This is a genomic window from Kitasatospora sp. NPDC088346 (genome assembly GCF_044740765.1).
GTDB lineage: Bacteria > Actinomycetota > Actinomycetes > Streptomycetales > Streptomycetaceae > Kitasatospora.
On sequence record NZ_JBIURH010000005.1, the window covers coordinates 170,323 to 227,412 of the forward strand.

Annotated in this window: 47 protein-coding genes and 1 pseudogene (2 of these 48 cut by a window edge); 29 read left to right on the forward strand and 19 right to left on the reverse strand. The window is 75.5% G+C overall.

The window, feature by feature from the left end:
* From ACIOFR_RS10120 to ACIOFR_RS10130, 3 genes are all read left to right on the forward strand, one after another.
* Positions 1-456, forward strand: partial view of an MFS transporter gene (locus ACIOFR_RS10120; protein WP_400994384.1) — the end only. The gene continues 1,191 nt to the left of window position 1, outside the view; 456 of the gene's 1,647 nt are visible here — the last part of the coding sequence; its start codon lies off the left edge, out of view; it ends in the stop codon at positions 454-456.
* A 59-nt stretch (positions 457-515) separates the two neighbouring features.
* Positions 516-833, forward strand: coding sequence for a GlsB/YeaQ/YmgE family stress response membrane protein (locus ACIOFR_RS10125; RefSeq protein ID WP_400994387.1), 318 nt, complete (start codon positions 516-518; stop codon positions 831-833).
* Positions 834-989: 156 nt separating this feature from the next.
* Positions 990-2,258 carry an APC family permease gene (locus ACIOFR_RS10130; protein ID WP_400994389.1) on the forward strand — a complete coding sequence of 423 codons (1,269 nt, stop codon included), beginning with the start codon at positions 990-992 and terminating at the stop codon, positions 2,256-2,258.
* Here the strand turns inward: ACIOFR_RS10130 and ACIOFR_RS10135 are convergent.
* The 5 genes from ACIOFR_RS10135 to ACIOFR_RS10155 form a co-directional block, all read right to left on the reverse strand.
* The gene (locus ACIOFR_RS10135; RefSeq protein ID WP_400994391.1) at positions 2,239-2,853 is read right to left on the reverse strand and encodes a DUF309 domain-containing protein; all 615 of its coding nucleotides are present in this window, start codon (positions 2,851-2,853) and stop codon (positions 2,239-2,241) included. The genes ACIOFR_RS10130 and ACIOFR_RS10135 overlap by 20 nt on opposite strands.
* A gap of 31 nt (positions 2,854-2,884) precedes the next feature.
* On the reverse strand, positions 2,885-3,247 hold the full coding sequence (locus ACIOFR_RS10140) for a gamma-glutamylcyclotransferase family protein (protein WP_400994394.1): 363 nt from the start codon (positions 3,245-3,247) through the stop codon (positions 2,885-2,887).
* Between the two features lie 88 nt (positions 3,248-3,335).
* A complete protein-coding gene (locus ACIOFR_RS10145; RefSeq protein ID WP_400994396.1) occupies positions 3,336-3,653 on the reverse strand; it encodes a hypothetical protein in 318 nt (105 codons plus the stop codon).
* 51 nt (positions 3,654-3,704) lie between these two features.
* Complete coding sequence (locus ACIOFR_RS10150) at positions 3,705-4,337, reverse strand: response regulator transcription factor (protein ID WP_400994398.1); 633 nt, start codon at positions 4,335-4,337, stop codon at positions 3,705-3,707.
* Positions 4,338-4,644: 307 nt separating this feature from the next.
* Entirely contained in the window at positions 4,645-6,879 is a 2,235-nt protein-coding gene (locus ACIOFR_RS10155) for an FUSC family protein (RefSeq protein WP_400994401.1), read from the reverse strand.
* Between the two features lie 168 nt (positions 6,880-7,047).
* On the opposite strand from ACIOFR_RS10155, the gene ACIOFR_RS10160 reads away from it, so the two are divergent.
* The gene (locus tag ACIOFR_RS10160; protein WP_400994403.1) at positions 7,048-7,884 is read left to right on the forward strand and encodes an MBL fold metallo-hydrolase; all 837 of its coding nucleotides are present in this window, start codon (positions 7,048-7,050) and stop codon (positions 7,882-7,884) included.
* Between the two features lie 99 nt (positions 7,885-7,983).
* Positions 7,984-8,892 carry a LysR substrate-binding domain-containing protein gene (locus ACIOFR_RS10165; protein ID WP_400994405.1) on the forward strand — a complete coding sequence of 303 codons (909 nt, stop codon included), beginning with the start codon at positions 7,984-7,986 and terminating at the stop codon, positions 8,890-8,892.
* A gap of 6 nt (positions 8,893-8,898) precedes the next feature.
* Here the strand turns inward: ACIOFR_RS10165 and ACIOFR_RS10170 are convergent, their stop codons facing one another.
* Complete coding sequence (locus ACIOFR_RS10170) at positions 8,899-10,377, reverse strand: aminotransferase class I/II-fold pyridoxal phosphate-dependent enzyme (protein ID WP_400994408.1); 1,479 nt, start codon at positions 10,375-10,377, stop codon at positions 8,899-8,901.
* Positions 10,378-10,525: 148 nt separating this feature from the next.
* Here ACIOFR_RS10170 and ACIOFR_RS10175 point away from each other — a divergent pair, with 148 nt between their 5' ends.
* The gene (locus ACIOFR_RS10175) at positions 10,526-10,795 is read left to right on the forward strand and encodes a LapA family protein (protein ID WP_400994410.1); all 270 of its coding nucleotides are present in this window, start codon (positions 10,526-10,528) and stop codon (positions 10,793-10,795) included.
* A 40-nt stretch (positions 10,796-10,835) separates the two neighbouring features.
* Here ACIOFR_RS10175 and ACIOFR_RS10180 read toward each other — a convergent pair whose 3' ends face one another.
* Positions 10,836-11,462, reverse strand: a complete 627-nt coding sequence (locus ACIOFR_RS10180) for a hypothetical protein (RefSeq protein WP_400994412.1) — start codon at positions 11,460-11,462, stop codon at positions 10,836-10,838.
* A 378-nt stretch (positions 11,463-11,840) separates the two neighbouring features.
* On the opposite strand from ACIOFR_RS10180, the gene ACIOFR_RS10185 reads away from it, so the two are divergent.
* Both ACIOFR_RS10185 and ACIOFR_RS10190 read left to right on the forward strand, forming a co-directional pair.
* Positions 11,841-12,791 carry a hypothetical protein gene (locus ACIOFR_RS10185; RefSeq protein ID WP_400994414.1) on the forward strand — a complete coding sequence of 317 codons (951 nt, stop codon included), beginning with the start codon at positions 11,841-11,843 and terminating at the stop codon, positions 12,789-12,791.
* Positions 12,792-12,990: 199 nt separating this feature from the next.
* On the forward strand, positions 12,991-14,091 hold the full coding sequence (locus ACIOFR_RS10190) for a PAS domain-containing protein (protein WP_400994417.1): 1,101 nt from the start codon (positions 12,991-12,993) through the stop codon (positions 14,089-14,091).
* Here the strand turns inward: ACIOFR_RS10190 and ACIOFR_RS10195 are convergent.
* The 4 genes from ACIOFR_RS10195 to ACIOFR_RS10210 form a co-directional block, all read right to left on the reverse strand.
* Positions 14,082-15,362, reverse strand: a complete 1,281-nt coding sequence (locus ACIOFR_RS10195) for an MFS transporter (protein ID WP_400994420.1) — start codon at positions 15,360-15,362, stop codon at positions 14,082-14,084. The two genes, ACIOFR_RS10190 and ACIOFR_RS10195, sit on opposite strands and share 10 nt — an antisense overlap.
* A gap of 50 nt (positions 15,363-15,412) precedes the next feature.
* The gene (locus ACIOFR_RS10200; RefSeq protein WP_400994423.1) at positions 15,413-17,428 is read right to left on the reverse strand and encodes a PEP/pyruvate-binding domain-containing protein; all 2,016 of its coding nucleotides are present in this window, start codon (positions 17,426-17,428) and stop codon (positions 15,413-15,415) included.
* Positions 17,425-18,804, reverse strand: coding sequence for an acetyl-CoA carboxylase biotin carboxylase subunit family protein (locus tag ACIOFR_RS10205; protein WP_400994426.1), 1,380 nt, complete (start codon positions 18,802-18,804; stop codon positions 17,425-17,427). Before ACIOFR_RS10205 ends, ACIOFR_RS10200 begins: the two co-directional genes overlap by 4 nt.
* A 360-nt stretch (positions 18,805-19,164) precedes the next feature.
* On the reverse strand, positions 19,165-19,776 hold the full coding sequence (locus ACIOFR_RS10210) for a LuxR C-terminal-related transcriptional regulator (protein WP_400994428.1): 612 nt from the start codon (positions 19,774-19,776) through the stop codon (positions 19,165-19,167).
* A 382-nt stretch (positions 19,777-20,158) separates the two neighbouring features.
* On the opposite strand from ACIOFR_RS10210, the gene ACIOFR_RS10215 reads away from it, so the two are divergent.
* The 9 genes from ACIOFR_RS10215 to ACIOFR_RS10255 all read left to right on the forward strand — a co-directional run bounded on the left by ACIOFR_RS10215 (position 20,159) and on the right by ACIOFR_RS10255 (position 31,061).
* Positions 20,159-20,401 (forward strand): hypothetical protein, encoded by a 243-nt coding sequence (locus tag ACIOFR_RS10215; RefSeq protein ID WP_400994430.1) that lies wholly within the window; start codon positions 20,159-20,161, stop codon positions 20,399-20,401.
* A 334-nt stretch (positions 20,402-20,735) separates the two neighbouring features.
* Positions 20,736-21,797 carry a 3-oxoacyl-ACP synthase III family protein gene (locus tag ACIOFR_RS10220; protein WP_400994433.1) on the forward strand — a complete coding sequence of 354 codons (1,062 nt, stop codon included), beginning with the start codon at positions 20,736-20,738 and terminating at the stop codon, positions 21,795-21,797.
* A gap of 3 nt (positions 21,798-21,800) precedes the next feature.
* On the forward strand, positions 21,801-22,718 hold the full coding sequence (locus ACIOFR_RS10225) for a hypothetical protein (RefSeq protein WP_400994435.1): 918 nt from the start codon (positions 21,801-21,803) through the stop codon (positions 22,716-22,718).
* Between the two features lie 4 nt (positions 22,719-22,722).
* Positions 22,723-24,684: a fatty acid CoA ligase family protein gene (locus ACIOFR_RS10230; RefSeq protein WP_400994437.1), complete on the forward strand. Its 1,962-nt coding sequence runs from the start codon at positions 22,723-22,725 to the stop codon at positions 24,682-24,684.
* Positions 24,681-25,724: an NAD-dependent epimerase/dehydratase family protein gene (locus tag ACIOFR_RS10235; protein ID WP_400994439.1), complete on the forward strand. Its 1,044-nt coding sequence runs from the start codon at positions 24,681-24,683 to the stop codon at positions 25,722-25,724. Before ACIOFR_RS10230 ends, ACIOFR_RS10235 begins: the two co-directional genes overlap by 4 nt.
* A gap of 42 nt (positions 25,725-25,766) precedes the next feature.
* Positions 25,767-28,943, forward strand: coding sequence for an amino acid adenylation domain-containing protein (locus tag ACIOFR_RS10240; protein WP_400994441.1), 3,177 nt, complete (start codon positions 25,767-25,769; stop codon positions 28,941-28,943).
* Positions 28,940-29,692, forward strand: coding sequence for a formyltransferase family protein (locus ACIOFR_RS10245; RefSeq protein ID WP_400994444.1), 753 nt, complete (start codon positions 28,940-28,942; stop codon positions 29,690-29,692). Before ACIOFR_RS10240 ends, ACIOFR_RS10245 begins: the two co-directional genes overlap by 4 nt.
* A gap of 21 nt (positions 29,693-29,713) precedes the next feature.
* The gene (locus ACIOFR_RS10250) at positions 29,714-30,538 is read left to right on the forward strand and encodes an alpha/beta fold hydrolase (protein ID WP_400994446.1); all 825 of its coding nucleotides are present in this window, start codon (positions 29,714-29,716) and stop codon (positions 30,536-30,538) included.
* Between the two features lie 118 nt (positions 30,539-30,656).
* Positions 30,657-31,061 (forward strand): PPOX class F420-dependent oxidoreductase, encoded by a 405-nt coding sequence (locus tag ACIOFR_RS10255; RefSeq protein WP_400994448.1) that lies wholly within the window; start codon positions 30,657-30,659, stop codon positions 31,059-31,061.
* Positions 31,062-31,104: 43 nt separating this feature from the next.
* Here the strand turns inward: ACIOFR_RS10255 and ACIOFR_RS10260 are convergent, their stop codons facing one another.
* Both ACIOFR_RS10260 and ACIOFR_RS10265 read right to left on the reverse strand, forming a co-directional pair.
* Positions 31,105-33,084, reverse strand: coding sequence for a M36 family metallopeptidase (locus ACIOFR_RS10260; protein ID WP_400994451.1), 1,980 nt, complete (start codon positions 33,082-33,084; stop codon positions 31,105-31,107).
* A 45-nt stretch (positions 33,085-33,129) separates the two neighbouring features.
* Complete coding sequence (locus ACIOFR_RS10265; protein ID WP_400994453.1) at positions 33,130-35,079, reverse strand: M28 family metallopeptidase; 1,950 nt, start codon at positions 35,077-35,079, stop codon at positions 33,130-33,132.
* A gap of 336 nt (positions 35,080-35,415) precedes the next feature.
* Here ACIOFR_RS10265 and ACIOFR_RS10270 point away from each other — a divergent pair, with 336 nt between their 5' ends.
* The gene (locus tag ACIOFR_RS10270; protein ID WP_400994455.1) at positions 35,416-36,150 is read left to right on the forward strand and encodes a Mut7-C RNAse domain-containing protein; all 735 of its coding nucleotides are present in this window, start codon (positions 35,416-35,418) and stop codon (positions 36,148-36,150) included.
* Positions 36,151-36,500: 350 nt separating this feature from the next.
* The gene (locus ACIOFR_RS10275; RefSeq protein WP_400994457.1) at positions 36,501-37,961 is read left to right on the forward strand and encodes an amino acid permease; all 1,461 of its coding nucleotides are present in this window, start codon (positions 36,501-36,503) and stop codon (positions 37,959-37,961) included.
* A 160-nt stretch (positions 37,962-38,121) separates the two neighbouring features.
* Here the strand turns inward: ACIOFR_RS10275 and ACIOFR_RS10280 are convergent, their stop codons facing one another.
* Together ACIOFR_RS10280 and ACIOFR_RS10285 are read right to left on the reverse strand one after the other, a co-directional pair.
* Positions 38,122-38,811, reverse strand: a complete 690-nt coding sequence (locus tag ACIOFR_RS10280; RefSeq protein WP_400994460.1) for a glycoside hydrolase domain-containing protein — start codon at positions 38,809-38,811, stop codon at positions 38,122-38,124.
* Positions 38,796-38,924, reverse strand: a complete 129-nt coding sequence (locus ACIOFR_RS10285; RefSeq protein ID WP_400994462.1) for a transposase — start codon at positions 38,922-38,924, stop codon at positions 38,796-38,798. The genes ACIOFR_RS10280 and ACIOFR_RS10285 overlap by 16 nt, the downstream gene beginning before the upstream one ends.
* A 118-nt stretch (positions 38,925-39,042) precedes the next feature.
* Here ACIOFR_RS10285 and ACIOFR_RS10290 point away from each other — a divergent pair, with 118 nt between their 5' ends.
* Complete coding sequence (locus ACIOFR_RS10290; protein WP_400994465.1) at positions 39,043-40,578, forward strand: hypothetical protein; 1,536 nt, start codon at positions 39,043-39,045, stop codon at positions 40,576-40,578.
* Positions 40,579-40,594: 16 nt separating this feature from the next.
* A complete protein-coding gene (locus tag ACIOFR_RS10295; protein WP_400994467.1) occupies positions 40,595-44,851 on the forward strand; it encodes a hypothetical protein in 4,257 nt (1,418 codons plus the stop codon).
* 79 nt (positions 44,852-44,930) lie between these two features.
* On the opposite strand, the gene ACIOFR_RS10300 is transcribed toward ACIOFR_RS10295, so the two are convergent.
* Positions 44,931-46,226, reverse strand: a complete 1,296-nt coding sequence (locus tag ACIOFR_RS10300; RefSeq protein WP_400994469.1) for a YncE family protein — start codon at positions 46,224-46,226, stop codon at positions 44,931-44,933.
* Between the two features lie 162 nt (positions 46,227-46,388).
* On the opposite strand from ACIOFR_RS10300, the gene ACIOFR_RS10305 reads away from it, so the two are divergent.
* Positions 46,389-47,024, forward strand: a complete 636-nt coding sequence (locus ACIOFR_RS10305) for a TetR/AcrR family transcriptional regulator (protein ID WP_400994472.1) — start codon at positions 46,389-46,391, stop codon at positions 47,022-47,024.
* 43 nt (positions 47,025-47,067) lie between these two features.
* Here the strand turns inward: ACIOFR_RS10305 and ACIOFR_RS10310 are convergent, their stop codons facing one another.
* Entirely contained in the window at positions 47,068-48,075 is a 1,008-nt protein-coding gene (locus tag ACIOFR_RS10310; protein WP_400994475.1) for an NADP-dependent oxidoreductase, read from the reverse strand.
* 208 nt (positions 48,076-48,283) lie between these two features.
* Here ACIOFR_RS10310 and ACIOFR_RS10315 point away from each other — a divergent pair, with 208 nt between their 5' ends.
* Positions 48,284-49,126: a hypothetical protein gene (locus ACIOFR_RS10315; RefSeq protein WP_400994477.1), complete on the forward strand. Its 843-nt coding sequence runs from the start codon at positions 48,284-48,286 to the stop codon at positions 49,124-49,126.
* Between the two features lie 23 nt (positions 49,127-49,149).
* On the opposite strand, the gene ACIOFR_RS10320 is transcribed toward ACIOFR_RS10315, so the two are convergent.
* Positions 49,150-50,982 carry a glycoside hydrolase family 15 protein gene (locus tag ACIOFR_RS10320; RefSeq protein WP_400994480.1) on the reverse strand — a complete coding sequence of 611 codons (1,833 nt, stop codon included), beginning with the start codon at positions 50,980-50,982 and terminating at the stop codon, positions 49,150-49,152.
* A gap of 208 nt (positions 50,983-51,190) precedes the next feature.
* Here ACIOFR_RS10320 and ACIOFR_RS10325 point away from each other — a divergent pair, with 208 nt between their 5' ends.
* The 4 genes and pseudogenes from ACIOFR_RS10325 to ACIOFR_RS10340 all read left to right on the forward strand — a co-directional run.
* Complete coding sequence (locus ACIOFR_RS10325) at positions 51,191-51,862, forward strand: enoyl-CoA hydratase-related protein (protein WP_400994482.1); 672 nt, start codon at positions 51,191-51,193, stop codon at positions 51,860-51,862.
* Between the two features lie 68 nt (positions 51,863-51,930).
* Complete coding sequence (locus tag ACIOFR_RS10330; RefSeq protein ID WP_400994484.1) at positions 51,931-53,511, forward strand: phytoene desaturase family protein; 1,581 nt, start codon at positions 51,931-51,933, stop codon at positions 53,509-53,511.
* A gap of 37 nt (positions 53,512-53,548) precedes the next feature.
* Positions 53,549-54,136, forward strand: coding sequence for a hypothetical protein (locus tag ACIOFR_RS10335; RefSeq protein WP_400994487.1), 588 nt, complete (start codon positions 53,549-53,551; stop codon positions 54,134-54,136).
* Between the two features lie 49 nt (positions 54,137-54,185).
* Positions 54,186-54,813: pseudogene (locus tag ACIOFR_RS10340) on the forward strand (RraA family protein); the annotation flags it as partial.
* 37 nt (positions 54,814-54,850) lie between these two features.
* Here the strand turns inward: ACIOFR_RS10340 and ACIOFR_RS10345 are convergent.
* The gene (locus ACIOFR_RS10345) at positions 54,851-56,275 is read right to left on the reverse strand and encodes a helix-turn-helix domain-containing protein (RefSeq protein ID WP_400994489.1); all 1,425 of its coding nucleotides are present in this window, start codon (positions 56,273-56,275) and stop codon (positions 54,851-54,853) included.
* Between the two features lie 287 nt (positions 56,276-56,562).
* Here ACIOFR_RS10345 and ACIOFR_RS10350 point away from each other — a divergent pair, with 287 nt between their 5' ends.
* Positions 56,563-56,694 (forward strand): hypothetical protein, encoded by a 132-nt coding sequence (locus ACIOFR_RS10350; RefSeq protein ID WP_400994491.1) that lies wholly within the window; start codon positions 56,563-56,565, stop codon positions 56,692-56,694.
* On the forward strand, positions 56,691-57,090 hold the start of the coding sequence (locus ACIOFR_RS10355; protein ID WP_400994493.1) for a M28 family peptidase. The gene runs 2,342 nt beyond the window's last position; only the first 400 of its 2,742 coding nucleotides appear in the window; its start codon is at positions 56,691-56,693; the stop codon falls past the right edge of the window. Before ACIOFR_RS10350 ends, ACIOFR_RS10355 begins: the two co-directional genes overlap by 4 nt.

Consider the following 57,090-nt stretch of genomic DNA (forward strand, 5'->3'; position numbering starts at 1 on the left):
GGGCGCTCCTACGGCGAGGTCACCGGGATCACCCAGACGGTCCGCAACTACTCGGCCAGCGTCAGCCTCGCCGTGCTGGGCACCGTCCTGCTGCACACCACCGCCGACCGGGTCCAGCAGACCCTGGAGCAGCACGGGCTGCCGGCCGCGCAGGCCCGCACGACGGCCGAGCGGATCGCGCAGGGCATCACCGGGCACGGCGGCGGCAGCGGGACGCCGGGCGGTGTCGACAGCACCCTGCTCGGCCAGATCCGGGCGGACTTCGCGGAGGCCAACCAGCGGGTGTTCTACGGCATGGCCGCGGCGCTGGCGGTCGCCTTCGTCTGCGCCCTGCGGCACCCGGGCACCCGGGTCACCGAGGCCACCGAGCCTGCCGAGGCCCAGGAGGCCACCGCGGCCACCGCGGCCACGGAGCCGGCCGGGCCCGTCGAACCACCGCCGGCCGCCGCGCCCTGACCCGCCGCCGTGGCGGCCGGGCGCTGGACATGCCGAATCGGATGCCCTGCGGGATCCTGATGATCACACCGCTGTGCGGCGGCGCGGACGACAGACCGGAGGACACCGTGTTCCAACTGCTCTGGATTCTGCTGATCGGATTCGTCCTCGGTGTGCTGGCCAAGCTCATCCTGCGCGGGCCGCAGTCCATCCCGTGGTGGCTGACCATGCTGCTCGGCGCGCTCGGTGCGCTGGTCGGCAACCTCGTGGCCGGCTGGATCGGGGTCGGGCACACCTCGGGCATCGACTGGATCCGCCACCTGCTGCAGATCGGCTTCGCCGTGCTGTTCGTCGCGCTGGTGGCACCGGCGTGGGGGCGCCGAAGCCCCACCCGCTGACCGTCCGGCCCCGCGAGCGGCCCCCCGCGCCGGGCTGCGCGGCGGGGCCGCCGTCCCGTGCACCGGCTCCCGCCACCTCCCGGTCACCTCCCTCCGGTACGGTGCCCCCGGCACGGGCCCGCCCAGGGCCCGGCGCGGCACCGACGAGGAGCGACCATGACGACCGGGACCGTGCCGGACACCGCCGGGCTGGAGCGGCGGCTCGGGGTGTTCGACGCCGTGGTGATCGGGCTCGGGTCGATGATCGGCGCGGGCGTCTTCGCCGCTCTGGCGCCCGCCGCCGCGGCGGCCGGCTCGGGGCTGCTCGCGGCGCTGGCGGTCGCGGCCGTCGTCGCCTACTGCAACGCCACCTCCTCGGCCCGGCTCGCCGCCCGCCACCCCGCCTCCGGGGGGACCTACGTCTACGGCCGCGAGCGCCTCGGCCCGTTCTGGGGCCACCTCGCGGGCTGGGGTTTCGTGGCCGGCAAGACCGCCTCCTGCGCGGCGATGGCCCTGACCGTGGGGGCCTATCTCTGGCCCGCGCAGGCGCACGCCGTCGCTGTCGCCGCGGTGGTCGCCCTCACGGCGGTCAACTACGCGGGGGTGCAGAAGTCCGCCTGGCTGAGCCGAGTGATCGTGGCCGTCGTCCTCGCCGTGCTGGCCGCGACCGTCACCGTCTGCCTGGCCGGCGGCTCCGGCGGGCGGGCCCTGCCGGCCGTCGGGTCCGGGCCGGGGGCCGGCGGGGTGCTGGAGGCCGCCGGGCTGCTCTTCTTCGCCTTCGCCGGGTACGCGCGGATCGCCACCCTGGGCGAGGAGGTCCGCGATCCGGCCCGGACCGTCCCCCGGGCGATCCCGCTGGCCCTGGCCATCACCCTGACGGTCTACACGGCCGTGGCGGTCGCCGTGCTCGTGGTGCTGGGGCCGGAGCGCCTCGCGCACAGCACCGCGCCCCTGGTGGAGGCGGTCCGCGCGGCGGGGGCGCCGGCGCTCGCGCCGGTCGTGCGCGCAGGCGCCGCGGTGGCCGCGCTCGGCTCACTGCTCGCGCTGATCCTGGGCGTCTCCCGGACCACCCTGGCGATGGCGCGCGACCGGCACCTGCCGCACGCCCTGGCGGCCGTCCATCCGCGCTTCCACGGCCCGCACCGCGCCGAGCTCGCGGTCGGGGCCGTCGTCGCGGTCGTCGCCGGCACCGCCGACGTCCGGGGCGCGATCGGGTTCTCGTCCTTCGGCGTGCTGGTCTACTACGCGATCGCCAACGCCGCCGCCCGCACGCTGACGCCCGAGGAGAACCGTCCTCCGCGGGCCGTCCCGCTCGTCGGCGCGGCCGGCTGCCTGGTGCTGGCCTGCACCCTCCCGGCGGCCTCGGTGGCGGCGGGGGCGGCGGTCCTGGCGCTGGGCGCGGCCTCGTACGGCCTGCGGCGGGCGGTCAGCTCCGGGAGGCGGTGAGCCGGGGGACGTCCGGCGCGTCGAGGATGTCCGCGGCGGCCGAGCGCTCGCGCGCCCAGCGGACGACGGCCGAGAGGTCCACGCCGTACGGGCGCGCCTCCCCGTACGGGGCCAGGCCGTCGGCCGCGCGGGCCAGCAACGCCCGGGCACCCACCGGGTTGCCGCGGGCGGCGTGGGTCAGGCCGACGGCGAACTGCGCGAGGCCCCGCCACAGCGCCCGCTCGGCGTCCGGCCCGGACTTCCAGCGGTCCTCCAGCACCTCGTGGGCGTGGAAGGGCCGGCCCGCGTCCAGCAGCCGCTGCGCCTCGGTCACGGTCTGCTCACCGGAGCGGACCACCCCCTCGGGCTGGCGCATCACCCCCTGCCGCCCGTACGGGAGGGGGCGCCCGAGCCCGTCCCTGGGCCGCCCGTTGCGGGCCCGGCCGTCGGCGTCGCGGTCGCGGCCGCCGCGGCGGGGCGGGGCGGCCACCGGGACGACGGCGCCGCAGAACTCGCAGGCGCCCGGTCCGGGCCGCTCGCGCGGCCGGCCGCACGCGTCGCAGACCCGCTCCAGCCAGCAGGCCGGGTCGCCGCCGTCCCCCACCGATTCGCTCATACGGCCATTGTGGCGCCTCCCGCGGCGGCGGTCAGCGCCCGGCGGCGGCCGCGTCGAGGTAGGCCCAGGCCCGCTCCCCGGAGCGCAGCACGACCGCGACCCGGGCGTAGGCGGCGACCTCGTGCTCGTCCGCGGCCGCGAGCTCGACCTCGCTGACCGTCAGGACGGTGCCCTTCACCACGTCGGCCGGGTCGGGCGAGGGGAGGACCAGCGGGTGGCGGTCGCCGCCGCTCACCGCGATCACCTCGGGGTCGGTGATCGCGATGTACGTCGTCCGGTGGCCGGGCAGCGCGTCGGGGCGCCCTTCGAGCACCCGGCCGAACCTGGCGAGCTGCACGTCGCGCCGTTGCAGCGTGCCGTACGAGAAGAGCTGATGGGTGGTGGGCTCGGTCATCCGGGCGGTCCTCCGTCGTCAACGGTCCTGGCATCGTGGCTTCCCGGCGGGAGGCCGGCGCTGCGGCGCGACACCCCGGCCGGCGGGCTCAGGTCTCCATGCTCCGCACGGTCCGCGGGGCGCACACGTACACGTGCTCCGGCGCTCGGTCGGCCGAGCGCAGCTCCACCAGCGGGCAGCCGTGGTGCGGTTCCAGGCGGTAGTGCGCGGCGTAGCCCTCGGCGGGGCCGCGGCGGTCCACGACGACGGCCCCGTCCGGTGCGGGCCGGGCGGCCGGGGCGGCGGCCCTCGGTGTCGGGCCGGGGCCGGCGGCGGGCGGGGCGCCCAGCGCGGTGAGCGGCAGCGCGGCCGGCAGCAGGCTGAGCGCGGCGACGGTGACGACGGCCGGGACGGTTCGGTGCGACACGGTGGTGCTTCCTCGGGGAATGGGCGACGGCGGGGGGTCGTTCGGGTCGGCTCAGATCACGCCCGCGCGCAGCGCGTACGCGACGGTGTGGGCCCGGTTGTGCAGGTTCAGCCGGCTCATGGCGCCGTGGATGATGTTCTTGATGGTGCGTTCGGAGTAGTTCAGGCGTTCGGCGATGGTGGCCGTCTCCAGACCCTCGGCGATCAGCCGGATCACCTCCACCTCCCGGCTCTCCAGGGGTGAGGTGGTCAGCCCGTTCGGTGCGAGCACGTCGTGCTGGATCGCCCTGACCCACTCCACCAGCCAGGCCACCGCGTGGCCGGGCATCTCGGCGTGGCCGTCCCGCGCGCCGATAACGGCGCGCAGCAGCCGTTCGGGGGTCGCCTCGCGGCGGTGGATCACGCTCGTCACGCCGGAGCTGACGGCCCGCATCAGGTGCTGCTCGCGGGCCACGTCCCCGACGATCACCATCCGCATCGCGGGGTTCTCGGACTCGCGGGCCGTCTTCTCCAGGCAGCCGAGGGTCTCCTCGGTCACCTCGCCGGTGAGCAGCAGCAGGACGTCGGCCTCGGCCCGGCGGCTCGCCGGCAGCAGGTTCACCGCGGGGCTCGGCCGCAGCATCGCAGCGACACCTGCACTGGAGAGGGGGTCGCCGGAGAGGACGGCGACGGAGACGGGGTTCACGGGTTCTCCTGCTTTCGGCGACGGTCCGGGACGCGCCCCCGCCGCCGGCCGGCGGCGGGGATGCCTCCCGGACCGGACGGGCCCGCGACCGTGCGGTCGGGCACGGACCGGCCGGGTCCGTCCGGACGTCGGGTGGGTCGGGCCGGCCGCCGGTCCGCCCGGAGCCAGTGGCCGACCCGGTGCGGACCTGCTGTCCGACGTACCCGGCACAGGTCCGGCCGGGCAGGTCCACGCTAGGGAGGGCGTCCACCGAAGGCATTACGGTCGGGACCGAAAGATCGCCCCACCGGGGGTGCCGGGCGGTGGCTCAGTGGCCGGGCGGGCCGACGTGCGACGACGGACCCGGGCTGCCGGGGCGGGACGCGGCCGGGACGGGGGCCGGGGTGATCCGGGCCAGGTCGGCGGCGAGTCCACGGAGCCAGGCGTCGGTGTCGAACAGTGCGGGCAGCGCGGCGGGCGGGACGGCGCCGTCGGTCAGGCCCGGCGGCAGGCCGGGTCCGCCGGGCCCGGGCGGTGGCGCTCCCGGCCCGGCGGCGGAGCCGAGCACCTCGCCGGCCCGCAGGTAGCGGTGGGCCACCCGGTCGCCGCGCCGGACCAGCCAGGCGCCCGCGTCGGAGCGCGGCGGCCGCCCGACCGGCAGTTCGTGCAGGTCCAGCAGCCGGCGCGAGCCCCGCAGCGCGTGGTGACCGGCGATCAGGGCCGCCTGCCAGTCGGTGGCACCGGGCGCGGCGCCGGGCGGCTCGCTCTGGTACTGGGTGTAGGTCGACTCCGCCATGATCAGGGCGTGCAGCAGGGCCGGGTTGCCGTCGTCCGGCTGCCGTCGTCCGGCCGCGACCGCCGCGGTGGTCGAGGTGACCGTCCCGGCGACTGTGCGCAGCAGGACGGCGACGTCACGGCGCAGTTCCTCGTGGGCGCCGCGGGGCCAGGCCAGCACCCCGATCACCAGGCCGATCAGGCTGCCCACCAGGACGTCCAGCACCCGGGCCTCGGCCAGCCGCCATCCGGCAGGCGCGAGCTGGGCGAACACCATGGAGACCACCAGGGTGAACAGGCCCTGCGCCCAGCCGAGGCCGAGCAGCGGACCGAGGGAGAAGGTGGCCAGCATGACCACGGGCAGGGCCACCGCGTAGACGTTGGTGTGGTGGCCGACGGCCGTCAGGAGGACCGCGGCGGTGGCGGCGCCGAGCAGGGTGCCGGTCAGCGCCCGGCGGACGCCGTCGCGGGTCTGGACGGCGGTGGTCCGGGTCAGGGTGAGGGCCGCCAGCATGGCCCAGAAGCCGTGCGGGAGGGAGGCCACGCCGGCGACCGTGCGGGCGGCGGCCAGGCCGAGGCTGATCCGTACGGCGTTCTGGAAGTGGACGGAGTGCGGGCTGAGGTGGCCGGCCACCCGCTTCCACCACAGCGCGGCGGCGGACTTCCCGGCGTACCAGAACGCCCCGCCGGGGGCGCCGGGCGGCGCCTCCCGGCCGCGGATGGCCACGTCGACGGCGCGCAGCGTGAACAGGGCGGCGTCGGCGACCTCCAGCAGGGCCGCCTGCCGGCCCAGGGCGCCCGCCAGGCCGTCGTCGGCGGTGGCGGCCCAGGCGGCGCGGCGTTCCCGGAACCTCGCCAGGGCCGCTTCCAGGGCGGTGGCCGGGGCCGGGTGCCAGGACCGCAGGGCGCTCGCGGCGAGACCGGCCGCGGTGGCCACCGCGGCGAGCAGTTCGGTGCCGGGGTCGGTGGTGGCGGGCCGGTGCCCGGCGGGCTCGGGAAGCTCCCGCAGCCGGGCCAGCAGGACGCGGGCGCCGCCGCCCGCGTCGGCCAGCGCCCGTTCCCGCACCCCCGGCCCGGCCTGCCGTTCGGCGGGCGGCACCAGGGAGGGGCGCAGGGCCACGCCCGCGGCCTCGGCGGCCGCCCGGGAGCCGGCGGAGATCCGCCACGGCGGGTCCGACAGCTCGCCGGCGCAGCGCTGCGCGCACCGCGCGGCCCCGGCGGCCAGGTCGCGGTAGGAGGGGTTCGGCGGGTCGGGCAGCAGGAAGGCCTCGGCGGCGATCAGCAGCACCACCCCCAGGGTGACGCCGCCGAGCCGTTCGTCGAGGGTGTGCGGCTCGTACGGCGGGAAGCACGGCAGGATGTAGAGCAGTTGCAGGCCCGGTGCGGCGCCGGCGATCCGCGGGCCGGCCACGGCGCCGAAGGCCAGGACGAAGCCGATCACCAGGGTGCCCAGCACGGCGCTCCAGGTCCGGACCGCGAGCAGGGTGCCGATGGTCACCAGGACCCATCCGGCGGGCAGCACCCGTACGAGCACGGCGGCCCGCTGGCGGCCGGTGCCGGGGATCCGGGAGAGGCCGGCCAGAGCCACCGCGGCGAACAGCGCGTACGTGCCGGTGACCGGCTGTCCCAGGCCGTAGAGGCAGAGGTAGAAGCCGGCGCAGGCGGACACCGTCACCCGGACGGCCCGCCGGGCGGCCTCCGGGCCGGGGCCGGTGCCGGTGCGCAGGAACGCGACGGGCCGGCGCGGGGCTCGTACGGCGGGCCCGCCGGTGTCCGGATCGCTGCTCATGGACCGTCCCTGCCTGTCCGTTCGGCCGTCCTTCCCCAGCATGGCACCGGGTCCCTGCCGCCGCGCCCGACGGACCGCGGGGCCCCGCCTCTGGACGGGAGCCCCGCTCAGCGGGAACAGTGTCCCTGCTCGCCGGTGTCCGGCGATCCCCGATCTGGCGGAGGCGGCATGACCATCCATCACCTCGACTGCGCCGGCATGTGCCCGGCCGGCGGCCGGCTGCTGCTGGGCAGCGGCGGCCTGCTGACCGGACGGATCGTGGGCCACTGCCTGCTGGTCGAGACCGAGGACGGGCTGGTCCTGGTCGACACCGGGCTCGGCACCGGGGACGTCGCGGACCCGCGCAGACTCGGGACGGCGTTCCGGCTCACCATGCGGCCGCAGCTCTCGCTCGCCCGGACGGCCCTGCACCAGGTGCGGGCGCTCGGCTACAGCCCGCTGGACGTGCGCCACATCGTGCTCAGCCATCTGGACCTCGACCACGCCGGCGGGCTGGGCGACTTCCCGCACGCGCGGGTGCACGTGCTCGCCGACGAGCTGCGCGCGGCCCGGGCCCGGGCCACCCGCAACGAACAGGACCGCTACCGACCCGCGCAGTGGGCGCACAACCCGCTCTGGGTCGAGCACGAGGCCACCGGGGACCCGTGGTTCGGCTTCGAGGCGGCCCGGCCGGTGTCGGAGGCCGTCCCGGAGGTCCTGCTGGTCCCGTTGCGCGGTCACACCCGCGGGCACAGCGGCATCGCGGTGCGGGACGGCGACCGCTGGCTGCTGCACTGCGGCGACGCGTACTTCTCGCACACCGAGGTGGACCTCGCCACGCCGCGCTGCCCGCCCGGGCTGGCCGCGTTCCAGCGGTTGGTCTCGCGGGACGACCGGGCCCGGCTGCACAACCAGGAGCGACTGCGGGCGCTGCGCCACGAGCAGGGTTCGGCGGTCCGGTTGTTCTCGGCGCACGACCCGTTCGAGTTCGACCGGATGCGGGACCTGGTCCCGTCCGCGGGCTGAGCCGCTGAGCTACCGTGGGGGCCCGGGCCGGACCGCCGGGCCCCCACCGGGGCCGTCCGTGCGGGGCCGCCGGGCACCCCGTCCACAGCAAGGCCCGCCATGCTCGAACTCCGCCACCTCCAGGTGCTGCGCGCGATCGCCCGGGAGGGCTCGCTCGCCGCCGCCGCCCGGGCGCTGCGGCACAGCCAGCCGACCGTCACGCACCACCTGGGCACCCTGGAGGCGCACTTCCGGACCAGGCTGGTGGAGCGCGGCCCGCGCGGCGCGGTGCTCACCGAGGCCGGGGAGGCGCTGCTGGTGCACGCCGAGGCCGTCCTGGGCCGGATCGCACGGGCCGAGCAGGAGGTCCGGGGCCTGGTCGAGCAGGGCGCGGTGGCCCTGCGGGTCGGCACCTTCCCGACGGCCGGGGCCCTGCTGCTGCCGCCGGCCGTCCGGCAGGTGCACGGCCACGGCGTCCGGGTGTCGCTGACCGAGGGCGAGCTGCCCGACCTGCTGGCCGGGCTGCGCGCCGGGGAGCTGCACCTGTCGCTGGTGTTCTCGCAGCCCGGCGACCGGCTCGGACTGGACGAGGACTTCGCGGTCCACCCGCTGCTGGCGGACCCGCTGCTGCTCGTACTGCCCGCCGGGCACCCGCAGGCCGGGGTGGAGCGCGTCCCGCTGGCCGCGCTGCGCGACGAGGGGTGGATCGTCGGCACCACCGACGCCGACCCGTGCGACCGGCTGCTGCGCCGGGCGTGCGCGCGGGAGGGGTTCGAGCCGGTGCACGCGCTGCGCACCGACGACTACGGGGTGATGCAGGGGTTCGTCGCGGCCGGGATCGGGGTGGCGCTGGTCCCCCGGTTGGGCCTCGGCCGGCCCCGGGAGGACATCGTGGTGCGGGAGTTGGAGGGCCTGGTGCTGGCCCGTCAGATCGGGGTCGCGATGCCCGCGTCGGGCACCTCGCCGGCCGCGCTGGGCCTGCTGGCGGCGCTGCGCCGGCAGGCCCGGGTGCTGGCCGGGCCGGTCTGACGGGCCCTACTCGTCGACGACCCGCAGGGTGGTGACGGCGTGGTCCGCCGCGCCCCGGACGTGGCCGCCCGGGGTGGCGGCGGTGCGGCGGAGGAAGTCGACCAGCTCCCGGGTGATCACCTCGCCCGGGAGGACGTTCGGGATGCCCGGCGGGTAGGCCGACAGGGTGTCGGCGCTGACCCGGCCGACCGCCCGCTCGGCGGGGACGGCGCCGCCCGGCGCGAGGAACGCCGCGCGGGCCGTCATCCGGACCGGTCCCGGGGCGGGCAGCCGGAGCCGGGCCGGGGCGGCGGAACCGGCCAGCGGTGCGGGCAGCGCGTGCAGGGCCTCGGCGAAGCGCACCGGGTCCGGGGCGGCGCCCGCCCCGACCACCGCGACGATCGCGGAGTCCGTGGCGACCTCGACCATGATCCGGTGCTCGGTCATCAGCCGCCGCCGGGCCTCGTGGCCGCCGATGCCACCGGCCCGGGTGTCGATCGCCACGCGCAGCGGGTCGGCGGCCGCGATGTCGGGGAAGCGTGCGAAGCCGTCGCTGACGACACCGAACCGGCCGGTCGCCCGGACGGCGGCACGCATCGCGTCGGCGGCGTCCAGCGAGGCCGTGATCGCCTCCTTCCCGGTCACCAGGGTGCGGCGGGCGAGGTCGAGCGAGGCCAGCAGCAGGGCGCTCGCGCTGGTCGACTGGGTGAGGTGGAAGACCCGCTGGAGGTGGGGTTCCAGGACGTCCGCGTACGGCCCCTCGCCCAGGTGCAGCATGGCCGACTGGGTGAGGCTGCCGCCCAGCTTGTGGGTGCTGGAGACCACCAGGTCGGCGCCGTGCGCGAGGGCGCCCGCGGGGAGGTCCGGGTGGAAGCCGAAGTGCGAGCCCCAGGCCTCGTCGACGATCAGCGGCACCCCGGCCCGGTGCGCGGTGTCCGCCAGCGCCCGGACGTCCGCCACGGCGCCGAAGTAGCTCGGCGTCACCACGTGGGCCGCCGCCGCGCCGGGGTTCGCGGCCAGGGCCGCGGCCAGGTCGTCGGCGGTGACGCCGTGCGCGATCCCGAGGTCCGGGTCGATCGAGGGGTGGACGTAGGCGGCGCGCAGGCCGGAGAGGACCAGCCCGTCGATCACGCTGGAGTGCACGCTGCGCTGCACCACCAGGGTGTCGCCGAGGGAGCGGGCGGCCAGCACGGCGATCCGGTTGCCCTGGGAGGCGCCGTTGGTCAGGAACCAGGTGCGGCGCGCTCCCCAGGCCTCGGCGGCGAGGCCGAGCGCCCGGTCGAGCGGGCTGTCGGGGCCCAGGTCGATCCCCTCCAGCAGCGGCGGGACGTCCAGCCGCAGCGGGGCGTCGCCGAGCAGCCCCGACAGGTCGGCGAACTGCCCCGCGCAGGCCGCGTGCCCGGGGACGTTGAGGCGCAGCCAGTCGTGGGCGGTGGTGCGCAGGACGGCGTCCGCGTAGGGCGCGGTGTGCTGCGGGGGAACGGGAGCGGTACGAGAGGATCTCACCCGTCGAGACTGGCACCGGCCGGGGCGGGGCGGTACGCGGGTGTTCTCTGGCGGGGTCCAGGTTTCTTCTATGGCCCGCTCCCGGCCGAACGGGCCCGGGATGGCGCTGCCCGGGACCGCCGGGCCATTCCGCACCATACTGGGAGGTATGGCGCAGAACACCACTCCGCCGCACGGCCCGTCGACCCTCACGGTCAAGGGCCGGGCCGTGCGGCTTCGCACGATCGGGGTCGCCGTCATCGCGGTGCTCGCGATCTGGTTCATCGCGGCCAACACCGGGTCGGTCTCGGTCAGGCTGTGGATCCCCACCGTCACCCTGCCGCTGTGGGTGGTACTGACGGTGACACTGCTGGCCGGCATGGTGATCGGGTGGTTCCTCGCCCGCCGCCGTGCCCGACCACCGGCGGGCCCCCGCTGACCGGCGGGCCGCCGCGGCCGGTCGTCGGCGGCGCGTGCCGTCAGTAGCGCTGGGCCTGGGCGACCCTCGGGACGAGCGCGGCGTCCGGCGACTTCTTGGTGAACGCGATCGGGGCGGCCGTGGCACCGGCCGCCAGGTTCTCGGTGCCCACCACGGTGGTGTCGACCACCGCGCCCGAGGTGTCCAGGAACTCCACCCGCACCGCGTACGAGGCCGCGCTGCCGCTGCTGTTGACGATGGTGACCGTCGCGGCGTTCAGGTTGCCCGAGGTGGCCCGGGGCACGCCGGTGATCGTCACGTCGGAGATGGCGTTGCCCTGGCCCGTCGCGGACTGCAGGGCCGCCTCGGCGGCGGCCCTGCTGCGGGCCAGCTCGGCCGAGACCGAGGCCTCGAAGGAGGCGGCGGCCGAGGACAGCGAGGACGCCGCCTGCGAGACCGAGGCCCGGGCCGAGGAGGCCAGCGAGGACAGCGCGGACGGCGGGGAGCCGGAGAATCCGCTCGGCACCGGCGAGAAGCTGGACGCCGCCGTGGAGGACCCGCCGGACCCGCCGTAGGAGCTGGAGCAGCCGGCGATCGCCAGCAGCCCCGCCACCGCCACCGCCAGGCCCGTCAGCAGCCGCCACGAGCCGGGCCCGGCCGGCGCGGGGCGCGCGTGATGTCTGGTCAAGGATCCCCTCCACAGGGCGCGGCCGGGCACCGGTGCCGGACCTCCGGCTGCCCACACTGGCGCAGCGTCCGCGACCGCCGCGAGCCGCCTGACCCATTCGGCGGTGCGGGCTCACCCTCCTCCCGGACCGGGGTCGCACGGCCGGGTTGCCTGCTGCGCCGTCCGGAGTAACGTGGGAGTCGAGCGGAGAGACGGAGTGTTCAAGTCCTCCCAGCTCCACCACCGGGGGCTGTAGCTCAATGCAGAGCGCCCCGCTCGCCCAACCTCCCCGAGGGCCGGTGCCCGTCACCGGCCCTTCCGGCTGCCCGGCCCCCGCGACGGTGGGGCGGGCTCCGTCGACGGGCGCGTGTGCCGGGCGCGGCCGGGTAGAGGCAGAGCATGGGATTCCTCCGCAGAGCGTCAGAGCCCCCAGAACCCCCGGACTCCTCGGGGCCCACCGGACCCTCGGCGCCCACGGCGCCCTCGGAGCCCACGGAGCGCGATCCGGCCGGCGAGGTCGGCGCCCGGTCCGACGGCGGGCAGGAGCTCGGACCGGCCCAGGCGGCCGACGAACTCGACGCGCTGGCACGGGAGATGGAGGGCTCGACCGCCTCCCGCAAGCGCGGTACGCGGCGGACGGCGGCGCTGGTGCGGGCCACCGCCAGGACACTGGGGCGGGGCGGTACGGCGGCGGCCAGGAGCGCCGGTTACGGCAGCCGCGCACTGGCCGACCGGCTGCTGAACCTGGCCCCGCGGATCCCGGTCCGCGACCTGGCGACGCTGCGCGCGCAGCATCCGGGGGCGCGCGGTCCGGAGGAGCTGGCCGAGCTCCTGGTCACCGGTGCACTGCGGGCCTCGGGTGCGGTGGGCGCGAGCATCGGGGCGGCCGCGATGCTGCCCGTCCCCCTGGCGATGCCGCTGGAGATCGCCGCGGAGACGCTGGTGGTGGCCGCGGTGGAGGTCAAGCTGATCGCGGAGCTGCACCAGGTCTACGGCCTGCCGGCGAGCGGGAGCACCACGCAGCGGGGCGTCGCGTACGTCGGCGCCTGGGCGGACCGGCGGGGCATCGACGGTTCGGCGCTGGCCCACCCCGGGGGGCTGGTCGCGCTGGCAGGGCTGGCCGTCGGCTCCGAGGTCCGGCAGAAGGTCACCAAGCGGCTCACCCGCAGCACCCTGCGCAAGCTGCCGTCGCTCGCCCCGATGCTGGTCGGCGCCGGGGTGGGGGCGTCGCTGAACCGCCGGGACACCGCGAAGCTGGCCTCGCGCGTCCGGGCGGACCTGCGCGGCCGCACGCCGCCCGACCCGGGCTACTGGACGGCGGCCGCGCCGCCGCTGCGTCCGCCGACCTGACCGGGCACTCCCGACCCCCGCCGATCTGCGGGTCCCGGCGGCGGGCGGCGCGGTGTATACCGGATACGGCACATGGGCGACCGGGTCCGACGGCCGTCCGACGGACCGACCCCGGTCGCCGGTGCGGCCGACACCTCATCCATGATCATTGCGGGCCTCCGACTCGGAGCGGCCCTCGACGAGATGGAGGAGCACGCGGATGGACACGGCCTGGCGACCGGGACTCGACGACCCCGACGGGCCGCCCGCCCGGCGGGATATGACGGTCCGTCAGCCGGGCGCTGACACCGGACCGCAGACCGACCCGGCGGCCGATCCGGACGCCGCACGGTGGTTCGCGACGCTGGCCGCCTACGCCCCCGCACCGGCCTTCGTCCGCGACGGGGACGGGCGCTACCTGTGGGTGAACGCCGCCTACGCGCGCCTCTACGACACCGAACCGGACGAGATCGCCGGGCGCCGGGTGGAGGAGGTCGATCCGCCGCAGGACGCGGCCGTGTTCCGGGCCCTGGACCGTGACGTGCTGACGGCCCGTCGGCCGGTCCGGCACAGCCTGACGTTCCGCCACCCGGACGGCTCCCCGGGGCAGGCGGTCGGCCACCGGTTCGTCCTGGAGAGCAGCGGCGGTCCCTGCGTCGGCGGCATCTACTCCGACGTCACGGGCCACACCAGGACGCTGGAGGAGAAGGCCGCCGTCGACGAGGAGATCCACGCCCTCCGGGAGCGGACCGGCCTCGCGGTGGTGACCGTCGGCCCGGACGGCCGGGTGGAGCGGGCCAGCGGCGGCGCCGCGGAGCTGCTGGGCAGCAGCCGCGGCGCGCTGGAGGGCTCGGTGGCCGTCGACCACCTGGACGGCGAGGCCGACCTCCGGTCACTGGCCCGCGCGTGGGCGGACCTGGTGAACGGCAGGACCTCGCGGTGCAGCGAGGTCCTGCGGTTACGGGTGGTGGGCGGCGGCGGGCGGCTGCTGCGGGCGGACCTGGCCGCGGTCCGGGCCGGTGGCACGACCGAACGGGTGCTGGCGGTGCTGACCCCGCTGGGCGCGCCGACCCCGGAGCGGACCAGGGTGAGCCCGCTGCAGCTGCGGGTGCTGACCCTGATGGCCGGCGGCCAGCCGAACAGCGGCATGGCGTCCCGGCTGGGGCTCTCCCGCCAGGCGCTGGACTACCACCTGCGGCGGCTGCGCAAGCTGCTGCACGCGGCCTCCCGCCCGGAGATGGTGGCCCGCGCCTACACCCTGGGGATCCTGGACGCGACCACGTGGCCGCCACGGGCCACCGCGGGCGTCTTTCACGGCTGATCGGCCGGAGCCGCCCGCCGGCCGCGGACCAGCCGCAGCGCGAGCGCGACGGCGCCGAGCAGGAGGCAGGTACCGATCGCGGAGTGCACCAGCAGGGCGTCCAGCCGGTCGGCCGCGAGGTAGGCGCCGACGGCCAGCGCCACCAGGGCGCACACCCCGCGGTCGATGATCGACTCCAGCGACAGCAGGGTGGCCCGGTACGGGGTCGGCGGGATGGCCGCGTTGATCAGGTTGCGCTGGACGGGATAGGCCAGTCCGGTCGCGGCCGCGAACAGGCACAGCCAGCCGATCGTCACCACCGCGCCGGACATCGAGGTGGCGGCCAGCGAGAGCGCCATGACGATGCTGAGCACCGTCACCGCGACCGTGTCGGACAGCCGGGAACGGATCCACCCGGGCCGGGCCGAGCCGATCGCCTCGGCCACGGTCATCGCCGACAGCACGGCGCCGTGGTCGGCGACCGGGACGGCCTTGGCGAGCAGCAGCGGCTGGAACAGGTTGACCTGGCAGATCCGGGCCAGCGTGAAGATCGCCACGCCCTGCACCATCAGCGGGCCGAGCGCCCGGGAGGTGCGCAGCACCGACAGCGCGTGCCGGGCGGAGTCGAGGAACCCCGCGCCGCCGGCCTCCGGCCGCCGGGCGCCGGGCCGCGCCGCGCCACCGTCCGGCGCCGCCAGGGCGGGCAGGGCGGTGGCGCAGGCCAGCGAGCCGAGGGTGCAGACCGCGGTCAGCAGGTACGGGGCCTGGTGCTGGAGGCCCATCAGCACGCCGACCAGCGGCCAGCAGGCGATCTTCGCCCAGAGGCCCAGCGCCCGGGCCGTGCCCTCCGCCTGGACGTAGTGGTCACCGGCGCCGTGGGCGTGCAGGTACTCGTAGAGGTACGCGCTGGAGGCGCCGGAGACCAGCGAGCGGGCCGCGGCGATCGCCAGGAAGTGCAGCAGGAAGCCGGTGGCCGAGGGCCAGGCGACCGGCAGCAGGTTGGCGGCCGTCATGACGGCCGCCCCGAGCTGGAGGCAGGTGCGCTGGCCGATCCGGTCGGCGACGAAGCCGGTGGGTATCTCCAGCAGGCAGAACGCCACGTAGTACACGCTCTGGATGCCGAAGATCTGACCATCCGTCAGGCCGGCCTGGCGCTGGTACTCGTAGAAGACCGGCATCCACCACAGCAGGTTGAACAGCAGCTGGAAACCGTTGTTCAGGCGGACGACGCGGCGGACCTCGGGCGGCGCGGAGACCGACCGCCCTGGACGGGTGAGCAGGGACGGGGACATGGTTCCTTCGTCGGGGAGGAGGGTGCGGCGGGCGTGGGGCGGCGGCGGTGTCAGCCGTTGTACGGCCTGAGCTGCAGCAGGTGCACCCGGCCCCCGGGGGCGAGCAGCCACTCCACGTCCAGCGGCGCGGCGAAGGTGTAGTCGCCGGCGAAGTGGGACTGCAGCAGGCGGCCCGCCAGGGCGAGCCGGCCGAGGTCGGTGCGGGTCCCGGGGTCGAGGTCCCGGTCGGCGGCGCCGAGCGAGACGGTGCGGCCGCCGCCCTCGACGGTGTTGTAGAGGTACTGCATCGGCAGGGTGGTGCCGTCGACGACCGCGGAGGCGGAGCCGAGCGTGCAGTTGAGGTACACGTTGCGGAAGTCGGCGCGGTTGGTGGGGTTGCAGGTGACCATCACGCCGCCGAGCGGGGACGGCTCGTACCGCTGGACGATCACGCCCATGAAGGTGTCGTCCAGCGAGATGCCGGCCTGGTGGCGCAGCCGGACGCTGCGCGAGGAGAGCAGCGAGGCCCACACCTGTCGGATCGCGTCGAGCAGGCCGGGCAGGTCGGTGACCTTGGTGTGCGACTCGTAGATGCCGGCGGCGGAGAAGCCGGGCAGGTCCTCGGCGTTGGAGGAGGAGCGGACGGCGAGGCGGTCGGCGCCGGCGAGGTGCTTGACCACGTGCGTGTCCAGGGCCCGGACCAGGTCGTCGGGCACCGGGGTGGAGGCGACCAGGTGCTGGAGCTGGACGCAGACCGAGTCGACGGCGTCCATCGCACCGAGTTCGAGGGCCATCTTGAGCTTGCCGATGCTCTGCTGCACGGCGCGGGAGGAGTCCAGGAAGCGCTGCTGGACGGCGAACGGCACCGCGATGCCGTCCGGCGCGCTGACGTGCCGGGCGAGGAAGTCGGCGGCCGCCCGGGCCAGGTCGGCGTCCTCGGGGACCTCCAGCCGGCCGGCCAGGTGCGCCAGCAGGTCGGGGCGCGGCGCCCGGGGCACCGCGTAGTAGCCGGTCAGCCGGGCGGATCCGTGGCGCAGCACGTGGTGCAGTTCGCCCAGGTTGGCGGCCTTGGTGCCGTACCGGTTGCGGTCACCGGCCCGCAGCTCGCAGAGCGGGACGATCGGGACGTCCTCCACCTCGGGGGCGTCGATCCGGATCCGCTGGGTGTGCCAGACCGGCTGGGTGAGGTCGGCCGGCTCCTCGGTCCGTTCGAGGGTGACGCCGTCGGCCGTGACCTCGTAGCGCACCCAGCCGTTGTCGAGCCGCTCGGCGGCGATCCGGTCGAGCACGTCGCGCACGATGGCGTTGGGCACGCCCCAGCCGGCTGCCAGCATGTTGGTGTGCGACAGCGGCGTGGTGGGCCGGGCGTTGAGCAGGCCGGCCAGCCGGGGGATGTCGTCGGGGACGACCGGCATGGCCACGATGTCGTACCAGGCGAGGTCCGGCCGGGCGGCCCGGTACTCCTCGGTGCCGGCGAAGGCGCGCAGCCGGCCGACGGCCGAGCCCAGGGTGAGCGGCACGAACGGCCGGGCGGCGAACAGCTCGTTGCCGGCGGTGCGGGGCAGCACGGTCTCGGGCACGCCGGCGAGAGCGTTCTCCTGGGCGTGGTTGGCCGGCTTGGTGAGCAGGGCCAGCGACTCGTCCAGGTGCGCGCGGACGAAGCGGTGGAACTCGGTCAGCAGCTCGGCACCCATGGTGTCGGCCTCGGTCGTCTCCAGCACCATGAACGCCTTGGCGCGGTCGCCCGGCGGGCCGTCCGAGTGGAGCGAGAGCACGCCGAGCAGGTACCGCCGCTCCGGGTCGTGGTAGACGCCGTGGTTGAAGCCGTCCAGGTCGGCGTCGAGCTGTTCGAGGGTCAGGCCGTCGATCTCGGTGGCGATGTAGTTGACGTGGAAGGAGTGCACGGCGCTGTCGAGCACGTGCCACTCGCCGCGGTGGCGGTCCACCACGACCTTCACGTACGGGTGGCCGCCCAGCGTCCCGCAGAGCTGCTCGAACAGCGGCAGGGTCAGCCGGGCGCCGACGACCGCGCCGTGCGGGGAGCCGGCCGTCGTGGCGGGCCGGTCGGTGCTGTCGTTGGCGTTCACTGGGACATACCTGTCGTGAGGCGGGCGGTCGTGGTCAGGGACTTGGGGAGGGCGTCGACGATCCGCGCGCAGTCCGCCAGCAGGGCGGGGGCGGACTCGGCGGTGAGGAAGCACAGGGCGGCCATCGTGTTGGCGCCCTCCGCCTCGCGGTAGGCGGGCACGGGGGTGCCGGGCGGCAGGCTCTTCTCGGCCACCAGCTCGATCCGGGATCCGGGCTGGAGCAGCTCGGCCCAGTCGACGGCCGCGAAGTCCCAGCGCGGGTGCTCGGTCCACGGTTCACCGAGTGCGTCGACGGCGAGCACCACGAGCGAGCCGGCCGCGCCCTTGCCGGAGGTGACCATCCGCGGCGGGTAGTCGACGGGCCGGCCGAGCAGCTGGCGGGTCAGCATCCCGATCATGTCGAGTCCGAAGACCTCCTCGACCTGGCGGGTGGTCAGCACCCCGCCGAACCGGGCGGCGGTCTCGATCAGCCACATGCCGTGGCCGCCGGGGGCGAGCTTGATCTCGGTGTGGGTGGCGCAGGTACCAAGGCCCAGCGCGTCGACGGCGGCCCGGGAGAGCTCCTCGATCCGGCGCTGCACCGGCTCGGGCAGCTCGGCGGGGGCGATGCTGGCGCGCTCGGTGAAGGGCGGCACGGTCGGCATCCGGCCGGTGATCGCCAGCGGGTGGTAGACGCCGTCGGCGACGATGCCCTCCACGCTCACGTAGTCGCCCCAGCCGTGGCCGTCGAACCAGCCCAGGGTGCCGCCGGTGACGATCTCCTCCAGCAGGAAGTCGCTCACCCCCTCGCCGGCGGAGTGCAGTTCGGCGTAGCCGTCCTCGGCCGAGGACGCCATCACGGCGCGGCCGCGCTCCCAGGCGAGGGCCGCCTGCTCACGGTCGTGGACGGTGAGGTGCGCCGTGGAGCCGGCGCTCCAGGCCGCCTTCAGCAGCAACGGCGGCGTCAGCCGCGCGAAGGCCTCGTCGATGTCGGCGTCGCGGTGGATCTCCGCGAAGCCGGGTATCGGCACCCCGGCGTCGCGCCAGGTCCTGCGCATCAGCCGCTTGTCGCGCGCGGCCTCGACCCGCGGCCCCGCGCCGGCCAGGCCAAGCCGCGCGGCGGCGTGGGCGACGGCCACCACGGCGTACTCGGAGAAGGTCGTCACGGCCCGGGCGGCGACCCGCTCGGCGCGGTCGCAGACCAGGTCCACCAGGGCGTCGCCGTCGGCCGGTTCGGCCTCGGTGACGGTGGCACAGTGCGGGAGCCAGCGGTCGGCGGTGACGTGCGGCAGGGGGGCCAGGGCCAGCACGTGGACCTCGGCGTGCGCGGCCATCCGGGGGATCGCGTACTCCAGGGGCGGCCCTCCCCTGGCGTGGACGAACAGGATTGCGCTCACAGGTGCTCCTCGGCGTTGGGCAGGCGCGGGTGGGGCCTGCGGGAGTCGGCCACCGGAGCGGGCCAGCCCGAACGGGGCCCGAACTCCGGCTATGAGCAACCGAATCACGACGGAGGGTGACGAAATGCGGCGGGAGTCGTTCGGAACTTTGGCAGATGCCAAACAACCGTCACTTGACGAGTCATGATCAAGATGTGATCGTCCGGCGCCCTCCTCGCACGGCCGCACCTCCCCCCGCGCGCGACGACCGGGGGGCCGACCCCCTCCGCGTACCCCGCATTCCCCGCCGGACACGGGACGGGATGACGTGGCGTCAGAGTCGGCCCGCCGAGGAGGGGATGCGCCCCGGCCCGGGCGCGGTCAGCGGCCCGGGACGATGTTGTTGGCGATCGCGAAACGGGTGAGGTCGGCCCGGCGGCGGGAGCCGATCTTGTCGCGGAGACGGTCCAGATGAGAGTGGACGGTGTGCTCGCTGATGCCCAGGCGGTCCGCGATGCCGTGGTCCGTCTCGCCGTTGGCGAGCAGCTCCAGGATCTGCCGCTCGCGTTCCGTCACCTTGCAGGTGGTCTCCGTCCAGGAGCGGACGGCGAGCGCCGCGGACACGTACGAGCAGCCGGAGGCGACCAGGCGGATCGCCGCCAGCAGTTCCTGCTCGCCGGCCCGCCGGCTCAGGCATCCGCGCGCGCCGGCCTGCATCGGCGGGACGATGTCGCTCTGCGGGTCCGAGCAGAGCACCAGGACCTCGGCGCCGAGCCCGGCTAGCCGGTACACCACGGCGGACAGCACGGCGGGCCGCAGTTCGAGGTCGAGGAGCACCACGTCACCGGGCCGCAGGTCGCCCTCGACCTCCTCGGGGGAGCCCGCGCCGGCCGTGAAGACGAGGTCGGTGGCGGAGCCGATCACCTGGGCCAGGCCCCGGCGGAACAGCGGGCAGTCGCCGACGACGGCGACCCGTCTCGGCTGCTGGCTCATGGCCGGCCCTCGGCGGGCGGCCGCCGCTGCGGCGGTCCCGCTGCGTACGCGCGTACGACCCCCATGCCCTCCAGTCTTCACCCCGCCGGGCCTTCCGGCATGCGCAGGGCGTGTCGACGCGGCACCGCGGCCCGGCGCCGGTGCGGCGCCGGGGTGCGGGCGTGGGCAGGTCTGCCCCGTCGGCTGTGGGCCTTTCGGCCCTTGGCGGCCGGCGGCCGGGGAGTGACACTGGGGCCGGGATCCCGGGCGTCCGGCCGGGTGGTGACCGGCCCGCGGAGCACGGACGGCGCGGCGTACCGGCATACCGGCACACCCGGCCCGGGCTGCTCCCGCAGGGCCTTGCACACACCGTAGGCGCCGTCACGCACGGAGGAAAGTCGTCATGTCGGAGATCAACGCGTCGACGGGAGTGTCGACGGGAGTGCGGCTCCCCCGGGCGTTCTGGAAGGTGGTCGCGCACGGCGACGGCGGCCCGCCCGGCGGCGGGACGTTCCTGCTGACCCATGACCTCGGCCGGGTCGAGGCGCTGGGCCCGGCCGGGTCCCGGATGTTCCAGCTGGACCTGGCCGCCCTGGGGACGCGGACCGCGCGGCGGCCGAGCCCCCGGCACCCCGGCGGCGGCTGACCACCGCCCGGTCCGGCCGCCCCCTCCCGCCCGACCGCACGTCAGATGCCGTGCGGACGGGTGGGGTTGTGCCCGTACGGCCGTTCGCGCGTGACCTGCCGGGCATGATCGTATGTGACCGAGTGACAGTCATCACTGAAACACCACGGGTTACCTAAAGGCAACATACCGTCAGGTAACGTACGGATATGACCAGATGACCGGCCGCAGGATCCGGTCCGCCGACGGCTCCCCCCGGGAGTCCGTGTCCGCCGCGGACGCATGCCTTTCGCCGTTTCCGGGTCGGGCCCGAGCGGGGTAATCCGCCGGCCGTCCAGCAGATGAAAGAGGAAAGATGACCTCCGACGCACGGGGCAGTCGCTTCGAGGCCCTTGGCGCGCACCTGCCAACCACCGTCCGGTCCACCCCCGACCTGGTCGCCTCCGTGGAGCGGCTGCCGGACGTGGACCTGGCACGCATCACCGGCGTCACCGAGCGCCGGGTGTACGACCGCCGACCCGAGGCCGGCGAGGACTCCTACGGGATGGCGCTCAAGGCCGCCCGGGACGCGCTCGCGCACTCCCGCCACGAGGCCGCCGACCTGGACGTGGTCGTCTCGGCCTCCATCACCCGGTTCAAGGACGGCGACGACTTCTACTTCGAGCCCTCCTTCGCCGGGCTGCTGGCCCGCGAGCTCGGCGCCCGCCGCGCGATCCACTTCGACCTGTCCAACGCCTGCGCCGGCATGCTGACCGGCGTCCACCTGCTGGACCGGATGATCCGCGCCGGAATCGTCCGCAACGGCCTGGTGGTCAGCGGCGAGCAGGCCACCCGGGTCGCCGAGACCGCCGCGCGCGAGATCTCCGACAGCTACGACCCGCAGTTCGCCTCGCTGTCGGTCGGCGACTCCGCCATGGCGGTGATCATGGACCGCGCGGTCGACGACGCCGACCGGATCCACTACGTGGACCTGATGACCTGCGCCGAGTACTCGCACCTGTGCCTGGGCATGCCGAGCGATCGCACCGAGGGCATCGCGCTCTACACGGACAACCGGCAGATGCACAAGGAGGACCGGCTGCGCATGTGGCCGGCCTTCCACGGCGACCAACTCGCCAAACTCGGGCGGACCTTCGCCGACGAGGAGTTCGACTACGTCGTCCAGCACCAGGTCGGCACCCGGTTCATCGACTACGTGAACCTCACCGGCGCCCGGGAGTTCGGCACCGAGATGCCCGAATCCCTGTCGGTGGTCGAGCAGTTCGGGAACACCGCGACCACCTCGCACTTCCTGGTGCTGCACCGGCACCTCACCGCGGGCACCGCCCGCCGCGGCGCCCGGTACCTGCTGGTGCCCGCCGCCTCCGGCGTCGTCACCGGCGCCCTGTCCGCGACCATCACCAACCTGGGGGTCTGACCCGTGACCACCGTCATCAGGGCCGCATCGGCCATCGCCGCACCGACCGACGGACAGGCGGCCGCCGTCCTGCTGGCCGGCCGGGCCTCCCGCGCGTGCCTGGCCGAGGCCCGGATCTCCCCGGACGCGGTCGGCGCGCTGATCAACGTCGGCGTGTACCGCGAGCACAACACCTTCGAACCCGCCGTCGGCGCGCTGGTCCAGAAGGAGGTGGGCATCAACCTCGACTACCTGGCCCACCCCGTGGCCGGCGCGGCCTTCTCCTTCGACCTGATGAACGGCGCCTGCGGCGTGCTCAACGCCGTCCAGGTGGCCCAGGCGATGCTGCTCACCGGCAGCACCGAACGCGTCCTGATCACCGCCGCCGACGTCCACCCGGGCGGCCGCGCCGAGCTGGACGACGACTACCCGTACGCCGACCTCGGCGCCGCCCTGCTGCTGGAGCGCTCCGCCACCGCCGACGGCGGCTTCGGCCCCGTCCGCACGGCCGGCTCCGACGAGGACTCGGCGACCGCCGGCTACCTGCCGACCGCCGGCATGGGTGCGGGCGGACGCGCGCGGATCACCGTACGGCGCGACCACGGCTTCGCCGAGCAGCTGCTCGACCTGGCCGTGGACACCGCCGCCGAGTACGCCCGGACCGAGGGCCTGGACCTGCGCCGCACCCTGGTGGTCAGCTCCCGCCCGACCGCCGACTTCGCGCAGCGCCTCGCCGGACGGCTCGGCCTGCCCGAGTCCTCGGTGCTCGCCCCGGACGCGCCGGACGGTGCCGAGGGCCTGCCGCACACCGCCGCCCCGATCCTCGGCTACCTCCGGGCGGTCGACCAGGGCCTGCCCGCCGACGTCGACCAGATCCTCTTCGTCGCCGTGGGCGCCGGCCCGAGCGCCGTCTGCGTCAGCTACCGGCCCCAGGACCGGTGACCCGGTGACCACCGCATCGGAGCTGCTCAGCGGCGACGTCGGCCTCGCCGAACACCTCGAACGCAACGCCCTGGCCTTCCCGGAGAAGACCGCGATCATCCACCCCGACGGGACGGAGGCCGACGGCCGCATCCGCTACGCCGAGCTGACCTACGGCCGGCTGCAGACCGAGATCACCACGGTGTCCGGCTCGCTCGCCGCGATCGGCATCGGGCACGGCACCCGCACCGTCCTGATGGCGCCCCCCGGACCCGACCTCTTCGTGCTGCTGTTCGCGCTGCTGCGGCTCGGCGCCGTCCCGGTCGTGGTCGACCCCGGCATGGGCGTGCGGCGCATGCTGCACTGCTACCGGGCCGTCGGCGCCGAGGCGTTCGTCGGCCCGCCCCTCGCCCACGCCGTACGGGTGCTCGGCCGGCGCGCGTTCGCCGGGGTCCGGACCAACGTGACGCTCGGACGGCGCTGGGCCTGGGGCGGGCACACCCTCGCCGCCCTGCGCACCGGCCCGGCCGGCGCGGCGCCCGCCCCGGCCGTCCGCGGCGACGACCTGATGATGATCGGTTTCACCACCGGCAGCACCGGACCCGCCAAGGGCGTCGAGTACACCCACCGGTCGGCCGCCGCGATGGCCCGGGCCGTCCGGGCCGCGCACAGCCGCGACCGGGACGAGGTCTCGCTGGTCACCCTGCCCCTCTACGGCATGCTGGACCTGCTCTTCGGCTCCACGCTGGTGCTGGCCCCGCTCGCCCCCGCCAAGGTCGACCGGGCCGACCCGGCACCGCTGGTGGACGCGATGCTCAGGTACCGCACCTCGACCGTGTTCGCCTCCCCCGCCCTGCTGCGCCGCCTGGGCGGCCACCTGGCGCAGCACCCGACGGACCTGCCCGACCTGCGCTGCGTGGTGTCCGGCGGCGCGCCCGTCCCGCCCGAGGTGGTCGCCACCCTGCGCCGGGTCCTCGACGAGAAGGCCGCGATCCACGTCACCTACGGCGCCACCGAGGTGCTGCCGATCACCTCGATCGAGTCCGCGGAGATCCTGGAGGAGACCGCCGCCCTCGCACCGCACGGCGCCGGCACCTGCGTCGGGTACCCCGTGCCCGGCACCGAGGTGCGGATCGTCCCCGTCAGCGACGGCCCGCTGCCCTTGTGGAGCGGGCAACTGCCGCTGGCCGCGGGCGAGGTCGGCGAGATCGTGGTCAGCGGGGAGTCCGTCAGCCCCCGCTACCACGCCGCGCCCGCCGCCGACGCCGCCCACAAGATCCGCGACACGGCCGGCGACCGGACCTGGCACCGCACCGGCGACCTCGGCCGGCTCGACCCGCAGGGCCGGCTGTGGTTCTGCGGCCGCAAGACGCAGCGGGTCCGCACCGCCGGCGGCGACCTGCACACCGTCCGCTGCGAGGGCGTCTTCAACGCCCACCCGCTGGTGCGGCGCACCGCCCTGGTCGGCGTCGGCGAGGCCGGCGCGCAACGGCCGGTGGTCTGTGTGGAGACCGAGCCCGGTGTCCCGGCCGACCGCTGGGAGGCCCTGGTCGGCGACCTGCGGGCGCTCGGCGCGGCGCAGCCGCAGACCGCCGGCCTGGACGTCTTCCTGCGACACCCCGCCTTCCCGGTCGACATCCGGCACAACGCCAAGATCGGCCGCGAGCGGCTCGCCCGCTGGGCCGACGACCGGCTGAGCGGCCGCGCCCGGTGCCGGGAGCGGATGCTGCGCGCCGTCCCGCTGGCCGGCTGGGCCTACCTGGCGGCCGGTCTGCTGCACCCGGTGGACCAGCCGGTGCTGGTCGCGCTCTGGTGGATCGACGCGTTCCTGAGCGTGGCGGTGCACGCCGCCCAGATCCCGCGGGCGCTGCCCCGCGGCCGGGCCGCCGGACACGGGCCGGCCGCCACCGCCGCGCTCACCATGCTGTACGGCGCGACCTGGTGGCGGCTGCTGCCGCCCGCCGACCGGGCGGGGGTGGCGCGGTGAAGGTCCTGGTGACCGGCGCCTCCGGTTTCCTCGGCGGCCACCTGGTCGACGGCGCGCTGCGGGCCGGGCACGAGGTGCGGGCGCTGGTCCGCCCCACCAGCGACGTCGGCCGGCTGCGGACGCTGCCCGGCGTGGAGCTCGTCCACGGCGACCTCGGCGACGCCGCCTCGCTGCGCCGGGCCGTCGACGGCGTCGACGTGGTGCACCACAGCGCCGCCCGGGTCGTCGACTTCGGCAGCCGCGCCCGGTTCACGGCGGAGAACGTGACGGGCACGCAGCTGCTGCTGGAGGCGGCGCGCGCCGCCGGCAGCAGCCGGTTCGTCTTCGTCGGCAGCCCCAGCGCGCTGATGGGCCCGCACGACGGCGACCGGCTCGGCATCGGCGAGGACACCCCGTACCCGGACCGCTGGCTGAACCTCTACTCCGAGACCAAGGCCGCCGCCGAGCGGCTCGTGCTGGCCGCCGACCGGCCCGGTTTCACCACCGTCGCGCTGCGCCCCCGGGGCATCTGGGGGCCCCGGGACCACTCGGGTTTCCTGCCGAAGCTGCTGGGGCGGATGCTGGCCGGACGGCTGCCGGACCTGTCCGCCGGAAAGCCGGTGCTGGTCTCGCTCTGCCACTGCGACAACGCGGTCGAGGCCTCGCTGCTCGCCGCCGCGGCGCCGGCCGAACGGGTCGGCGGCCGGGCGTACTTCGTCGCCGACCGGGAGCGGACCGACCTCTGGGCGTTCCTGGCCCGGGTGGCGGGGCTGTTCGGCGGCACTCCGCCGACCCGCCGGCTGCCGCCCGCGGTCCGGGACGCACTGGTGGCGGCGGTGGAGCTGCTCTGGACGGTGCCGGCGCTGGCCGACCGCCGCGAACCCCCGCTGAGCCGCTACTCGGTGGCGCTGCTCACCCGCTCCGCGACGTACAGCACGGCGGCGGCCGAACGGGACCTCGGCTACCGGCCGGTGACGGACCAGGAGGCCGGCCTGCGCGGGCTGCAGGACTGGGTCGCCTCGATCGGCGGCGCCCGGGAGTTCGTCCGGGCCGGGCGCTGACGCACCGGCCGCCCCGGCTGACCACACCTCAGGAAGACTGTGATGACTACCAACGACAGCACTCCCGCCGCCCGGCCGGGCGGGGCGCCCTACCGGCGCCCGGTCTCGGCCACCGAGTGGCTGTACCTCGGCGCGCACCGGCTCGGCAGCGCCATGGTGCTGCAACTCGTCGTCGAGGGCGACGGCGATCCGGACCCGGAGCGGCTGCGGGCGGCGCTGGCGGCCGCCGCCGACGCCTGCCCAGGCTCCCGGCTGGTGCGCCGGGGGCGCCGGTGGGTCGACTCCGGGAGCCCGCCGCAGCTGCGGGTGGCCCCGGACGGCAGCGGACCGGACGCCGCACTGCGCACCGGTACGGCCTGGTTGGAGGACCCGCTGGACCTGCGCCGGGGGCCGGGCTGCGAGGTGCTGCTGCTGCCCGGCGCGGCGGGCGCGACCTCGCTGGTGTTCCGGGCCTTCCACGGGGTGATGGACGGGCACGGCGCGCTGCTCTGGATGGCCGAGGTGTTCCGGGCGCTGCGCGGGGAGCCGGCCCGGCCGGCCCGTTCACCGGTCACCGACGCCGGGCTGCTGGCCGAGGTCGGCGCCACCGGGCGCCGGCCCGCGCTGCTGCTCGACCAGCGTGCACCGCTGACCGCCGGGCCGGCCGGCACGGCGGGGCGGCCGGAGTCGCTGTGGCGCCGGCACACCCTGCCGGGCCGCCACCACGCGCTGACCGCCCGGCTGGCCCGGGCGGTGGCGGACGCCACGGGGGCACCGCGCGCCCGCGTCATGGTGCCCGTGGACCTGCGGCGTCACCACGAGGGCGAGCCGGCCACCGGCAACCTGACCCTGCCGGTCTTCCTCGACCTCGCCGGGGGCGAGTCCTGGCCCGCCGCCCAGGCGCAGCTGCTGCGGGCGCTGGCGGACCGCCGGGAGCTCGCCGGGGGCTTCGAGTCGGCGCTCGCCCGGCTGCCGCTGCCGGCCGCGGCCGGGCTGCTGCGGGCGGGGCGCGCGGTGTCGCTGCGGCGCGACCGCCACCTGGCCTCGGCGGTCGTCTCCCACCTGGGCCGGGTCAGCCCGGCGGAGTGCTCGGGTGCGGGCTTCACCGGCCGGACGGTGTACGCGCTGCCGGTGCACGCGCCGCTGGTCCCGGTGTCCTGCGTGGCGGTCGAGCTGCCGGACCGCACCGAGCTGACCGTCGGGTTCCAGGGCGGTCCCGGCCTGGCCGCGCGGGCCGACGAGCTGATGGACCGGCTGGTCGCGTCCGTCACCGGGCCGGAGACCGGCGACCCGGGCCCGGCGAGCGCGGGTGTGGTGGGTGCGGGTGTGGTGGGCGCGGCCCCGGAGCGGGTCGCGGCGGACACGGCGGACACGACGGTGGTCGGGCTGCTCCGGCGGCAGGCCGCGCGGACCCCGCGGGCGATCGCGCTGGACGGCCCCGCCGGCCCCGTCGACTACGCGGAGCTGGACCGGCGTTCGGACGCGGTGGCGGCCGGGCTGCTGCGGCGCGGCGTCGGCCGCGAGGACGTGGTCGGGCTGCTGGTCGAGCGCTCCCCCGCCGGGGTGGCCGGGCTGTGGGGCGTCCTCAAGGCCGGCGCCGCGTACCTGCCGCTGGACCCGCACCAGCCGGACGCCCGGATCGCGCAGGTGCTCCAGGAGGCCGGGGCGGTCGCCTGCGTCACCGAACGCCGGATGCTGGGCCGCGCGGACGGCGCCTCGCCCTGCCCGGTGCTGGCCGTCGAGGACGTCCCGGACGCGCCCGCGGGCTTCCGGCCCGCGGAGCCCGAGCCGGGCCAACTGGCCTACGTGGTCTACACCTCGGGCTCCACCGGGCGTCCCAAGGGCGTCCAGGTCGAGCACCGCGCGCTGCTCGCCTTCGTCCGGTGGGCGGCCGACCTGTGCCGGGTGGACGGGCGGACCAGATTCGCCTTCCTGTCCTCGTTCGCGTTCGACATCTCCTGCTTCCCGCTGTTCCTGCCGCTGCTGCACGGCGGCACGACGGTGCTGGTCCCGGGCGAGCCGACCCGGCCCGCGCTGCGCGAACTGCTGGAGCGGCACCGGGCCGACACGCTCGCGGTGACCCCGACCCACCTGGACCTGATGGAGGCGTACGGCCTCGGCCTCGCAGGGCTGCGGACCCTGCTGGTGGGCGGCGAGCAGTTCACCCGGGCCGCCGCCGACCGGGTCCGGCGCCGGCTCGGGCCGGGGGCCCGGCTGATCAACGGGTACGGGCCCACCGAGGCGACCGTCGGCTGTCTGGCGCACGTCCTGGACGGCACCGAGACCGGTCCGGTCGTCCCGATCGGCCGGCCCGCGCCGCAGGTCCGGGTCGAGCTGGTGGACGGCTCCGGGGCCCCGGTCGGACCCGACCGGACGGACGCCGTCGGCGAGATCCTGCTCTCCGGGCCGCAGTTGGCCCGCGGCTACCTGGGCCGGCCCGATCTGGACGCGGTCTCCTTCCCGGTCGGCGCGGACGGGGTGCGGCGCTACCGCACCGGCGACCTCGCCCGCCGGTTGCCGGGCGGGGAGCTGGAGTTCGTGGGACGCGAGGACGAGCAGGTGAAGATCGCCGGGCACCGGATCGAGCCCGCCGAGGTGCGGGCCGCCCTGGAGGGCCACCCGGCGGTGCGCACGGCCGTGGTGGCCGTCCGCACCCGCCCGGGCGGGGCTCCGGCGCTGTGCGCGTACGTGCTCACCACCGAGGGCGCGGGCCGCACCGGCGCCGGGCTGGGGCCGGCGCTCCGTGACCACCTGGCCACGCTGCTGCCCGCGCACCTGGTGCCGGCGGTCGTGCTGCCGGTGGCCGCGCTGCCCCTGACGGTGTCAGGCAAGGCGGACCTGGCGGCCCTGCCCGACCCGTTCGGGGAGCCGTCCCTTCCGCCGGGCGTCTCACCGGACACCTCGCCGGACACCTCGCCCGGCGGCCCGACCGGGGCGGGACCGGCGGCCGACGAACTGGTGGAGCAGGTGGCCGAGGTGTGGTCGCGGGCGCTCGGGCTGGAGCGCCGGGCGATCGGGCCGGCCGCCGACTTCCACGACCTCGGCGGCGACTCGCTGGCCGTGCTGGAGATGCTCTCGACCGTCGCCGAGGAACTGCTGGATCCGCGCGCGGCCGACGCCTTCATGGACGGACTCGGCGATTCCCTCGGTGAGTTGACGCTGCCACGGGTGTGCGACGCGGTACGGGCCGCGCGGCGCTCGGGGACGGCCCGCACCGCCGCGAAGGGGGCCACGGCGTGATCTTCGTCGGCCGCGGCGCCCTGCTCCGGCGGGCCGTCACCCACGCCCTGACCACCGGCCACCGGGTCGACCTGGTGGTCTCGGACGACCCGGCCGACGACCCGGGCGACGGCGCCACCGCGCACCTGACCACCCCGGACGTCAACGCGGTGGCCGGGCAGCTGCTCGACCGCTGCGGTGACGGCGTGGTCTGGTCGGTCAACAACCGGATGATCTTCCGTGCGCCGCTGCTCTCCCGGGGGCTGCGGATCTACAACATCCACAACGGCCTGCTGCCGCAGCACCGCGGGCTGCCCTCGGCCGCGGTGGCGTACGCGCTGCTGCGGGGCGACCGGGAGTACGGCGCGACACTGCACGAGGTCGACGCGGGCGTGGACACCGGCCGGGTGCTCGCCGAACTGGCCTTCCCGGTCGGCCCGGAGGCCCGCTACCACCAGGTGCTGCTGCGCGGTGTGCAGGCCTGCCACCGGTTGTTCCAACGCACGCTGGCGGACGTCGCGGCCGGGCGCGACCCGGAGCCGCCGGCCGTGCGGGAGCCCGGCCGGCCCGGCTACTTCGGCCTGCGGGCGCTGCGCGAGCTGCCCTCGTACGCCGGCCGTCCGGACTACCCGCGGGCCACCGACCTCGGGGTGGCGGCACCGTTCGTGCCCGAGCTGGCGGCGGTGCTGCGGGGCGCCGCGGCGCGGCCGGACGGGTCCGGGTTCCGGACTATTGACGAAAGTTCTCACAAGGGAGTGACTGGCGAGTAACTTCGGCTTAGGCTCGTGGTCATGGACCTTGTACACGAGCGTCGGGGCGACGGCCCGCCCCTCCTGCTGCTGCACGGCATCGGACACCGCTGGCAGGGCTGGAAGCCCGTCCTGGACCTGCTCGCCCGGGAGCGGGAGGTGATCGCCGTCGACCTCCCCGGCTTCGGCGCCTCACCGCCGCTGCCCGCCGGGGTGCCGTACACCGTCGACAGCGCGATGCGGGTCCTCGGCGACTTCCTGGCGTCCATCGGCGTCGAGCGCCCGCACGTGGCCGGGAACTCGCTCGGCGGGCTCTTCACCCTGCACGCCGCCCGGCACGGGCTCGCCTCCTCGGCGACGGCGCTCTCCCCGGCCGGTTTCTACCGCCGCTCCGGCTTCCTGTACGCGCGCGGCGTGCTCAACCTGCACCGCTTCGCCGCCCGCACCCCCGAACCGGTCCGGGCCAGGCTGGCGGAGTACCCGCAGGGCCGCCGGCTGATGTTCGGCATGATCTACGGACGCCCCGAGCGGCTCGACCCGGACGAACTCCTGCTCGACACCCGCGCCCTGCTGCACGCCCCCGGCTTCCGGCAGACCCTCGTCGCCGGGCGCGCCGAGCAGGCCCAGGGCTTCCCCACCGCCATCCCGTCCGAGGTCCCGGTGACCATCGCCTGGGGAAGCCGGGACCGCCTGCTGCCGTACGCCCAGGGCCGCCGGGCCCGCCTGCTGCTGCCGGCCGCGCGGTTCGTCCCGCTCGCCGACTGCGGCCACGTCCCGATGGGCGACAACCCCGAGCTGGTGGCCCGCGTCCTGCTGGACGGCAGCAGCTCGCCGCTGCTCGGCCGCGGGGCGAGCGCCGCGACGTAGCCCTTCCCGTCCCGTCCCTTCCCGTCGCGGCGCCGGGCGGGGCCCGGCCGCGGCGCGGCGGCGGGGCGCGGGCGCCGTCGGCGGGGAGGCGGCCGGGGTGACCCCTAGAATTCCCGCCATGGATGCCACACCGAACGACCGGCTGGAACGCCTCGTCCGACTCGCCACCGGGAGCTACCTGCTGGTCACCACCTTCCGCAAGGACGGCACCGCGGTGCCGACCCCGGTCTGGGTGGTCCGGGACGGCACCGCGCTGGGGGTCTGGACGGCCGCCGAGTCGTGGAAGGTACGCCGGATCCGCAACCGCGCCGACGTGCTGGTCGGTCCGTGCGACGCCCGCGGCAACCCGACCGGCGAGCAGTACCCCGCCGTGGCGGAGATCTGCACGCCCGAGCGGACGGCTGCCTACCGCACGCTGCTGCGACAGAAGTACGGCCTGCTCGGGGTGGTGACCCTGATAGGCAGTCGGCTGCGGCGCGGCGAGAGCGGCACGGTCGGCATCCGCATCACCCTCGCGGACTGAACCCGCCCGGCCGGACGCCGACTGGCCCGCCCCCGCCCGGCCGTCAGTCCTCCGAGCCGGCCGGCGGCATGGCCGTGCCACCGCGGCAGCCGACGAACGAGGCGTTCGGTGAGAACGCGTCGAACCCCATCTCGAACCTCGCGAACGCCTCCCAGGCCGCGAGCCGGGCGGCGGTGTACTCCGCCGGGGTCAGCGCGCCGCCCCGCAGGGCCCGCAGGGCGCGCAGGATCGCGTCCCGGGCGACCAGGAAGGACGGGTTCTTCGGGGTCAGCTTCAGGCCGTCCACGACCGCCTGCCAGCTCACCCGGTAGCCCCGCCGCTTGTCGCCGAGCGCGGTACCGACCCTGCGGGTCAGCTCCATCAGGGTCGCGCACCAGATCTCGCCGACGTCGTGCACCTCCTGGTAGGTCAGGTCCCCGTTGCCGGCGCCCGCGACCTCGCCCTGCCCCTTGCCGATGTCCCCGAAGGTGCCGGGGTACGCGCTGTCGTACGGGCGCTGCCGGATGCCGCCGGACCGCTTGACCACCCAGCTGCCGGTGACGGTCCGTTCCTCGGACTGCGAGAAGTTGCGGGTGGTCAGGGCGAAGTAGTCGCCCCAGCCCTCGCCCATCGCGACGGACTGGTCCTCGTTCAGGGCGTCCGCGTCGAGGAGCCCGCCGACCAGCCGGTTGGTGACGCCGTGGGTGAACTCGTGGAACACCACGTCGGCGTCGTTGGCGGTGTGCCGGCCGGTGGAGGTGACCATCCCCATGTTCATCACGGCGGCCTGGCCGTCGGCCCGGGTCGCCATGTTGGCCGTACCGGTCACCGCACCCGGGTGGGCGAAGGCGAGGACCGGGTCGGCGCCCTTGCCCTTGCCGGTGACGTTCTTGGTCTGGAAGTTCCCGTGCTCCTCGGTGAAGCCGAGCATCATGAAGAAGTCGTGCATGTAGTTGCAGAAGAAGAAGATGTTGGTGACGAACTGCTCGGGGGTGTTCTCCGGCGGGCTGAACACCGAGTTGCCCGTCGCGTCCACCGGGACCTCGAACGGCTGACGGTCCTTCGCGTTGACCGCGGCCACGTTGTTGCCGACCGTCGACACCGTCCCGTTCACGAAGTCCAGCCAGGGCAGCGGGAATCCGGCGGGCAGCCCGGTCGAGGGCAGGGTCGGGTAGTCGGCCGTCGGCAGCGGGAAGTCGGCGAGGTCGAAACCGCTCTCGGCCGGGTTGCGGCGGAACACCCGGCCGGTGACGGCGTGGCGCACGGTGTCGTAGAAGTAGAGGATCTCCGGGGCGTTCGGGTCCCTGGTGCGCCCGTCCGCCTCGACGAAGGCCCGGTACTGCGCGACGAAGTGCTCCCGGGAGAAGGTGAACAGCCAGCACAGACGGATCTCCTCCCCCATGTTCAGGTACACCAGCCGGGCCGGGACGGCCTCCTCGAACGCCCCCTTGCTGAAGGTCATCGGCTGGTCGCTGCGCGGCTGGTGCGACACCCGCTCGAACCCGGCGGAGACGTCGAGCGCGGGCAGCAGGTCGTCACCGAAGGCGGTGCGCAGCGTCCGGGCCTCGGCGGCCTTCGCCGCCGCCACCCGCAGCGCGGTCTCGGCCGGGACGGCCGGGGTGGCCGGGAGGTCGGCCGGCACGCTGGCGGTGTCACCGACGACCCGGTCCACCGTGCCGTCCCGGTGCAGCCAGACCTTCGGGGCCATGCCCCACACCTCGATGCCGTTCAGCGTCTGCTGCAGGCTCACGACGCGCATGCCCTCGCTGGTCGTGGTCAGCGTCGGATCGGCCTGGAACTCGGCGGGTTCGTCGGCCGCGAAGCCCATCGCCCCCGTCACCGAGGCGACGTACGCCTTCGCGTGGGCGATGTACACCGCGTCGGGGACGGCCTCCCCGCCTCCGGGGGCCAGGCCGGCGATGCTCGGCGCGGCGGACGCCCGCAGTTCGTTGGGGTGCCCGGTGAAGTGGTTGACCTTGCCGGGCTCGGCGGCGCCGGCGAACCTGTCGTAGCCGGTGTTCCGTCTGTCGATGATGTCGGTCATGGCGTGGTCCTCGGTGGTGACGGCTCCAAGGCCGCTGGTGATGCCTCAGAGGCCCGCGAGAGTCAGAGCGGCTGCCGCGACGGTGCGGGCGATGGACGTCGCGTACTCCGTGCTGTGGTCCCGGTCGGTGAGGGTGTCACCGGGCCGGTGGTACTGGCGGGTGCCGGTGGCCGGGGCGGTGTCGTCGAAGAAGTTCTCGGAGACCGCGACGGCCGCCCAGCCGCGCTCGTGGAAGCTCGCGTGGTCGCTGCGGCCGGCCGCCGGGTCGTCCTCCCCGGTCAGCCGCTGGACGACCAGGCCGGGTTCCACCGCCGCGACGGCCGTACCGAGGACGCCCCCGAGCGCGTCGGAGGCCGCCCCGGCCGGGCCGGGCACGGCGGAGCCCGCGTGGATCTCGACCGTGCGGGTGCCGCCGCGGAATCCGGCGATCATGTCCATCTGCAGCACGGCGGCGATGCCGTCCCCCGCGGCGGCGGCCGCCCGGGCGTAGAACTTGCTGCCCACCAGCCCCTGTTCCTCGGCGTTGAACAGCACGAACCGCAGCGAGCCGGTCGGCACCCGCCCGGCCGCGAGCACCGCGTGCAGGCACTCGGCCGTGGCCAGCACCGCCGCGACCCCGCTGCCGTCGTCGTCGGCGCCGGGCGCCGGGTCGCGGGCCGGATCGTACGGGCGCGGCCGGCCGGCGCCGTCGAGGAACTCGCCCTCGGCGGCGGTCGAGTCGAGGTGCGCGGTGACCAGGACGGCCGCCTGGGCACCCGCCACCCGGTGTTCGGCCTCCAGGTTGAACAGCCGCCGGCCCCGCCAGGTGAAGGAGTGCCGCCGGACCGTCAGGCCGAGGTCCTGGAACCGCCGGGCCAGCGCGTCGACGACGAGCGGGTTCTGCTCGCTCGACACGTCCCGGCTGCGGACCGTCAACGGCTCGCCGTCGACCAGCGGCCGGGCACCGGAGAGGCGGGCGACGTGGTCGCGGATCGCCTCCGGGGTGACCGTCGACCGCACCGCGGCGACGGTCTGCGGCGAGGGCGCGCCGAGGGCGGCGAAGCCGTCCCCGAGCAGCCCCGGGGCCCCGGCCCCGCCCGGGCGCGCGAGCAGCGCCGGGTCGGGCAGCAGCCGTTCGAGGTGGCCTGGCCTGGTTCCCGGCAGGTGCAGCCGCTCCACCGGGGCGCCGGCGCCGACGGCGAGGTACACGCCGCCCGGAGCCGTGCCGAGCGAGGCGACCGGCGGCACCCGGCCCGCGGGTTCCGCCGAGCCGTCGAGCCGTTCGGCGGCGAAGGCGAACGCGGCGGCGGCGCGCAGCTCGGCCTCGGCGGCCCGCCGCTGCCCGGCGGAGGCGCCCGCGGGCGCCGGCGCGGCCGGGACGGGCCGGTCGTCCCGCAGCAGGAAGGCCGAGGTCTCGTCCACCGGCCCGCGCCGGTCGGCCGTGAACCCGGCCGACTCCAGTACGGCGACGCCCTGCTCGGTCGCCATGGCGAGCACCAGGTGTGCGGAGGCCACGTGGACCGGCACGACCTCCGCCGAGGAGACCGCCTCGTCCAGCTCGGCCGGCCCGCGGCCGGGCGGGAGGCCGATCCTGACCCACAGGACGGCCCGGCCGTCGACGGCGGCGCGGGTGAGGACGGGGTGGGGTGCGGTGCGCAGACCGCTCTCGCGGGCCCGTCCGCGTTCGTCCGGGTCCTCGCCGGTGAAGACGCAGTCGCCGGCCGGCACGCCCGCGGAGACGACCGCGGCGTCGAAGGCGTCACGGCTCGTCTTCGGCCCCCAGTGGATCAGGTCCGGGTCGGGGAACCGGTCCCCGAACGCGGCCCGGAGCGCGGCCGCCGCGCGCTCCTTCGCCGCCTCCCCCGGACCGGGGTTGGAGATGACGCCCTTGCGGGTCGTGGCGAAGGCGTCGAGGACCTCGAACACCCGGGGCAGCGGGTGGAGCTCCAACGAGCCGTCAGGTCCGACGGCGGCGTCCGCGAGGGTCGCCCCGATGTCGAAGAACAGCACGGACATCTCGGTGCCTCCGGGAGCGCGGAGCTGCGGGACGCTGGACGACGGAGCCGGGGTACGCCCCACAGCCGGGGACGGGTGCACGGCGGACGGGCCGGGAACCGGCCGGGGCAGCCGTGGGGGCTCTGACCCTTCCATGTTGCGAGGGTCCGCGGGTTCCTGCATCCTGGGCCGCCGATCCCGCGCCCGGTCACCGTCCGTGCGCCCTGCGGACGCTCAACCAGGCCTGTGCGCGCGGGGCTCTGACTGTGCGTGACCAGGACCGGGCGGGCGGCCGGCGAGGGTCCGCGGACCGGAAATGTCTCGCCCGGCGGTACGCCCCGCTGGCATCCTGGGCGGGTGGAGAGACCGGAGATCTGGATCGAGTTCGCCCCCGAGCTGCACCTGTTCGTCGCCTCGGCGCAGCGGGCCGGGCGGTCGGCGGTCCGTACGGACGGCGTGTCGACGCTCGGGCACGTCGTGGAGTCCCTGGGGGTGCCGCTGACCGAGGTCGGCGCGCTCCTGGCGGGCGGGCGGCCGGTGGACGTCTCGCACGTGCCGGGCGCGGGCGAGGAGGTCTCGGTGTGCGCGGTGAGCCGGCCGCAGCGGCTTCCCGGGCCGGCCCGCTTCCTGCTGGACGTCCACCTCGGCACGCTGGCCCGGCGGCTGCGGCTGCTGGGCGTGGACACCGCTTACGAGAGCGTGGACATCGGCGACGCCGCGCTGGCCGCGCGCTCGGCCGCGGAGCGGAGGGTGATGCTCTCGCGCGACCGCGGGCTGCTGCGCCGCCGCGAGCTGTGGGCGGGCGCGCACGTCTACAGCCACCGCCCCGACGACCAGCTGCGGGACGTGCTGTCCCGGTTCGAGCCGCCGCTCGCCCCCTGGACCAGGTGCACGGCGTGCAACGGTCTCCTGCACAGCGCCGCGAAGGAGGAGGTGCACGACCGGCTCCGGGACGGCACCGAGCGCTCGTACGACGTGTTCGCGCAGTGCGGCGACTGCGGGCAGGTCTACTGGCGGGGCGCCCACCACGGCCGTCTGAACGCGATCGTGGCGGACGCCCTGGCCGAGTTCGGCGGCCTGCCGCGGTCCTGACGCTGCCGGCCCGGGCGGCGGCCCGGGCGGACGGGTGGCTCGGGCGGACGGGCGGTGTTCGCTCAGAGGAGGCTCAGATCCGGATAACGATCAGATCACCAGGTTGACCCGTTTATGCCGGACTTGACACCCGTTTGTCCCATTCTTCCGGTGATCCGCGCCACAGTTCCCGGCCCGGGAGGCCCGGTCCGCTGTGATAGATCTGCACGATCGCTGCCGGACGCCACCCCTGTCCGAGCAGTGCGCTGGGCCGGCGGACCGCCGGCCCGCACTCCATCCACATCCGGGGGGATCGTGATCCGGCCCGTGGCCTGCCGCCACGGACCGCGCATGGAGAAAGGCGCATCACCATGACCTCAGTGCAGGTCGACAAGCACAGCGACGGCGGTACGGCGGCCGGCACCGCTCCCGAAGAGGGGTACGAGCGGGGACTCAACAGCCGCCAGGTCCAGATGATCGCCATCGGCGGTGCCATCGGCGTCGGGCTCTTCCTCGGCGCGGGCGCGAACATCGCCAAGGCCGGCCCCAGCCTGATCCTGATGTACGCGATCGCCGGTGTGATCGTCTTCTTCATCATGCGGGCGCTCGGCGAGCTCCTCCTGTACCGCCCGGTCTCCGGCTCCTTCGCCGAGTACTCCCGGGAGTTCCTCGGCCCGTTCTTCGGTTTCGTGACCGGCTGGACGTACTGGCTGATGTGGGTCGTCACCGGCATGGCCGAGCTCACCGCCGCCGCGATCTACGTGAACTACTGGTTCCCGCAGGTCCCGCAGTGGGTCACCGCGCTGGTCTTCCTGGTGGTCCTGTACGTGGCCAACCTGATCTCGGTGAAGCTGTTCGGCGAGATCGAGTTCTGGTTCTCGATGGTCAAGGTGACCGCACTGGTCGGCATGATCGTGATCGGCCTCGGCGTGGTCACCTTCGGCTTCAGCCAGGCCGGCGACACGGCCGCGGTCTCGAACCTCTGGGCGCACGACGGCATCTTCCCCAAGGGCGTGGGCTCCAGCCTGATGACGCTCCAGGGCGTGATGTTCGCCTACCTCGCCGTCGAGCTGATCGGCGTCACCGCGGGCGAGTCGGAGAACCCCGAGAAGACCCTGCCCAAGGCCATCAACGCCCTGCCCTGGCGCATCATCGTCTTCTACGTCGGCGCGCTGAGCGTGATCCTGATGGTGGTCCGGTGGACCGAGTTCCAGGCCGGCGTGAGCCCGTTCGTGGCCGCCTTCTCCAAGATCGGCATCCCGTTCGCCGCCGCGATCGTCAACTTCGTGGTGCTCACCGCGGCGCTCTCCTCCTGCAACTCCGGCATGTACTCCACCGGCCGGATGCTGCGCGACCTCGCCGCCAACTCCGAGGCCCCCAGGGCGCTCGGCCGGCTGAGCAGCAGCAAGACCCCGGCCGTCGGCATCACGCTGTCCGCCGTCCTGATGGGCGTCGGCGTGCTGCTCAACTACGTCGTGCCGGAGAAGGCCTTCGGGTACGTCACCTCGGTCGCCACCGCGGCCGGCATCTGGACCTGGCTGATGATCCTGGTCAGCCACATCCGCTACCGCCGCGCGGTGGTCGCCGGCCGCCTCCCCGCGTCCTCCTTCCCCGCCCCCGGCGGCACGGTGTGCAGCTGGATCGCGGTGGCCTTCCTGCTGATGGTGACCGTCTTCATCGCCATCGACCCCGACAGCCGCGTCTCGCTGTACGTCGGCGCCGGCTGGGCCGTCTGCCTGGCGATCGGCTGGGCGCTGCTCAAGCGCCGTGGCGATGCCGTCCCCGCGGCGGCCGCCGAGCAGCTGGAGACCGTGGGCGGGCCCGGCCACTGAGCCGCCCCGCACCACACCGCGGAGGGACCCCGGCCGGCCGGCCGGGGTCCCTCCGCTTTCCGGGCGTGCGCGGCTGCCGGTCAGCCGGTCACGGCCACCGGGGCGTCCCAGGCGTCGCGGTCCACCGTGAGGGTGACGCCCCCGTAGGTCTCCCGCCGGTTCACCTGGTACTGGTGGCCGCGGCGGTGGCCGGTGAACAGCCCGGCCGGGTACGGGAAACCGCCGGTGGTGTCGGCCACGCCGTCGTACTTCGCGTACCAGAGCGCGTCGGGCAGGTCCGGCGCGCCCCGGCCGGCCGCAGCGGCGATGCGGGCCGCGCCGGAGCCCTCAAGCCGTAGAAGCCCGGCCGGTACGCGCGCGCCGTCACCGCCCGGTCGAAGGACTGCGTGTAGGCGAGCACCGCGTCACCGCAGGCGGTGTCCGCGGCGTCGTAGTCCTCGACGTCCAGGTAGAGCGTGCTGCCGGGCCTCATCCCGAGCGCGGACGCCCGGGCGACCGCGTCGGCGCCGTCGGCCGCGCCCTGCGAGTCCGCCGTCGCCGCGGTGATCCGCTCCGGGCCGCCGCCCGTCCGGCACGGCGGCTGGGCCCCGACGTACAGCGGGACCAGCCTCCAGCCGGCGGCGCTCACCGCCGTCACCCAGGAGGCGGTGAGCTGCGGCTGCGCGCAGCCGCGGTTGCGACCGCCGACGTAGACGGCGACGGCGCCGTAGGGGGACGTCCCGCGCCAGGCCGCCATGGCCGCCACCGGCGGCGCGGTGCAGGTGTCGAAGGCCAGCCCGGTGAACGCGGCGGCCGCCGGCGGTGGCGGCGCGGCCATGGTCTGCTCCGGTGAGGTCAGACCGTCTTCCACGGCCCGAGCCGCTCCGGAGGATCCCGCCACGGGACGCCGGGACGGATCCGGTGCAGCACCCCGTTCACGGCCTGCCGATGGTTCCGCCGCCAGCCACGGCGCCCGCTGAGCATCCGTCACATTTCCTCTGTGGCACACGGATCCGTCGGCGGCCGGCCTGGCTGCCGGGGTGCGGCCGTTCTCGACGAAGCCCGCACGCGTGGCGGGTCTGCTCCCCTATCGTCGGGTGGCATGGGGAGCATGGGGGACGGCGGGTTCGGCGGTGCGGTGCCCTACTCGGGCGTGCCGCCGGTGTTCGACGATCGGACGCCGGACGCGTGTGTCGTGGTGCCGGGCATCATGGGCAGCGTCCTGCGGGACGCCGCGACGGGCCGCCCGCTGTGGGGCGTGGACCTCGGGATGCTGACGAACGCGTCGGCCGGTGAGGGGCTGTTCGGCGCGCTGCGGGCGGACGAGTCGGAGCGGGCCGCCGACGCCGACACCTTCCCGCGGGCGCCGCTGACCCGCGTTCGGGCGACCGGGCTGCTGGCGAAGCCGTGGTGGCTTCCCGTCCTGGAGGGCTTGGACCCCTACGGCGAGGTGGTCGAGACCCTGCGGAAGGTCGCGCTGGCGCCCGAGGCGGTGGCGCCGTTCCCGTACGACTGGCGCCTCGCCGTCGCCTACAACGGCGCGGTGCTCGCGCGCGCGGCCCGCGCGCACCTGACCAGTTGGCGGGAGCAGGTCGCCGCCCGGCCCGGGTGGGGGGCGGCCGGTGGACGGCGGCCTCGGCTGTTGTTCGCCGCCCACTCGATGGGCGGGCTGGTGGTGCGGGCCGCACTGGAGCAGGATCCCGAACTCGCCGCCGACACCCGGGCGGTGGTCACCGTCGGAACCCCGTTCCTCGGCTCCGCGAAGTCCGTCCTCACCCTCAACCTCCTGCACGCCGGGGCGAAACCGGCCGGGCTGCTGCGACAGGTGCAGGCGATGGCGGCGACCCTGCCGGGCGTCCACGACCTGCTGCCCGGCTACCGCTGCCTGGACCGTGGACCGGACGTCGACCGCCTCACCGCCCGTGATGTCGCCCGGCTCGGCGGCGACGAACACCTGGCCGCCCGCTCGCTCGACGAACACACCCGCCGCTGGGAGCACCCGTTCGCGATGCCCGGGCACCGCGCGATCGTCGGCGAGGCGCAGGCCACCGTGCAGACCCTCGACGAACAGCCGCACGTCGGGCATGCGGTCGCCGTCGGACGGCACCACGCCTTCGACGTCGGCGAGGACGGCGAGCTCGTCCGTGACCCGGCCACCGGCATCCCCGCCCGCCGCGACACCCGCGGCGACGGCACCGTCCACGCCCCCTCCGCCCAGGCCGGCGGGACCGAAGCACTCACCTACGTCTTCGGCCAGCACGGCACCCTGATGCGCCACGACGAGGTCCTGCGCCAACTCCGCAACATCGCCCTGGAACGCCCCCCGGGTCCTCGCCTCTCCGGCACCAGCGCCGGACCGGGCCTGGAGACCCCCCGCCTCGGCGGGACGTTCGGGCAGCCGCTCATCCTCCGCGCCACCGGCCTCGACACCCCGGTCAGGGTGAGCCTCACCGTCCGCAGCGCCACCACCGGCCGCATGGGCCACCCGCTCACCCTGCGCCGCGATCCCGACCGCACGGACGGCGTCCTCGCCGCCCGCTTCACCGCCGACGCGCCCGACCTGTACCGCGTCACCCTGGACGCCGAGGACCACGTACCGATCACCCAGCTCGTCCTCGTCAGCCCACCCGACGCCTGAATTCGGAAACCCCGCCTTGACCGCACCCGTCGACACCGACCGGAACACGACCGAACCGCCCCCCGAGGGCGGAGGGATCGAGCTGTTCCCGGTGAACTTCACCGCCTACCGGCACCACCCCGCCCTGGACACCGAGGCCCACGTCCGGGCGATCGCCGACCTGCTCGCCCCCTACGGCCTGCGCATCAACACCTGGACGGCCCCCGAGGACGAACGGGACCGGCAGGCCGTCGAGGACCGGCTCGGCGAGTGGAAACGGCCCACCACCGCCCGCAGCGGCAACACGGTGCTCTACTGGGTCGGCCACGGCAGCGCCGAACACCTCGCCCACCACCGCACCCCCGCCCCCATCGACGACGGAGTCTCCCCGGAGGAGGTCGCCCGCGCCATCGGCAGCCGCCAGATCCACCCCGACAACGAGGGCAGTTGGGCGATCGTCGTCATCGACGCCTGCTTCTCCCAGGACTTCGCCCAGGAGGTGCATCGCATCCTCCTCGGCAAGAAGTACCGCGATGCCAGCCGCTACCTGCTGCTGTCCACCGCCGCCGAGGGCTACGCCGAGCTCGGCGCCTTCACCAACGCCCTCCACCGCGTCCTGACCATCACCTTCCGCGGGAAGCCCGCCATCGGCCTCGCCGAACTCGGCGTCGAACTCGACCGTGAACTCCGTGGCGGCTACCGCGGCGACAGGGCCGTGCACAGCGACCGGCTCGTGCGTCACACCCCCGATGCCGCGACCTCCGTGTCCGCGCCGCTGGACCAGCTCGCCGAACTCCAGGCCGTCCTCGACCGGTTGCCCACCGACGACCAGCGGCACTTCCTCCCCAAGGCGTCCGGCGCCGAACTCGGCGAACTCGCCTGGTACTTCCACGGCCGCACCGAGGAACGCGACCACATCCTGCGCTGGCTGGCCACCGCCACCCGTGGCGCCCTCGTCGTCACCGGCCCCGCCGGCTCCGGCAAGTCGGCCCTCCTCGGCCACGTCCTGCTGCACACCCGTACCCAGCTGCGCGACATCCTCGTCCGCCACGGCCACCTGACCGCGCTGCCCGCCGAAGTGCCGTGCCCGGACGACCCGTTCGACCTCGTCGCCCACCTCTCCGGCCTCACCCTCGCCCGCACCGTCCGGCTCCTCGCCGAAGCCGCCGGCCTGCCCGACCTCGCCCGGCAGGCCGACGACGGTCAGCCGCCCGGCGTCCTCGCCGCCCGAGCCGTCGCCCGGCTGCGCGCACGGGCGACCCGGCTGACGCTGCTGTTCGACGCGCTCGACGAGGCCGAGCAGCCGCTCCTCATCGCCGACCTCCTCCTGCGCCCCCTCGCCGCCCTGCCCGCCGTCCGGGTCGTCATCGGCACCCGCGGCTCCACCCACGAAGGCCCCGACCAGCCCGCCCCCACCGACACCGACATCCTCGACGCGCTCCGCCCCCGGCCGACCCGTCACGGGGACGAACCGCAGCCCGACGTCGAACGCGTCGAGGTGAAGCAGGACCCGGAGGCCCTCGCCGGATACCTGCGCGCCAAGCTCGACGCCGCCAGACACCGCGGTGCCCTCGACGCCGACGACACGACGATCGAGGAGGCCGTCCACCGCCTCGTCACCGAGCACCGGCACCAGCACCACGGCGCCGAACCGCAGCAGTTCCTCTACGCCCGCCTCGCCGCCCACGAACTCCTCAACGACCCGGGCCTCCTCACCGACCCCACCCCCCTGATCGGCCGCACCCACCGCCAGTTGTTCACCCGCGCCCTCCAGCGACTCCACCGCACCAACCCCGACTACACCCCCCTCCTGCGTGCCCTCGGCCTCGCCCAGGGCCGCGGCCTGCCCGACCAGGACGGCATCTGGGCCCTTGCCGCCGACGCCCTCGACAGCCGGACCGGCACCGGCACCGGCGGCAGCATCCCCGAGCTGCTACGGGACGCCGCTCCCTACCTCACCCTCGACCACGAACACGAGAGGAGCGTCTACCGCCTCGCCCACCGCACCTTCACCGAACACTTCACCGCCGCCCCGGACACGGCTCGTGCCCATGCCCTCCTCACCGCCGCCCTCGCCCGGCACGGCCGGCACAGCCTGGGCACGCAGGAGGACGCCGCCGCCCCGCCGGCCGCGGTCGTCAGCCCTTACATCCGCCACCACCTCGCCGCCCACGCCCGCCTCGGCCACACCGTCGGAGCTCTGCACACCCTCGCCGACCACACCGACGTCCTCGACGCCCTCGACCTCACCAGCGTCACCGCCGCGGCATTCGACCACGGCCTGCCCTCCCACGAGCTGCCCCTGGCCATCGCCGGAACCGTCCTGCTCCAGCACCACGCCCGCGACACCGCCGCCACCGAGCAGTCGGCGGGCAGCACGACCGGCTGGCGCCGTTGGTGGCGCCGGCTCGGCACCAGCTACGTCCAAGGCTCCCCGCCCCCGGCCGAGGCACGTCCCCGCAACCCGCGCGGATGGCTTCCGGAACTGACCGTCGGCGAAGTCCGACAACGTCAACTCCACCTGCAACTCACCGGCCACACCGACAAGGTGAACGCGGTGGCGGTGTTCACCGCGCCCGACGGCACCGCGCGTCTGGTCTCGGCCGGTGCGGACCGGACGGTGCGGATCTGGGACCCGGCGACTCGCGCCCAGGACGGCCCTTCGCTCACCGGCCACACCGACAAGGTGAACGCGGTGGCGGTGTTCACCGAAGCCGACGGCACCGTGCGCCTGGCCACCGGCGGCGATGACGGGACGGTCCGGATCTGGGACCCGACCACCGGAAGCCAGGACGGGGTCCCCCTCACCGGCCATGGCGGCACAGTCGTCGCGGTGGCGGTGTTCACCGCACCCGACGGCGCCGTGCGCCTGGCCACCGGCGGCGATGACCGGACGGTCCGGATCTGGAACCCGGCGACTCGCGCCCAGGAGGGCCGAACCCTCACCGGCCACGACGACGAGGTGAGTGCGGTGGCGGTGTTCACCGCACCCGACGGCGCCGTGCGCCTGGCCACCGGCAGCGATGACCGGACGGTACGGATCTGGAACCCCGCCACCGGCACCCAGGAGGGCCCGACCCTCACCGGCCACGACGGTGTCGTGCGTGCGGTGGTGGCGTTCACCGCACCCGACGGCACGCCGCGCCTGGCCACCGGCGGCGGCGACGGGACGGTCCGGATCTGGAACCCCGCCACCGGTACCCAGGAGGGCGAAACCATCACCGGTCACAGCTTCGGCGTGGCGGCGATGACGGTGCTCGCCGCGGCCGACGGCACTCCGCGCCTGGCCACCGGCAGCTACGACGGGGCGGTGCGGATCTGGAACCCGGCCACCGGTGCCCGGGAAGCGGTACCCGTCACCAGCGACGACCACTGGGTGAGTGCGGTGGCGGAGTTCACCGCGGCCGACGGCACCCCGCGCCTGGCCACCGGCGGCGAGGACCACACGGTGCGGATCTGGAACCCGGCCGCCCGCCCCCAGGACGGCGAACCCGTCGACGACCGCATCTACGGAGTGCTGGCGGTGGCGGTGTTCACCGCGCCCGACGGCACCCCGCGCCTGGCCACCGGCAGCCACGACAGGACGGTGCGGATCTGGAACCTGACCACCGGCGCGCAGGAAGGCGCGCCCCTCACCGGCCACACCAGCTGGGTGCGTGCGGTGGCGGTGTTCGACGCACCCGACGGCACGCCGCGGCTGGCCGTCGGCGACGGCGACGGGACGGTGCGGATCTGGAACCCAGCCACCCGCGCCCAGGAGGGCACGCCCCTCACCGGAAACACCAGGGGGGTGGAGTCGCTGATGGTGGTCACCACGGCCGGCGGCGCGCCGCGGCTGGCCGTCGGCGGCAGTGACGGGACGGTGCGGATCTGGAACCCGGTCACCTGCACCCAGGAGGACGGCCCCCTCACCGGGAGCACCACCGGGTCGCGGACAGCGGCGGTGTTCGCCGCCGCCGACGGCACGCCGCGGCTGGCCGTCGGCGGCGGCGACGGGACGGTGCGGGTCTGGAACCCGGCCACCGGTGCCCTGGAGGGCGCACCCCTCACCTGCCACGACCACTGGGTGAGCGCGGTGGTGGCGTTCGACGCGCCCGACGGCACCGCGCGCGTGGCCAGCGGCGGCATCGACAAGACGGTGCGGATCTGGGACCCGCACACCCGGACCGGGCTGACGCTGTCCCTGGCGGACAGGGTCGAGGCACTGGCGGTAGGCCACGGGCTGCTCGTCGCAGGCACCCCGTCGGGCTACCTCGCGATCGACGTCTCGTCCCTGCCCACCGGTACGGCTTGATCGTCAGGACGGCGCCCGGGGACGCCGTCCACCACTCCCGGAGCGGCCGGCTCCACCCGGTGCCGGCCCGCGGGGCCGGTCAGCGGCCGGCCGGGCCGGTCCAGCCCTGGGCGACATGGCCGAGCCGGACCCGCTGGGGGTGGTCGCCGACCGCCACCGAGGCGGTCTTCCGGCCGGTGGCGAAGTCGATCGCGGTGACCTGGTCGGCGCCGCTCTCGGAGATGACGCAGGACTTCCCGTCGCCGCTGACGGTCGCCCAGTACGGCTTGGAGGCGGGCACCAGGGGGCCCTCCTGGAGGGTGGCCCGGTCGACGACGGTGGCGTAGTCGTCCATCGTCCCGGCGACGCACAGCCGGTCGCCCGCCGGGCTGACGGACAGGCCGTGGTGACGGGAGTCGTTGACCCAGGTGGTGCGGTCCTCGCTGGTCGCGGGGGACTTCGGCAGGGTCTTGACCCGGGTGATGCGGTCCGCGGCGACGTCGTACTCCAGGAAGCCGTTGAAGAACGAGACCTGGAAGTAGAGCTTCGTCCCGTCGGGGGTGAAGACGGCCGGACGGACGGCGTCGGACAGGCCGGTCAGACCGGCGGCGTCGAGCCGGTCCCGCATGTCGATGACCTTGACCTGCTGGAAGGTGGCGGCGTCGGCGACGGTGATCCGGCGGTCGCCCTTCGTCCAGTCCAGCCAGGGGGCGTCCAGGGCGGTGTTGACCTCGCCGATCGACATGTTCCAGATCCGGGTGCCGCCGTCGGTGAAGAGGTTCTCGTGGGGCTTGTCCCCGGTGTGGAACTCCCCCAGCTGGGCCCCGGTCCCGATGTCGAGCACGTGGACGGTGTTCGCGGTGGAGGCGGAGACCGCGACGCGCTTGCCGTCCGGCGAGACGGCCATGTGGTCGGAGCGGTAACCCGCCACGGGGAAGCGCCAGTTGATCGCTCCGGTGGCGAGGTCGACGGAGACCACGTCGGCGAAGCTGGGGCGGGAGACGACCACGGCCGAACCGTCCGGCGTCGAGTACATGTCGTCGACGAACTGGTCGTGGCCCTCGCCCGGGCCGAGCCGGATGCCGAGGAAGAACGCCAGCTTGACGGGGTTGAGGTAGATCTCGGCGAGGCGGGCGTCCTTGTCCGGGACGACGTTCACCCGCCCGATCCGGGTGAGGGCGCCGGTGGACTCGATGACGTCCGCGGTGCCGTCCCAGTTGTTGCCCACGAACATCACCTCCCGCAGCCCGGCCGGGCTCGCCGCAACGGCGCCGGCGGCCGTCCCCGCGGCGGCGGGGAGGGCGGCGGCGAGGCCGAACGCGGCCGCGGCGGCGATCAGGGCACGGGTGCGCCGTAACCGCCGGTCCGGGAGCAGGTCGTGTGCGGAGCGGGACATCGCGACTCCTTCGCAGCTGGATGCCAAGTCTGAAAAGACGATTGGTCAGATCGCGTTACTCGACGGTAAGGAGGCCGCGGCGGCCCTGACAAGACCCCGGTGCGGGACAATCGGACGGGCGGGCGGGACCACCGGGCAGGACCACCGGGCGGGGGCGGAGAAGTGCGGCAGGCCACGGGCACGTACGGCGGCAGGTCGGCGCAGGAGCGCCGGGCCGAGCGGCGGGAGCGGTTCCTGCGGGCGGCCCTGGAGCAGTTCGGCGACCGGCCCGGCTACCGGGCCGCCTCGGTGACGGGCCTGTGCGAGGCAGCCGGGCTGTCGACCCGTCAGTTCTACGAGGAGTTCCGCAACCTGGAGGACGTGCTCACCCAGCTGCACCTGCTGGTCAACGACCGGACCGAGCGGGCCGTCCGGCGGGCCCTCGCCGACACCGCCGGCCAGACCTTCGAACCGCGGATCGCGGCCGTGCTGCGCGCCTACGTCACGGCCGCCACGGACGACCCGCGGCGGCTGCGGATCGCGTTCGTCGAGATCGTCGGGGTGAGCGCGGAGCTGGAACGCGGCCGGCTGGTCCGGCGCAGCCGCTGGGTGGACCTGATCGTCGCGGAGGCCGACGCGGCCGCGCGGCGAGGCGAGGCCGCGCCGCGCGACTACCGGATCGCGGCGACGGCGTTCATCGGGGCCGTCAACGGCCTGCTGCACGACTGGACGGCCGGGCAGTTCCGGGCCACCCTCGACCAGGTGGTCGACGAGCTGGTGGCGCTGCTGCTCGGTGTGGTCCGGCCGCCCGCCCGCTGATCGCACGGAGGACGGGCGGCCGAGGGAGCGCGCGGCGCGGCGGTCAGACCAGCTCCAGGACCAGCTTCCCGGTGTTCTCGCCGCGGAAGAGCATCTGCAGGGTCTGCGGGAAGTCGTCGAGGTCGCCCTTGACCACGTGCTCCTTCACCTTGATCCGGCCGGTGACGATCCAGCCGGCGAGCTCCCGGGCGGCCGCCGGGAAGCGGGGGGCGTAGTCGAAGACCACGAAGCCCTCCATCCGGGCGCGGCGCACCAGCAGCGACAGGTAGTTCGACGGGCCCTGCACGGCCGTCTCGTTGTTGTACTGGCTGATCGCGCCGCAGATCACCACCCGGGCGTGCATCGCCAGCCGGGTCAGCGCCGCGTCCAGGATCTCGCCGCCCACGTTGTCGAAGTAGACGTCGATGCCGTCCGGGGCGTGGGTGCGGAGCGCCGCGCGGACGTCCTCGGTGCGGTAGTCGATCGCCGCGTCGAAGCCCAGTTCCTCGGTCAGCAGCGCGCACTTCTCGGGGCCGCCGGCGATGCCGATCACCCGGCAGCCCTTGACCTTGGCGATCTGCCCGGCCATGGTGCCGACGGCCCCGGCCGCGCCGGAGACCACCACGGTCTCGCCCTCCTTGAGCGCGCCGACGTCCAGCAGGCCGAAGTAGGCCGTCATGCCCGGCATGCCGAGCGCCCCCAGGTAGGTCGACAGCGGCGCGGCCGACGGGTCGACCTTGAGGGCGCCCCTGCCGTCGGAGACCACGTACTCCTGCACGCCGAACGTCCCGACCACGTGGTCGCCCGGCCGGAAGTCCGGGTGCTCGGACTCGGTCACCTCGATCACCGACCCGGCCCGCATCACCTCGCCGAGGCCGACCGGCGGCAGGTAGGACGGGCGGTCGTCGAGCCATCCGCGCATGGCCGGGTCCAGCGAGATGAACTTCGTCCGGCCCGCGAACCGGCCCGCACCGGGGGCCTCGGCCGGCTCGGTGACGTGGGCCCAGTCCTCGGGCTTCACCTCGCCCACCGGACGGGCGGCGAGGCGGATCTGGCGGTTCGTTCCCGGCATGGCGTCTCCTGTGGCTGGCGGTGCACCGGCGGACGGCCCCGGGTCGGTGCACCGCGGTGTTCGAACGGGCGGTCCCGTGATCCCCCCAGTCTAAGCAAGCGCTTAGTCATCCGCCAAGGCCCCCACCTGGGACGTCCCGCTCCGCCGTTCGGTGCGGGTTCGGCCGCGTGGGCCGGGCCCACGGCGGGTGCGCGGATACGCTCGACCGGTGGATCGACCCGACGGGCGTACGGAAGGTGCCGGCCCCTTCATCACCAGGGTCACCTGGCGGCTGGCGGAAGGCGGTTCGGCGGTCTGGGAGTCGCGGGCCGCGCGCAAGCGCGGGGCACTGACCCTGCGACCGGCCGCGACCGGCGCGACCGAGACCGTCCGCAGCGCGGACGACGCGGTGCTGCGGCGGCTGGGCAGGCTCAACCTGGTGGCGGCGGTGGCGTTCACCGTCGGCGGCGCGCTGTTCGCGGCCGGCGCGGCGGTGGCCCAGACCGGGTCCGGCACGCCCACCCAGATCGCGTCCGTGTACTTCGCCGGGGGGCTGTTCTTCACCACCGGCGGGTACGCCTCGCTGCTCCAGGCGGTCAACGCGCCGCGGCGCGGTGGTGCGGTCGAGCCGCTGGTCGCACGGCGGTGGCGGTGGTGGAGCTACGAGCCGCTGCGGATCGACTGGCTGTCCACCTTCCTGCTGTTCGTCGGGACGCTGGTGTTCGGGATCAACCTGCTGGACTCCTTCCTGCAGGGGCTGTCCGCCCAGCAGGTGAACCGGCTGATCTGGACCCCCGACCTGGTCGGCTGCCTGCTGTTCCTGGCCTCCGGGCACCTGGCCCTGGTGGAGGTCTGCCACGGCCGGCCGCGCCTGCGCCCGCACGACCTCGGCTGGTGGATCGTCGCGGTCAACCAGCTCGGCTCGGTGCTCTTCCTGGTCTCGGCGCTGGCCGCCTTCACCCGGCCGGAGACCGACAGCCTGGTCAACGTCGACGTCGCCAACTGGGGGACGTTCGCGGGCGCGCTGTGCTTCTCGGCCGGCGGCGTCGCCCAGCTCTTCGAGCGGCCGTAACGGACCGGCCCCGGGCCGCTCGCTCAGCCCTGCGGGCGGCCCGGGGCCCGCCCGGCCTCCGCCTCGGAGATCGCCCAGGCCGCGTTCACCAGGCCGATGTGGCTGAACGCCTGCGGGAAGTTCCCCATCAGCTCGCCGCGGGCCGGGTCGACCTCCTCGGCCAGCAGCCCGAGGTCGTTGACCGCGGCCGCCGCCCGGCCGAAGTACCGGCGCGCCCCCTCCAGGTCGCCGGCCATCGCCAGGGCCTGCGCCAGCCAGAACGTGCAGAGCAGGAAGGTGCCCTCCTCGCCGGGCAGTCCGTCGTCGGTGGCGAGGTAGCGGTAGACCAGGCCGTCGGGGCTGGTGAGGTGCTCGCGCACCGCGTCGACGGTGCGGCGCATCCGCGGCGAGGTGGCGGGGGTGAAACCGGCGATCGGCAGCACCAGGACCGAGGCGTCCAGCCGGTCGGAGCCGAACGCCTGGGTGTAGGCGCCCACCTCCTCGTTCCAGCCCTGCTCCTCGATGGCGGTCCGGATCTCCTCGCGGGCGGCGCTCCACCCCGGCACCCGGTCGCCGGCGCCGAGGTCCTCGGCCAGTTCGATCGCGCGGTCGAGGGCGACCCAGCACATGAGCTTGGAGTAGACGAAGTGCTGCGGCCCGCTGCGGACCTCCCAGATGCCCTGGTCCGGCTCCCGCCAACGGGCCGCGGCGGCGTCGGCGAGGCCCGCCAGGAACCGCTTGGTGGGGGCGTCGAGGCCGCGGAGGTACGCGCGCAGCCGGTGGGCGGCGCCGAGCAGCTCGCCGTACACGTCGGACTGCCGCTGCCGCCAGGCCGCGTTGCCGACCCGGACCGGACGGCTGGCCCGCCAGCCGGAGAGGTGGTCGAGCTCGCGTTCGGTCAGGTCCCGCTCGCCGCGGATGCCGAACATGATCTGGAGGTCGGCGCCGTGCTCCGGGGCGTTGGCCGCGGCCTGGGCCATCCAGCGGAAGAACGCCTCGGCCTCGTCCGGACAGGCGGCGACCCAGAGCGCGTCCAGGGTGAACGAGGCGTCGCGCACCCAGGCGAACCGGTAGTCCCAGTTGCGCACGCCGCCGACCGCCTCCGGGAGCGAGGTGGTGGGCGCCGCGACGATCGCCCCGGTGGGCTGGTAGGTCAGCCCCTGGAGGACCCGGCCGCTGCACTCGACCAGATCCTCCCACGGGCCGCGGTACGCCTGGTGCGCGTCGGCCCACGAGCGCCAGGCCAGCACGGTGTCGTCCAGGCAGACGGCGATCTCCCGCTGCGACCACATCCGGGGCGTGCCGCCGGCCCGGGTGTGCTGGAGCGCGAAGGCCGCCCGTTCGCCGCGGTGCAGCGTCGACCGGGCCCGGGCCCGGTCGGTGACCCGGAAGGGCAGCGGCGAGGACAGCCCGAGGGTGTCCGGGCCGCCGTGGCAGCGCAGTCCGGCGGCGACCGGGATGAGCAGCGGCCGGATCATGCCGTACTCGGGCCTGGGCGCGAACTCGGTCTCGACCTCGACGGTGCCCTCGACGCACTCCAGTACCCGCAGCAGCAGGTGGGGCGCGCCCCGGCCGAGGCCGTGGCCGCGGATGCCGGGGCCCTGGGCGAGCGCGTCGGTGAGCACCACCGTGCCGGTGTCGGTGCGGAACTCGGTGCGCAGCACCAGCGTGCGGTCCAGGTAGCGGCGGGTGACGGTGTGATCGGCGGTGGGCCTGATCAGCCAGTGGCCCGCCTCGGCGTCCAGGATGCGGCCGAAGACCGAGCGGGAGTCGAAGGCGGGCAGGCAGAGCCAGTCGACCGAGCCGCCGGTGCTGACCAGGGCGGCGGAGTGGCAGTCGGACAGCAGCGCGTAGGCGGAGATCGGCAGGTCACTCACCCGGTACCTCCCAGTGCGGGCCGCTCCCCCGGCCTCCGATTCTTCTCCGGCTCGGGGCCGCCCGCAGCACGGCTCCGCCCGGTGCGGGCGGCCGGTTGCCGGCGGGACCTTCCTCGGAGCGGCCGGTTCGACTAAGTTACCGATCGGTAGCCCCAGTGCCGGCCGCTGGCGGCCGCCACCCGGACCCGCCTCGCGAAGGAGCCCCGCCATGCCGACGCTCGACCGCCACGACGACGTCTACGTCCTCGACCTCGGGGGCACCGAGAACCGCTTCCACCCCGACTGGCTCGCCACCGTCGACGCCCTGCTGGACGAGGTCGAGAAGGCCGACGGCCCGCGCGCCCTGGTGACCGCGGCGACCGGCAGGTTCTACTCCAACGGCCTGGACCTGGACTGGCTGTTCGCCCACACCGACCGGGCCGCCGAGTACGTCACCGGCGTCCAGGCGCTGCTGGCGAGGCTGCTGACCCTGCCGGTGGTCACCGTGGCCGCCCTGCAGGGCCACACCTTCGCGGCCGGCGCGATGTTCTCGCTGGCGCACGACTTCCGGGTGATGCGCGGCGACCGGGGCTACTGGTGCCTGCCCGAGGCCGAGATCGACATCCCGTTCACCGCCGGGATGTCGGCCCTGATCCAGGCCCGACTGACCCCGCAGGCGGCCCACGAGGCGATGACCACCGCCCGCCGCTACGGCGGCCACGACGCCCTCGCCGCCGCGATCGTCGACCGCACGGCCGACGAGGACGCGGTGCGCCGCACGGCCGTCGAGCTCGCCGCCGCCCACGCCACCAAGGCGGGCCCGACCCTCGGCACCATCAAGACCCGGATGTACCCGCAGGTCCTGGACGCGCTGCGGGCCCAGGACATCCCGCTCGGCTGACCGGGACACGACCGGCCCGACCGACCGCCCCCTGGCGAACCACCGCACGACCCTGATAGGACGGCGGGATGCAGCCCGATCCGGCGGCGGGACCGCCCGCCCGCGCGTCCTACGACGCCGTCGTCATCGGCGGCGGGCACAACGCCCTCGTCGCCGCCGCCTACCTGGCCCGCGCCGGGCGCAGCGTCCTGCTGCTGGAACGGCTGGACCGCACCGGCGGGGCGGCGGTGTCCGCGCAGGCGTTCCCCGGCGTCGCCGCGCGCCTGTCGCAGTACTCGTACCTGGTGAGCCTGCTGCCGAAGAAGATCGTCGCCGATCTGGGGCTGCGCTTCGAGGTGCGCCGGCGGCGGATCTCCTCGTACACCCCGACCGTCCGGGCCGGGCGGCCGACCGGGCTGCTGGTGGACGCCGGGGACGACGCCAGGACCGCCGCTGCCTTCCGTGAACTGACCGGCTCGGAGCGCGAGTTCAAGGCCTGGCAGGCGTTCTACGGGATGACCCGCCAGGTCGCCGGGCGGGTGTTCCCCACCCTCACCGAACCGCTGCCGAGCCGCGACGGGCTACGCGACCGGGTGGCGGACCGGGACGCCTGGGAGACGCTGTTCGAGCGCCCGATCGGCGAGGCCGTGGAACGGCACTTCAGCGACGACCTGGTCCGCGGCATCGTCCTGACGGACGCTCTGATCGGCACGTTCAGCCACGCCCACGACCCCTCGCTGCGGCAGAACCGCTGCTTCCTCTACCACGTGATCGGCGGCGGCACCGGTGACTGGGACGTCCCCGTCGGCGGCATGGGTGCGCTCACCGGCGCCCTGGCCGACGCGGCCCGGGCGGGCGGCGCCGAGCTGCGCACCGGCTGCGAGGTGACGGCGGTGGCCACGGACGGCACCGACGCCGAGGTGACCTTCCGGTCCGGCGACACCGAGCACACCGTCGGCGCGCGCCAGGTGCTGTGCGGCGCGGCCCCCCGGGTGCTCGCCGGACTGCTGGGCGAGGAGCTCGGGGACCCGGCACCGGAGGGGGCGCAGCTCAAGGTCAACATGCTGCTGCGGCGGCTGCCCCGGCTGAGGGACGGCGCGGTGGACCCGCGGGAGGCCTTCGCCGGCACGTTCCACATCGCGGAGTCCTACCGGCAGTTGGAGGCCGCGTACCGGGAGGCGTCGGAGGGCCGGCTGCCCTCGGCCGGGCCGTCGGAGATCTACTGCCACTCGCTCACCGACCCGTCGATCCTCGGCCCCGAACTCGCGGCGCAGGGGTACCACACGCTCACCCTGTTCGGCCTGCACCAGCCCGCCCGACTGTTCGCGGACGGCGGGGACGACGTCCGGGAGGCCGCCCTGCGGGCCGTCCTGGCGCCGCTCGACGCCCAGCTGGCCGAACCGCTCGCCGACTGCCTGGCCCGCGACGAGCTGGGCCGGCCGTGCATCGAGGCGAAGACGCCGGTGGACCTGGAGCGCGACCTCGGCATGCCGGGCGGCAACATCTTCCACCGCGACCTGCAGTTCCCGTACGGCGACGACCCGCAGGACCGCTGGGGCGCGGCCACGCGTCACCCCAACGTCCTGCTGTGCGGGGCCGGCGCGATCCGCGGCGGCGGCGTCAGCGGCATCCCCGGCCACAACGCGGCGATGGCCGCCCTGGGGCGGTAGCCGGCCGCCCGGCGGCGGGGGTGGATACGCTGGCGGCATGGTGTCCGGCTTCGCGACCACCGAGTTCCAGCTCGTCCTGCTGCGGCGGATGGCGGACTTCACCCCCGAGCTGGTCGAGCAGGCCGTGCGGCGGCTCGGCTCGTCCCGGGCCGCCCTGCGGGAGGCGAACAGCCGCTGGCAGGCGATGATCCGCTCGCCCCGCTTCCCGGCCGGGGCGCGGCGGTACGCCGCGGTGCTGGGCCCGCCGCAGGCGACCGCGGCCCGCCCGATCGGCGACCTCCGCTGCACGGCGCAGCAGTGGGCGCTGCCGCTCTGGCCGGAGCTCCGCTTCGAGATCCTGCTCGGCCCCGGGGGCGGCGGCGCCCCGGTGTGGAACGAGTGGCTGGTACGGGCGGCCGGCTCACCACCACCCGTCCCGCGGACCCTCGCCGACCTCACGCCGTGGAGCTGCGTCGTCTCGGACGTCGCCGGGGCCTTCCCGACGGCCGTACCGCGCGAGGGCAGCGCGCCGACCCGGTGGCAGCTGGACTTCACGGCCCTCGACGCCGCGGGTGTGCCGCGCGCGTGCACGGCCGACTTCACCTGGGGGCTGCTGCAGGAGGTGCGGGTCGCCCACCGCTCGTAGGCCCCGTCCGGTCGATCCTGTCCGTACCGGGACGAGGGAGCGACACCCCATGGGCGAGGACAGCGGTTTCACGGACATTCACCCGACCACGCTCGCCTGCCTGCTCGGCCGCGGGCAGGTGATGGACGCCGGCATCCGGCCGCTGGGGCCTCGGCGGTGCGGCTGACGGGGCCGGCGTTCACCGTGCGGTGCCCGCAGGGCGACAACCTGATGCTGCACGCGGCGATCCACCGCGCCGAGCCGGGCTCGGCGATCGTGGTGCAGGCCGCTGACGTGGACCACGCGGTGGCCGGGGGCAACGTCTGCGCGGTCGCGCAGCGCCGCCGAATCGCCGCCGGATCGCCGGTTTCGTGGTGGACGGGGTGATCCCGGGCCTGGCGGAGGTACGGGCGGAGGGCTTCCCCGTCTTCGCCCGGGGCGTCGTCCCGGTGGCGGGCGGCAGGGCCGCCGTCGAACCGCTCAACAGCCGGATCCGGTGCGGCGGGGTGGGCGTCAGCGCCGGGGACGTGGTGCTGGCCGACGACGAGGGCGTGGTGGTCGTCCCGCGGGCCCGTCGGGACGGGGTGCTGCGGGACGCCCGGGCGCGACTGGCCGAGGAGGCCGCGGTGTCCCTGGACGACCGGGCGCGGGCCCACCGCGCCCGCATCGACGGCATCCTCGCCGCGCCCGGCTTCGAGGACCGAGCACGGCGGGCGCCCCCTGCCGCGGGACGGATCAGCGGGCGAGTCGGGCCGGCCGCCGGGTGGTGGCGGCGAGTTCCGGGCCGCGGCCGCGCCGGCCGGCCAGCCGTTCCCGTACGCCGCGCAGCTCGTGGCCGACCAGGGCGGGCAGCCCCGGCGCGGCGCCGTCCAGGGCCGGGCCGAGCAGTGCCAGGGCGGCCTGCGGCTCGTCCGCACAGAGCAGGCAGTCGGCGATCCTCAGGGTGAACAGCAGCCGGGTGGCGGGGAGTTGCTGCGGCCCGAGGAGCCGGAGCGCGGTGCGGGCGGCGTCCAGCGCGTGCAGGGCGAGCCGGCGGTCGCCGAGGGCCGCGGCGACGTCCCGCAGTGCGGCGGCGGCGCCCGACTCCACCCGCAGCCGCATCGAGTCGGCGGACAGCCAGGGCGCGTCCGACTCGTCGCGGCGGTCGAGGTGGTCCAGGTGCAGCCAGGCCCGGCCGATGTGCCGCACCGTCGCCTCGACGTCGCCGGCCAGGGCGTGCGCGCGGGCCTGGTAGACCTGCGCCAGGCTGCCCGTCCAGTGCCGGTCGGGGGCGGCGCGGCTGATCTCCCGGGCGTAGCCGAGCGCCGAGGCGGCGTCGCCCTCCAGCCGGGCGAGCGTGCTCATGTCGCCGAGCGCGGCGACCTGGGTGACCGGGTCGCCGGCCAGCCCGGACCAGCTGAGCGCCCGGTCGAAGCAGGCCATCGCGGTCGCGCTGCGGCCGTCCTGGAGGCGTAGGCCGCCGGCCGCGTGGGCGTACTCGGCGGCGAGCCGGGCCAGCGCCGGGCCGGGGTCGGCGGCACCGGCGGCGAGCCGGCGGGCCAGGGCGCGCAGGGTGTGTTCGACGGCCGCTCCGGCGCCCGGGTCCGGACGGTCCTCGCCGGCCCGCAGGTGGGCGGCGAGGAGGGCGGTGAGCGCGTGGACGGTGTCGGTGCCGGCCCCCCGCGCGGCGGCCGGGTCGGCGCAGAACGCGGCGTGCAGGGCGGCGACGTCCTCGGGTGGGGGGACGGCGCAGCCGGCGGCGCCGTGCAGGGGGCAGAGCACGCCGTGGGCGGGGAGCCGGGTGGGGAGCGGGGAGCCGGGTGGGGGCGGCTGCGGCAGCCGCCCGGAGAGCGGGCCGCCCGGCAGTGGCGACCGGGCGGGGGCGGGGGTTGCGCTGGGGGCGCCGGTGGGCGGGCCGGTGGGGGCGCCGTCCTCGGCTGCGCGGCAGGCGGCGAGCAGGTCGCCGCCGGCCGAGAGCAGCCCGTCGAGCCGGTCGGCGAGGCGCAGGGTGGCGCGGCGGGTGCCGTGTTCGAGCTTGCTGATCGCGGTGTGGTCGTAGCCGATCTCGGTGCCGAGGCGGGCCTGGGTGAGGCCCGCGCGGCGACGCCAGTGGCGCAGCCGGGTGCCGAAGGCCTCCCAGGGGTCGGCCGGGGCCGGTGCGTCGACGCTGCTCGGGTGCACGGATGGCCTCCCCGGGATGCTCGGTCGGCGGCGCGGTCGCCGGCCGCCGAGCGTGACGGTACTGGACGGCGGCCGGTCCGTACATGACGTGGTCTCAACCATTCTGCCCGGCGGGGCACTTGACAGAACTTGCCGAAGCTTGACCCGAGATGACTAGACCATTGACCGAGGCATGACGCCGTGTGAGGGTTCCGGCACCCGGACGCGGACACCCCCGGGACACCTCCTCCCCGATCGTCACCGGGGCACCGTCCGCGTTCGAGGACCCCCACGTCCGAGGAGCCTCGATGCCACACCCATCCAGCAAGGGCCGCCTGCTGACGGCCGGCACCACCCTGGCCGTCCTGTCCGGTCTGCTGACGGCCCGGTCACCGCCGCCGACGCCGAGCGGACCTCGCGCGCCCGGCTCGCCGCCGTGACGGGCGTCGACTCGCACCGCCTGGTGGTCCGGGTCAAGGACGGCAGCGCACGGCTCGCCTGGGAGACCGTGCTCACCGGCCGCACCGCCACCGCGCCCAGCCACCCGCACGTCTTCGTCGACGCCCGCACCGGCGAGGTGGTCGACAGCTACGACGACGTCCGGGCCGGCACGATCACCAGCAAGTGGAACGGCCCCTCCCCCCTCACCATCAGCACCACCGCCTCCGGCTCCACGTACTCGCTGCGCGACCCCGCCCGGCCGGGGCTCAGCTGCGCCGACTACAGCAGCGGCCAGGTGTTCTCCAAGTCCGGCGACTCCTGGGGCACCGGCAGCGCGACCAGCAAGGAGACCGGCTGCGCCGACGTGATGTGGGCGGCGCAGAAGGAGTGGGACA

What these genes read in the sequence shown, in the direction of transcription:
- ACIOFR_RS10250 (WP_400994446.1), top strand. Translation starts at nt 29,714, where the DNA reads ATGGACCTTGTACACGAGCGTCGGGGCGACGGCCCGCCCCTCCTGCTG.
- ACIOFR_RS10260 (WP_400994451.1), bottom strand. Translation starts at nt 33,084, where the DNA reads ATGACCGACATCATCGACAGACGGAACACCGGCTACGACAGGTTCGCC.
- ACIOFR_RS10215 (WP_400994430.1), top strand. Translation starts at nt 20,159, where the DNA reads ATGTCGGAGATCAACGCGTCGACGGGAGTGTCGACGGGAGTGCGGCTC.
- ACIOFR_RS10350 (WP_400994491.1), top strand. Translation starts at nt 56,563, where the DNA reads ATGCCACACCCATCCAGCAAGGGCCGCCTGCTGACGGCCGGCACCACC.
- ACIOFR_RS10155 (WP_400994401.1), bottom strand. Translation starts at nt 6,879, where the DNA reads ATGAGCAGCGATCCGGACACCGGCGGGCCCGCCGTACGAGCCCCGCGC.
- ACIOFR_RS10125 (WP_400994387.1), top strand. Translation starts at nt 516, where the DNA reads ATGATCACACCGCTGTGCGGCGGCGCGGACGACAGACCGGAGGACACC.
- ACIOFR_RS10240 (WP_400994441.1), top strand. Translation starts at nt 25,767, where the DNA reads ATGACTACCAACGACAGCACTCCCGCCGCCCGGCCGGGCGGGGCGCCC.
- ACIOFR_RS10190 (WP_400994417.1), top strand. Translation starts at nt 12,991, where the DNA reads ATGGACACGGCCTGGCGACCGGGACTCGACGACCCCGACGGGCCGCCC.
- ACIOFR_RS10195 (WP_400994420.1), bottom strand. Translation starts at nt 15,362, where the DNA reads ATGTCCCCGTCCCTGCTCACCCGTCCAGGGCGGTCGGTCTCCGCGCCG.
- ACIOFR_RS10300 (WP_400994469.1), bottom strand. Translation starts at nt 46,226, where the DNA reads ATGTCCCGCTCCGCACACGACCTGCTCCCGGACCGGCGGTTACGGCGC.
- ACIOFR_RS10325 (WP_400994482.1), top strand. Translation starts at nt 51,191, where the DNA reads ATGCCGACGCTCGACCGCCACGACGACGTCTACGTCCTCGACCTCGGG.
- ACIOFR_RS10210 (WP_400994428.1), bottom strand. Translation starts at nt 19,776, where the DNA reads ATGAGCCAGCAGCCGAGACGGGTCGCCGTCGTCGGCGACTGCCCGCTG.
- ACIOFR_RS10310 (WP_400994475.1), bottom strand. Translation starts at nt 48,075, where the DNA reads ATGCCGGGAACGAACCGCCAGATCCGCCTCGCCGCCCGTCCGGTGGGC.
- ACIOFR_RS10290 (WP_400994465.1), top strand. Translation starts at nt 39,043, where the DNA reads ATGGGGAGCATGGGGGACGGCGGGTTCGGCGGTGCGGTGCCCTACTCG.
- ACIOFR_RS10140 (WP_400994394.1), bottom strand. Translation starts at nt 3,247, where the DNA reads ATGACCGAGCCCACCACCCATCAGCTCTTCTCGTACGGCACGCTGCAA.
- ACIOFR_RS10165 (WP_400994405.1), top strand. Translation starts at nt 7,984, where the DNA reads ATGCTCGAACTCCGCCACCTCCAGGTGCTGCGCGCGATCGCCCGGGAG.
- ACIOFR_RS10175 (WP_400994410.1), top strand. Translation starts at nt 10,526, where the DNA reads ATGGCGCAGAACACCACTCCGCCGCACGGCCCGTCGACCCTCACGGTC.
- ACIOFR_RS10220 (WP_400994433.1), top strand. Translation starts at nt 20,736, where the DNA reads ATGACCTCCGACGCACGGGGCAGTCGCTTCGAGGCCCTTGGCGCGCAC.
- ACIOFR_RS10160 (WP_400994403.1), top strand. Translation starts at nt 7,048, where the DNA reads ATGACCATCCATCACCTCGACTGCGCCGGCATGTGCCCGGCCGGCGGC.
- ACIOFR_RS10285 (WP_400994462.1), bottom strand. Translation starts at nt 38,924, where the DNA reads ATGCTCAGCGGGCGCCGTGGCTGGCGGCGGAACCATCGGCAGGCCGTG.
- ACIOFR_RS10335 (WP_400994487.1), top strand. Translation starts at nt 53,549, where the DNA reads ATGGTGTCCGGCTTCGCGACCACCGAGTTCCAGCTCGTCCTGCTGCGG.
- ACIOFR_RS10330 (WP_400994484.1), top strand. Translation starts at nt 51,931, where the DNA reads ATGCAGCCCGATCCGGCGGCGGGACCGCCCGCCCGCGCGTCCTACGAC.
- ACIOFR_RS10265 (WP_400994453.1), bottom strand. Translation starts at nt 35,079, where the DNA reads ATGTCCGTGCTGTTCTTCGACATCGGGGCGACCCTCGCGGACGCCGCC.
- ACIOFR_RS10185 (WP_400994414.1), top strand. Translation starts at nt 11,841, where the DNA reads ATGGGATTCCTCCGCAGAGCGTCAGAGCCCCCAGAACCCCCGGACTCC.
- ACIOFR_RS10275 (WP_400994457.1), top strand. Translation starts at nt 36,501, where the DNA reads ATGACCTCAGTGCAGGTCGACAAGCACAGCGACGGCGGTACGGCGGCC.
- ACIOFR_RS10130 (WP_400994389.1), top strand. Translation starts at nt 990, where the DNA reads ATGACGACCGGGACCGTGCCGGACACCGCCGGGCTGGAGCGGCGGCTC.
- ACIOFR_RS10255 (WP_400994448.1), top strand. Translation starts at nt 30,657, where the DNA reads ATGGATGCCACACCGAACGACCGGCTGGAACGCCTCGTCCGACTCGCC.
- ACIOFR_RS10135 (WP_400994391.1), bottom strand. Translation starts at nt 2,853, where the DNA reads ATGAGCGAATCGGTGGGGGACGGCGGCGACCCGGCCTGCTGGCTGGAG.